At 66.3% G+C, this 57671-nt stretch carries 39 protein-coding genes and 2 pseudogenes (1 of these 41 running past the window's edge); 9 read left to right on the top strand and 32 right to left on the bottom strand.

Going from position 1 to position 57671, the window contains the following annotated elements; translation table 11 throughout:
• Window positions 1–30, bottom strand: partial view of an NYN domain-containing protein gene (locus tag IE195_RS26755; protein WP_191272809.1) — the beginning only. 744 nt of this gene lie to the left of the window's left edge; the window shows 30 of its 774 coding nt (coding positions 1–30); the start codon lies at window positions 28–30; the stop codon falls past the left edge of the window.
• 76 nt (window positions 31–106) lie between these two features.
• Between IE195_RS26755 and IE195_RS17440 the strand changes: the two genes are divergently transcribed.
• Complete coding sequence (locus IE195_RS17440; RefSeq protein ID WP_191272807.1) at window positions 107–1234, top strand: YaaC family protein; 1128 nt, start codon at window positions 107–109, stop codon at window positions 1232–1234.
• 2780 nt (window positions 1235–4014) lie between these two features.
• On the opposite strand, the gene IE195_RS17435 is transcribed toward IE195_RS17440, so the two are convergent.
• Window positions 4015–4842, bottom strand: coding sequence for a hypothetical protein (locus tag IE195_RS17435; RefSeq protein WP_229826276.1), 828 nt, complete (start codon window positions 4840–4842; stop codon window positions 4015–4017).
• Window positions 4843–5245: 403 nt separating this feature from the next.
• Between IE195_RS17435 and IE195_RS17430 the strand changes: the two genes are divergently transcribed.
• Window positions 5246–6568: an NsdA family TPR-like regulatory protein gene (locus IE195_RS17430; protein WP_191272805.1), complete on the top strand. Its 1323-nt coding sequence runs from the start codon at window positions 5246–5248 to the stop codon at window positions 6566–6568.
• Here the strand turns inward: IE195_RS17430 and IE195_RS17425 are convergent.
• From IE195_RS17425 to IE195_RS17395, 7 genes are all read right to left on the bottom strand, one after another.
• Window positions 6562–7458, bottom strand: coding sequence for a phosphotransferase enzyme family protein (locus IE195_RS17425; RefSeq protein WP_191272803.1), 897 nt, complete (start codon window positions 7456–7458; stop codon window positions 6562–6564). The two genes, IE195_RS17430 and IE195_RS17425, sit on opposite strands and share 7 nt — an antisense overlap.
• A 77-nt stretch (window positions 7459–7535) precedes the next feature.
• Window positions 7536–8210, bottom strand: a complete 675-nt coding sequence (locus IE195_RS17420) for an HIT family protein (protein ID WP_191272801.1) — start codon at window positions 8208–8210, stop codon at window positions 7536–7538.
• Between the two features lie 13 nt (window positions 8211–8223).
• Window positions 8224–9150 (bottom strand): DUF2797 domain-containing protein, encoded by a 927-nt coding sequence (locus IE195_RS26515; protein ID WP_191272799.1) that lies wholly within the window; start codon window positions 9148–9150, stop codon window positions 8224–8226.
• Window positions 9147–10178, bottom strand: a complete 1032-nt coding sequence (locus IE195_RS17410; protein WP_191272796.1) for a hypothetical protein — start codon at window positions 10176–10178, stop codon at window positions 9147–9149. The genes IE195_RS26515 and IE195_RS17410 overlap by 4 nt, the downstream gene beginning before the upstream one ends.
• A complete protein-coding gene (locus IE195_RS17405; RefSeq protein ID WP_191272795.1) occupies window positions 10175–10834 on the bottom strand; it encodes an AAA family ATPase in 660 nt (219 codons plus the stop codon). The genes IE195_RS17410 and IE195_RS17405 overlap by 4 nt, the downstream gene beginning before the upstream one ends.
• On the bottom strand, window positions 10827–11723 hold the full coding sequence (locus IE195_RS17400; RefSeq protein ID WP_191272793.1) for a hypothetical protein: 897 nt from the start codon (window positions 11721–11723) through the stop codon (window positions 10827–10829). The genes IE195_RS17405 and IE195_RS17400 overlap by 8 nt, the downstream gene beginning before the upstream one ends.
• Window positions 11720–12412: a PEP-utilizing enzyme gene (locus IE195_RS17395; protein ID WP_229826274.1), complete on the bottom strand. Its 693-nt coding sequence runs from the start codon at window positions 12410–12412 to the stop codon at window positions 11720–11722. The genes IE195_RS17400 and IE195_RS17395 overlap by 4 nt, the downstream gene beginning before the upstream one ends.
• A 292-nt stretch (window positions 12413–12704) precedes the next feature.
• Between IE195_RS17395 and IE195_RS17390 the strand changes: the two genes are divergently transcribed.
• Window positions 12705–15104: a hypothetical protein gene (locus IE195_RS17390; protein ID WP_191272788.1), complete on the top strand. Its 2400-nt coding sequence runs from the start codon at window positions 12705–12707 to the stop codon at window positions 15102–15104.
• A gap of 488 nt (window positions 15105–15592) precedes the next feature.
• On the opposite strand, the gene IE195_RS17385 is transcribed toward IE195_RS17390, so the two are convergent.
• Window positions 15593–16771 carry a tyrosine-type recombinase/integrase gene (locus IE195_RS17385; protein ID WP_229826272.1) on the bottom strand — a complete coding sequence of 393 codons (1179 nt, stop codon included), beginning with the start codon at window positions 16769–16771 and terminating at the stop codon, window positions 15593–15595.
• 445 nt (window positions 16772–17216) lie between these two features.
• Between IE195_RS17385 and IE195_RS17380 the strand changes: the two genes are divergently transcribed.
• Together IE195_RS17380 and IE195_RS17375 are read left to right on the top strand one after the other, a co-directional pair.
• The gene (locus tag IE195_RS17380; protein WP_191272784.1) at window positions 17217–17537 is read left to right on the top strand and encodes a YaaC family protein; all 321 of its coding nucleotides are present in this window, start codon (window positions 17217–17219) and stop codon (window positions 17535–17537) included.
• A gap of 138 nt (window positions 17538–17675) precedes the next feature.
• Window positions 17676–18155: a YaaC family protein gene (locus tag IE195_RS17375; RefSeq protein WP_191272782.1), complete on the top strand. Its 480-nt coding sequence runs from the start codon at window positions 17676–17678 to the stop codon at window positions 18153–18155.
• 131 nt (window positions 18156–18286) lie between these two features.
• On the opposite strand, the gene IE195_RS17370 is transcribed toward IE195_RS17375, so the two are convergent.
• The 9 genes and pseudogenes from IE195_RS17370 to IE195_RS17335 all read right to left on the bottom strand — a co-directional run bounded on the left by IE195_RS17370 (window position 18287) and on the right by IE195_RS17335 (window position 27460).
• Entirely contained in the window at window positions 18287–18898 is a 612-nt protein-coding gene (locus IE195_RS17370) for an SMI1/KNR4 family protein (RefSeq protein WP_191272780.1), read from the bottom strand.
• Window positions 18899–19024: 126 nt separating this feature from the next.
• Entirely contained in the window at window positions 19025–19753 is a 729-nt protein-coding gene (locus IE195_RS26265; protein WP_225942351.1) for a hypothetical protein, read from the bottom strand.
• Between the two features lie 346 nt (window positions 19754–20099).
• Window positions 20100–20168, bottom strand: a pseudogene (locus IE195_RS26260) (hypothetical protein); the annotation flags it as partial.
• 80 nt (window positions 20169–20248) lie between these two features.
• Window positions 20249–20755 (bottom strand): flavoprotein, encoded by a 507-nt coding sequence (locus IE195_RS17360; RefSeq protein WP_191272778.1) that lies wholly within the window; start codon window positions 20753–20755, stop codon window positions 20249–20251.
• A 286-nt stretch (window positions 20756–21041) separates the two neighbouring features.
• Window positions 21042–22304 (bottom strand): pyridoxal phosphate-dependent aminotransferase, encoded by a 1263-nt coding sequence (locus IE195_RS17355; protein WP_191272777.1) that lies wholly within the window; start codon window positions 22302–22304, stop codon window positions 21042–21044.
• Between the two features lie 4 nt (window positions 22305–22308).
• Window positions 22309–23169, bottom strand: coding sequence for an arylamine N-acetyltransferase family protein (locus IE195_RS17350; RefSeq protein WP_191272774.1), 861 nt, complete (start codon window positions 23167–23169; stop codon window positions 22309–22311).
• Window positions 23170–23191: 22 nt separating this feature from the next.
• On the bottom strand, window positions 23192–24592 hold the full coding sequence (locus IE195_RS17345; protein WP_191272773.1) for an amidase family protein: 1401 nt from the start codon (window positions 24590–24592) through the stop codon (window positions 23192–23194).
• Window positions 24589–26013 (bottom strand): aspartate aminotransferase family protein, encoded by a 1425-nt coding sequence (locus IE195_RS17340; protein ID WP_191272771.1) that lies wholly within the window; start codon window positions 26011–26013, stop codon window positions 24589–24591. The genes IE195_RS17345 and IE195_RS17340 overlap by 4 nt, the downstream gene beginning before the upstream one ends.
• Window positions 26014–26062: 49 nt before the next feature.
• Window positions 26063–27460: a tryptophan 2,3-dioxygenase gene (locus IE195_RS17335; RefSeq protein WP_191272769.1), complete on the bottom strand. Its 1398-nt coding sequence runs from the start codon at window positions 27458–27460 to the stop codon at window positions 26063–26065.
• Window positions 27461–28177: 717 nt separating this feature from the next.
• On the opposite strand from IE195_RS17335, the gene IE195_RS17330 reads away from it, so the two are divergent.
• The gene (locus IE195_RS17330; RefSeq protein WP_225942349.1) at window positions 28178–31351 is read left to right on the top strand and encodes an RNA 2'-phosphotransferase; all 3174 of its coding nucleotides are present in this window, start codon (window positions 28178–28180) and stop codon (window positions 31349–31351) included.
• 348 nt (window positions 31352–31699) lie between these two features.
• Here IE195_RS17330 and IE195_RS17325 read toward each other — a convergent pair whose 3' ends face one another.
• Window positions 31700–32662, bottom strand: coding sequence for a DUF6615 family protein (locus IE195_RS17325; RefSeq protein ID WP_191272767.1), 963 nt, complete (start codon window positions 32660–32662; stop codon window positions 31700–31702).
• 214 nt (window positions 32663–32876) lie between these two features.
• On the opposite strand from IE195_RS17325, the gene IE195_RS17320 reads away from it, so the two are divergent.
• Window positions 32877–34169 carry an IS701 family transposase gene (locus IE195_RS17320; RefSeq protein ID WP_444544296.1) on the top strand — a complete coding sequence of 431 codons (1293 nt, stop codon included), beginning with the start codon at window positions 32877–32879 and terminating at the stop codon, window positions 34167–34169.
• A 521-nt stretch (window positions 34170–34690) separates the two neighbouring features.
• Here IE195_RS17320 and IE195_RS17315 read toward each other — a convergent pair.
• Window positions 34691–35480 (bottom strand): annotated as a pseudogene (locus IE195_RS17315) (IS5 family transposase).
• Window positions 35481–35757: 277 nt separating this feature from the next.
• Between IE195_RS17315 and IE195_RS17310 the strand changes: the two are divergent.
• A complete protein-coding gene (locus IE195_RS17310) occupies window positions 35758–36423 on the top strand; it encodes a DUF4352 domain-containing protein (protein ID WP_191272765.1) in 666 nt (221 codons plus the stop codon).
• Window positions 36424–37118: 695 nt separating this feature from the next.
• Here IE195_RS17310 and IE195_RS17305 read toward each other — a convergent pair.
• The 3 genes from IE195_RS17305 to IE195_RS17295 form a co-directional block, all read right to left on the bottom strand.
• Window positions 37119–37649: an NUDIX hydrolase gene (locus tag IE195_RS17305; RefSeq protein ID WP_191272763.1), complete on the bottom strand. Its 531-nt coding sequence runs from the start codon at window positions 37647–37649 to the stop codon at window positions 37119–37121.
• Window positions 37650–38009: 360 nt separating this feature from the next.
• Entirely contained in the window at window positions 38010–39215 is a 1206-nt protein-coding gene (locus IE195_RS17300) for a cytochrome P450 (protein WP_225942348.1), read from the bottom strand.
• Window positions 39216–39263: 48 nt separating this feature from the next.
• On the bottom strand, window positions 39264–40286 hold the full coding sequence (locus IE195_RS17295) for an ornithine cyclodeaminase family protein (RefSeq protein ID WP_225942347.1): 1023 nt from the start codon (window positions 40284–40286) through the stop codon (window positions 39264–39266).
• Window positions 40287–40518: 232 nt separating this feature from the next.
• On the opposite strand from IE195_RS17295, the gene IE195_RS17290 reads away from it, so the two are divergent.
• A complete protein-coding gene (locus IE195_RS17290) occupies window positions 40519–42135 on the top strand; it encodes a (2,3-dihydroxybenzoyl)adenylate synthase (protein WP_191272757.1) in 1617 nt (538 codons plus the stop codon).
• Window positions 42136–42206: 71 nt separating this feature from the next.
• Here IE195_RS17290 and IE195_RS17285 read toward each other — a convergent pair whose 3' ends face one another.
• From IE195_RS17285 to IE195_RS17250, 8 genes are all read right to left on the bottom strand, one after another.
• Window positions 42207–42611: a hypothetical protein gene (locus IE195_RS17285; RefSeq protein WP_229826270.1), complete on the bottom strand. Its 405-nt coding sequence runs from the start codon at window positions 42609–42611 to the stop codon at window positions 42207–42209.
• On the bottom strand, window positions 42578–42832 hold the full coding sequence (locus IE195_RS17280) for a TetR/AcrR family transcriptional regulator (RefSeq protein ID WP_191272755.1): 255 nt from the start codon (window positions 42830–42832) through the stop codon (window positions 42578–42580). Before IE195_RS17280 ends, IE195_RS17285 begins: the two co-directional genes overlap by 34 nt.
• 208 nt (window positions 42833–43040) lie before the next feature.
• Complete coding sequence (locus IE195_RS17275; protein ID WP_229826267.1) at window positions 43041–44567, bottom strand: MFS transporter; 1527 nt, start codon at window positions 44565–44567, stop codon at window positions 43041–43043.
• A 105-nt stretch (window positions 44568–44672) separates the two neighbouring features.
• A complete protein-coding gene (locus tag IE195_RS17270) occupies window positions 44673–51719 on the bottom strand; it encodes a non-ribosomal peptide synthetase (protein ID WP_191272753.1) in 7047 nt (2348 codons plus the stop codon).
• Window positions 51716–51934 carry an MbtH family protein gene (locus IE195_RS17265; RefSeq protein WP_191272751.1) on the bottom strand — a complete coding sequence of 73 codons (219 nt, stop codon included), beginning with the start codon at window positions 51932–51934 and terminating at the stop codon, window positions 51716–51718. The genes IE195_RS17270 and IE195_RS17265 overlap by 4 nt, the downstream gene beginning before the upstream one ends.
• Window positions 51931–52767, bottom strand: coding sequence for a thioesterase II family protein (locus IE195_RS17260; protein WP_191272749.1), 837 nt, complete (start codon window positions 52765–52767; stop codon window positions 51931–51933). Before IE195_RS17260 ends, IE195_RS17265 begins: the two co-directional genes overlap by 4 nt.
• On the bottom strand, window positions 52760–54127 hold the full coding sequence (locus IE195_RS17255; RefSeq protein WP_229826266.1) for an enoyl-CoA hydratase/isomerase family protein: 1368 nt from the start codon (window positions 54125–54127) through the stop codon (window positions 52760–52762). The genes IE195_RS17260 and IE195_RS17255 overlap by 8 nt, the downstream gene beginning before the upstream one ends.
• A gap of 40 nt (window positions 54128–54167) precedes the next feature.
• Window positions 54168–57614 (bottom strand): non-ribosomal peptide synthetase, encoded by a 3447-nt coding sequence (locus IE195_RS17250; RefSeq protein WP_191272746.1) that lies wholly within the window; start codon window positions 57612–57614, stop codon window positions 54168–54170.
• Window positions 57615–57671 lie beyond the last annotated feature (57 nt).

The following is a 57671-nucleotide window of genomic DNA, read 5'->3' as shown; positions in this document are numbered from 1 at the left end:
TCCCCCTCTTCCGAATGATTCCTCCGCCATACTTCCTAAAAAGCATTCACAATTATTTAACCAGAAAGGAGTTTAAGTGGCCACATGACAGGGGACGTCCACCCGCATGAAACTGCCGAACAGCAGGCGGGGAGAACCCCTGCTAATAAAGAAACGCGAGCTTGATTTCTCATTCTTCCCAATGAAGAAAACAATCAGGAGATGGGGTCTGCACTCAATGCTCTACGCGGCCGAACCATGGGCTGTCATCAGTGGATCGATCTCGGAATCACCGATTGGAAATAGGGAAAAGACAAGCGCTCATTCTTTCGTTCGCCAATCTCAGGAGTACTTCCGCGCAGCCCAGCAAGCATCAGCCATTGAGACTCGACCGCTACTCTACTACTATTCTTTCCTGAACCTAGGAAAAGCTATATCAATCCTCAGGGGGCGCCAGCACATGGTGGGAAAGGTCACACACGGAATCTCCCCAATGGACTCATCTGGATACGACCCCAACACCGCCAAGGTGGCAATTCATGGACCAGGAGGGCGAAACACATCAGCTTTAAATGAGCTGCATCAGGCAGTAGAAGACTCCCCCCTCCAGGGTAGAGAAACAGGCATCAATGAAATATTTGCTCAATCGGTAGTCGGGCATCGCCTATGGCGAAATCACGCTGGCCAACCAAAAAGGGAGCGCTTTATACCAGTCGAGGAAATTCGGTGGTTTCATGACTCCTCTTCACGCGAAATCTGGACGCGAGTATACGTACGCCGAAATTCTCTTAGCGCACGAAACCGCACCCTGACTGAAACCTTGCAAGAATCCGCCATGGAAGATACATACGTTGCAGTAAAGGACCCAGACGGGAAAAATCGGGATCTCCACACCTTCGAGCAAATAAATTCTACGCAATACACTGGCCGACAGGCCGACGTCATAATGGAAAATGTGAGGATTCTCCGACAATTACTATGGCAGACGGTAACAACATCGCCCCCGCACCGAAAGTTCTACCTCTACCTGTCTCCATCCGGAGAAGCCAGGCTTCCGCAGTGGCTAGGAATATATGCCACATTTTTTTGGCTAGGAAGCCTAACCAGGTATCAACCAGTTGAGCTACTCGGGGCCCTTGATAGTAGATTTGGACCTTTCTTACATGAGTTCCTTGAAACCCAGCCAAGCCAGTTGCTGTATATTCTTGCTTCCGAAGCAAAGCGTCAGGACGTTGCGAAACCAGAGGTGGTCTAAGCGAGCATAAAAATACATCAAAACACGAACAATATTGTCGTTCATAATGGTGGCCGTACACAAGCAGTGCGACAAGCGGGACCTTCTTCTTCCAGGGAACCTTTGATCCGATGGTCCACAGGCCCCGGGCGCGAGGAAATCCCAGGCCAGGACGGGTGAACCCGTCTACTCGCCTGGAGCTGAGCGCCTCGTGGTGCTCCTGGTGTGCTCCCCTGAACCGGCTACCGCCGCACCGGGGCCAGGTTGCTCACCTCAACCGGAGCCGCACCGTGTATCAGCGCGGCAGTCACCCCGGCCTCCGTCGTCGCCGCATGCGGAAAACGCGCTCTGGCAGGTGTGCTGTGTGCAGTACGTGATGGAGTGCCCCAACCCGCCCAAGGCCACCTGCTCAGCCGAACCCGCGGCCAACACCCTCAAGGCAACCCCACACAGCGCGAGGACCCAACACCCACACGCGAACTCGCCCTGACGCTCAAGCGCCTTGGCCGACACCCCCTACCGGGTTCCCCTCCCCTACGCCATCCGATTCGGGCGTTATGCCCTTTTCGCTGGCCGTGGCCACCACTGGCCCCGTGGGGGCGCTGGCCGCAGGGGCGGCCCTGGTTGCCGGGGCCGGGGTGTTCGGGGCGGCAGCGGGGCACTGGTGGCCCCACACCGCCCCACGATCCGAACAGAACGGGAACCACCCGGCCCCGGCACACCACGCCAACCCCGAGCCCGGCGACCACGACCCCGGACACGAAGCGCCACCCACGTCCCGTACTCACCCCTCACCCCGAGCACCCGTACGCACTCTTAAGTTCTTCTCTCGTATCGAGAGCCGCTCCCGCCCCAGGACTTCGACACCTCGACCCGCACACGTCGGAGAGGACACGCCAGCAGAACGACATCAGCGGCCCCAGCAGACCTCGAACAGCGAGGCTCCCAGCAAGCTCGAACACCTGCTCTGCTAACGCCACGCCCTTCCCGGCCAGACTCGTACCACCACGCATCGGATCCGTCTGCGACTCCTCAGCCGTGGCCCACCTCCGCCGCCGCTGCCCGCGCACCTCACAACAGCGCACCAGACCATGCGGCTGCGGCGGGGCATGCCCGGCGCGCACCCGAGCGATCACACCGCTGATGAACCCACGAATCTCGAACGGCCCACGAGATCCCGGAACAATAGCATTAATAAGATCAGTGAATAACACTTTTATAAGTGAAGATGAATGGAGAGGAGTGGGAGATGATGGTCAGGTCAGAGCGAAAGAACGGGGGCGGGTCAGCCGGTGGGCCGATCCGCCAGCAGGCCGGGGCCGCCACCCCCTACGTGAAGTTGAGTACCCACTGGGTATAAGTCTGGCCCCGTGAGTCACACTCAAACATGCCCTGAACTGCAAGGATGAGAGTTTTCAGCCCGATCGTGCCACTGGGGGCGCTGGCGTAGGCACAGGCATAGTCACAGGCGTAGTCACAGGTAGGGCGATGGGCGTAGTCACAGGAGCCCTCTGTTTTCACCCCTTCTCCACCCCCAGGAGAGAGGGAAGGCACAGGAATGGCTTCCTCTGATTCACCGATCATTCCCTTTATCCATCACTCGATCCGCCGAACCAGACCGGGGCCGAACAGCACACCTCTGCACACACGAACCGCACATGAAGCATCCCAGATCTTGCTCCCTCTGAGCGCCGAGATTCCTCAACTGATAACACATCTTTTTCCATATAATTATTTTCAGAGAATCGAATGCAAACAACGATGAAACCGCCAGCCCCCTAGACCGCAACCGCCTCGGTCAACGGCCTCGACAGACCCCACATCCCGCCCTCTCTGGAACTGGCGGGTCAGGACATCGAAACAGGACCGCCCTCTGGAAGAGAACGGCCCTGGAACTTTCGCCCGAGGTCAGGCCACGGGTTGCCGCAGCGCCTGCCACTGACGCACCACTGCGGCCAAATCGCTCATATCAAGAGGCGGTTCGCCACTGCCTCCGCCCGCTCCCGCACGCCCCGGTGCTGAGCCCTTTTGGCGAGGCACGGGTGGCACCGCCTTCGTGCGACGCTGGGCGTGCTGGTTCTTCTCGTGCGCGGCCAGGTACAGGCGTACCCCGCGCACCCCGTCATCGTCCTCGCACCACCCACACGGCCCCGTGTACAACGCCCGTTGGTGGGGCGGCGGCCCGGCTGCGTGCGTGCTCGTGCGTGCGTGCCCAGCACGGGGCCGAGGAACCTTCACACCCACCTGGCCCGCAGTCCCTCCCAGGCCAGGTTCACGGCCTTGGGGCACACGCCGCACCGGCAGCGGTTGACGCACCTCGGCCACCGGTCGAGTGCTCTGCCCGGTCGGGCTGCAGAACACAGCGGCGAGCACCGCCCCGAGGGCCCAACGCAGATGCTCGCCCCAGCCCTGTCGGCGCTTGCGATGCCGCCCGCTATGCTTTTCCACGATCTCCTCCTGCTGATTCCAGGTGGGGATTAAGCCCCGGCGCGGTGTTGGTAGCACCGTGTCGGGGCGCCTCCACTTTCTTTTTCGTTCTTCATCAAGGTGTGGCCTGGTCGGGTGTCAATGGCCCCGGGGTCGTACGCCACCCGGAACTGCGCTTCCCACCCACACCACACAAAGGACACAAAAACCCCCAAGTCCCGCAAGGAATGCGCTGTCCCCGCAGGGCTGGTCGATGTTCGCTTGGGTGAACGAGGTTCTTCAACCCCATACGAAAAGAAGGGGCAGAATCTCTCAGAAAAGCGCTGATACCGCCCGACCGTCAGAGGACAGTCCCTTTTCAGCGCGGGCCTTGTTCACACGGGCCCTGATGAGGTCCGCGCTGACGCTGAGTTCCCGGGCCAGAGAGGCATGGGTCTCTCCTCCCTCGAAGCGGGCCAGGAGCTCGCTGTTGGGCACCCCAACTCCTTGGGCGGGCGATGTTCCTGGCGGGGCACCGTGCCTGCGGCCTTGCGTTTGAGGGCGCGTTGCTTGCGCAGCCGCACCAGGTACATCACGTTCTGATGGCGCGCCCCGGGCCGGTCATAACCCCACATCTTCGAGGGAATCTCGCCCTCGTGCCACAGGGCGAAGAACGCCCGTCTGGCTCGGCCCAAGGTCCGGGTGAAAGCCGCCGTGTCCATGTTCACCGCGCGCTCGGCTCGGCGGCGGTCGTCGTGTTCGGCCAGCGCGGTCAGCACCTGGCGATGGGTCGGTGTGAGGGCGGTCCAGATCTGGGCGAGGGCGATGCGGTCCACGAGCAGGTCCTCGTGGGAGTGAGCGGGTGCTGAGGCGCTGGTCCAGTAGCGCAGGAACGCCCTGGAGACCAGGGCTTTGTCCTTGCCGCCCAGTCCGTGGGCTTTGAGGTCCTGGTAGTGCTGGGCCTTCATCGCCTTCCACCCGATGGCGATCAGCTCGGTCTCCTGCGGACGGGCCGCGACCAGGTGCAGGTGCTCGGTGATCGCTTCCCAGGCGGTCTCGGCTCGGTGGACCATGTCCATGCCGTTCACCCAGCGGCACTCCCGCGCCGCCCACACCGCCAACCGCACCACTTGGAAGGCCGTGTAGCCGTGCCCGACCGGGTCATCGGTCCTGGGCCGGGGCAACAACGGTCCGAACTCGTTCGAGCCGCGCGGAGATCTCACAGCGCCCCTGGCGAGGTTGTGGTCGCCCGCTTCGGAGGAATCGGGTTCTGTCCTCGAAAGTGCCGGGGAATGGCAGTGTCCATCGGGGTCGATACTGAGTGCGGGTCCGTTACGGGTGCGGTGTGGGCTCCTCGCAGCCACAGGGCCAGTCTCGGACGTTGTCGCTGGGGTCATAGGGCCACTGTCCGAAGAAACCGCTGACATCCCCATGACGGTGCGGGCATGGTGGTCATGACAAGCCGGTCATGGTGGAGCTGGAGCTGGCGCCCGTAGTCTTCTGTGCCACCCACCCGCCCCGAGGTTTCGAGTGGAAGGCACCCCCGTGTTCTGCGGAAACTGTGGTCGTTGCCGAGGCAGTGGCGCCTGCTCGTGTGTTCCCGCGCGGTTCTGGCGCATCTCCCAGGTGCGGCGGGCCGCGGCCGAAGGGGACGCCAACGCGCTGATCCGTTTGTTGCTCCGGCACACCGACCTGGCCCAGGACGCCATCGCGCGGATGTGCGACCTGTCCCAGACGATGGTCTCCCGGGTCCTGAGCGGCCAGCGGGAGCTACGGAAGCAGGAGACCGTCCGACGGGTGGTCGAGGGCATCACGCACGGGTACGAGATTCCCTCCCCCGTGATGGAGCGCGTCCCACCGGAGCTGGGCCTTGCCCTGAACGGCTCCCCGCAGAAGACCGCCGAAGTCCTGGGGCAGGTGGCCGGTGTGGACGTGGAAGACCTCCCCGGAGTGAAGGAGCAGCCACCAGCCTCGGCGGTCAGTTCCGCGGTGCTTTCCTGGCTGGTGTCAGGGCCCGCCTCCGGTGGCGCCGAGGCTCACGTGGCAGAGGGTCCGGTCGCGGCGATCCGCAGCGCGTCAGCGACGTTCTCTGCCTTGGACAACCGCTTCGGCGGTGACAACGCGCGAGCGGCGGCGGTGCACTACCTCAACGGCACGGTGGTTCCGCTGCTTCGGAAGTCCCACGCGGAGAAGGCCGGCCGGACTCTGTTCGCGGTGTCCGCGGAGTTCGTGCTCTCGCTGGCGTGGATGTCCTACGACGCCCAGCGCAACGGCGCTGCCCGGCGCTACTTTGTTCAGGCCCTGGACCTGGCCGCGCACGCGGGCGACCGGCTGCTCGGGGCGAGCGTGCTCTCGGCCATGAGTCACCAGGCCAATTACGTCGGTGCGCACGCCGAGGCGCGGGATCTGGCCCGGGCGGCGTTGGCCGGTGCCGGGGAGCGGGCGACACAGACCATGCGGGCGCAGTTCCTGATGATGGAGGCGCGTGCCCACGCCTCCGGACAGGACAAGTCCGCGTGTTTCCAGGCGATGAGCGAGGCGGAGCGGGCTTTCGGTCGACGTGACCCGGGGTCCGATCCGGAGTGGATCGGCTACTTCGACAATGCGGAGTACTCCGACGAGGTCGCCCACTGCCATCGCGATCTGGGCCATGCCCATGTGGCGCGGCGGTTGGCGGAGCAGAGCCTGGCGTCTTCGATCGGGGAGGAGTACGCGCGCAGCCGGGTCTTCACCCGTCTGGTGTTGGCGGCTGCCGTGCTGGGGCAGGGCGAGGTCGAGGAGGCCTGCCATCTGGGCTCCGTGGTGCTGCCGCAGGTGCGGGCGACGTCCTCGGCCCGGTGCGTGGGCTACCTCGACGCGTTCGCCCGGAGTGTGCGGCCCTACCGTGGGCAGCCGACGGCGGACCGCTTCCTGAACCAGGCTCGGGCCGTGGTGTCGACTGCTCAGTAGGGGTTCCACTCCCGTGGGCGTCGCGGGTCGGCCAGGTCGCTGATGCGCCGGTCGATCTCGGCGTCGATCTCGGGGCTCTCCCCGCGCTTTTGGGCGAGCCAGGTGGTCATGCGCAGTTCCCGGATCTGCTTGTAGAGGGGATAGCCCTCCCAGGCGGTGACGTCGAACCCGTAGGCCTCGCAGAAGTCGGCGTACTCGGCTTCGCTGTGCCAGCCCAGGTCCCGGTAGAGGGCGGTCAGGACCAGGTCCCACTCGGGTGGGCCCCAGCAGATGCCGTCCAGGTCGAAGAGCACGACCCCGTGCGGGGTGGCCAGGACGTTGCCGATGTTAGCGTCGCCGTGGATGACGTGGATGCCCAGCACCGGCTTGGTGGCCGGAAACCGGGCAGCCAGGCCGCGATGGGTCTGACGTAGTCGGTCGCGTTGGGCGGGGCTGAGCCCGGCGGCGGTGTCGATGCGTTCGGCCACACGGTCGAAGGGGTCCAGGTCGGGGAGATCGAGTTCGGGCGGCGGGATGAGGCCGTGCAGCGCGTGTAGGAGCTTGGCCAACTCCCGGGGGACGGTCCACTCCCCTTGGACCCCCTCCCAGAGCGTGACGGCGGTGCCTTCGGCCAGAACGGGTTGTTCGCCGGGCAGGGGGCGGCTCACCGGCAGGCCCTGTGCGGCCAGCCATCGGGCGGCCCGCACCTCCCGGTCGGCCTCCGCCCATCTGGCCGCGGAGCGTTCGACCCGGGCGATGACGGCTCCACCGCGCAGGCGGAACACCGCACGCTCCCCCATGCGGATCAGTTCGGGCCCCTCGTGAGCCGATGTCTCGGGGGCGCCCAGGGCCTGGGCGGCGGTGTGGACGGCTCGTAGGGCGCGCTCGGTGAAGTCCTCGGTGTGGGCCACGGGCCCCAGCCTATGCCGGGGCCGCGCGCCCACCCCGTGTTCGGGCGGAGCATCCCGTGGTGAGGGCGCGAGGCGGGTCACCTGGTGCTGAGGGCCGTGCTCATGCGGTGGACACGGTCGGTCTGGGGGAAGGTGAGCCAGTCCCACTCCCCTTCTTCGGCGCCCATCCAGGTGGCCAGGCAGCGGCGGAAGAACTGGGAGGGTGCTCCGGTGGCGGTGCCGATCCAGTCCTGGTCGGGTGTGCCCAGGGCGAGGTAGGAGCGTTGTTCCTCCTCGACCAGGCGGCGGGAGGCGCTGATCCAGTCCATGCAGGGTCGCATGGTGACGGGTGCCGGAATGTGGTCGAGGAAGCGTCGGTGGTCGCGGTCGGTGGCTACCACGTGGATGTGGGTGTGGTCGTAGCAGGCACCGCCTTTGTCACGGAAGTCGAGGCTGCCGTGTTCGAAGACGAGGCTGTCCAGACCGCTGCGTCGGCGGATGAGGCCGGTGACCTGTGGGATGAGGGTGCGCAGGTCAGCGTGTTCGGCCTCGTCCAGCCAGCCCACGGAGAGGGTGTGGCGCTTGGAGACAATGAGCAAGTACCAGTCGGTGAGTGCGCCGATGCAGGGCATGACGACGAAGTGTTCGCTCTCCAGGAGCACGTAGTCGGTGCGGGTCCGGGCCAGGCCCAGGTCGTAGAAGAGGTTGGAGTCGTCGCCGCCTTCCACCTCGCAGCAGAAGGTGCAGATGTCGCTCAGGGTGGTCTCGTGCACGGGGTCCTCCGGGTCAGAACAGGGTGGGTGCGCCGGTGGGAGCGTCCTCGGTGGTGGCCGGGACCAGGGATCGGCCGATGAGCCTGCTCAGGTCGGCGCTGTGGCGGGGCGCCTCGGGTTCGGTGGAGAACACGGCGACGGGGCCGGCGGCCCCGGTGATGTGCAGCCGGTGGGTGCCCTGGGTGAGGTCGTCGGGGTGGGCGAGCACGGGGGCGGATTCGAAGACGGCGGTGGAGCAGGCGGGGCGTATCCAGGGTTCGGGGGCGGCGAGCACTTCGGTGCCGGGCTGTTCGTCGGCGATCTTGTCCAGGTAGGGGGTGACCTGAGCTGCGAGGTCGGTCAGCTTCGTGATGAGGGCGGTGGTGTCGATGCTGTTCTGCAGGCCCAGGACCTTACGGCGGGTTTGGACTTGTTGGGGCAGCGCGAAGTGCTGGGAGACGGCAGACTCCAGGGTGCGGACGGTGGCGCCGTCCTTGGTACGGGCCAGGTAGAGGGCGGCGACGGGTCCCTGCTCGGCCAGTCGGCTGCGGCGGCGTGAGTCGGCGGCGGTGCCGACCTTGGTCGTGCCGTTGGCGAAGACGTCGAGGTAGAGCCAGTGCGGTTGCCGGAGGTAGTCGCGGATGTTCTCGGGCAGCGCCTCGGGGGTGCGGTGGGCCTGGTGGGCGGCGATGAACCCCTCCTTGTACTGGCAGCGTCGGCACTGTTTGCCCCGGGTGACGACCTCGTCGGTGCGGCAGCGCACGTGCCTGCCCTCGGCTCCGGTGAGGTCGAACCAGCCGATGCAGCGCCGCTGCTCGCCGTCGACGCGGAAGGCGTGTTCGCCCAGGAGGGGGTGGAGCAGGCTGTGTTCGGGGTGGTCGGGGTCGGTGGTGCGCAGGCGCGGGGTGTCGGGAACGCTCCAGTCCAAGCCGAGAAGGGTGACGGGTGCGGTCGGGTTCATGCCAGGCTCCGGTGCAGGATCGTTTCGATGTGGTGCAGGCAGCGGCGGCGCCGGGTGGCGACCGGGGTGCTGCGTTCGGCGTACAGGCCGTGGTCGTGGGTGCCGTTGAGGTTGTCGGTGACGATGTGCAGGTAGTCGAAGGGCACCTGGGCGGTGGTGGCGGCGAGGGCCATGTGGCCGATCTCGGGGTCCACCACGTCGAAGTGTGCACGGTGTTGCTCGAGCCAGGTACGGGTTTCGTCCAGGACGCTGGGGACCGTGATGTGCCGGGCCCGGTCGTGCAGTCCGGGCAGTGCCGGGTCGAGGTCCAGGGCGCTCTTCCAGGAGAGGGGGCGGCCCTTCACCTGGCTGGTGGTGCCGGTGACGATGACGGTGTTCGGTTCCATGTCGGGCTGGAGGCCGCCGAGTTTGCCGACGTAGAGCACGCCCGATGTGTGGCCGCGGGTGATCAGGGCGGTGACCAGGTCACCGGCGAGGTCACCCCAGAAGCTGAACTCGCATCCCAGTAGGAGTGCGGTGGAGCGGCCGATGCGCGCGGTGCGCCAGCCGAAGCCGGGGTGGTGGTTCCAGTCGGTGCTGGAGGCGGGTGGCCGGGTGAGGAGGGGTTCGACGTAGCCGAGGATCGCCAGGTCGTGTGCGGGCAGGTTTCGTGGAAGCCAGTGGTCGACGAATGCCAGCCCCTGTCCGGGAACCGGCCGCTCGACGGTGATCTCGGCCGGTAGGTCCGTCATGGCGCAGGCCGCGCGTAGAAGCTCCGCGTAGTGGTGGGTGTAGTCCTGGCCGGGAGGGACGACGCAGTGCAGGACTCCGTCGGCGACGGTGAAGTAGGGGCGGCGCCAGTTGAAGCGTTTGCCCACGCGTTTGTCGCCGCCGAGGAGGAAGCTCAGGGAGCGGTTGGGGTAGACCCATGCCCGGCCTCGGGCGGCGGTGAGCAGGTCCAGGGGGATCTTGGGGAGGACGTAGTCGGGGAGGCGTTCGCTCATGGTGTGTTCGCTGGCCAGGACGGGGCTGGTCGCGGTGGTGTTCACGCGTTGACCTCTCCGTGTAGGAGGGGCAGGAGGTCCGTTTCGTCTGCGGTGCTCGGCAGGGTGTGCATGGGTGCCGGGTGTGTGCTGAGCAGTTCCTCCAGGGCGCGGACGGTACGGGTCTGGTAGTCGGCGAAGGTCGCTGAGGAGGTCGTGGCTCGCTTGGTGGTGAAGGCGCCGTGTTCGGAGGGTTTGGAGGTTCCGGCCCTGCGGGTGGTGGCCACCTCCGCCGGGGTGGTGAGCAGGACGATCCGGTCGGGCTGTGGCAGGGCGGAGAACACGTCTTCGGCCTGGGACACAAGGCGTTCGTCGCCGGAGAGGGTCATGCGGGCCTGGTGTTTGAAGTACCAGCCGTCGACCACCACCGGCCGGTCCCGGTCGAGTGCGGGTGCCACGTAGGCGTGGTGGAAGAGCGTGTACCAAGCCATCAGGGAGTGCAGCCAGTAGTGCGCCGGGTAGTCCCAGACCGGTTCGGCGTGGTCGTATCCCCAGGTGAGTTCGTGCATGAGGCTCAGGCGCCGGTCCAGCCATGGGTACCCGGTTCGGGGTGGGTGGTCCTTGTGCAGTGCGGTGACCTGGGAGGTGGCGGTGGCCAGGCGGGACAGCAGGTGGCTCTTGCCCGCGCCGTCGATGCCCTCGATGGTCCAGAACTCAGGCATGGGCGCTCCTGACAGTGATTCCGGCTTCACGCAGGTTGATGGCCAGGTGCGAGAGCAGACCTGAACGCAAATACACCTCTCGGGTTCCGGCCCGGTGGAGTCGGTCGATGAACGAGGCCAGGCGGGCGTGCTCCTCCCGGGCGACGGACACGTCGAGCAGAACGGGACCGTCGGGTAGGGGTGCGTCGGTCGAGGAGAGCGGGGCCGTGTTGATCGGAGGTGCGGGGGTGTCCTGTTGCCAGGTGTCGGGTTCGGGCACACTGCTGCGGAGGTTCTGGGCGGAGAGTCCGTAGCGGCTGGAGTGGTGCAGCTTGAGACCGAACGGCTGGCCCAGGTCGTCGCGAAGGGCCGTCAAGTGGCGGCGGTGTTCACGAACCCATGCCACCAGGGTGGCGATCTGCCAGTCATCGACGCGGGCCAGTCGCTGTCGGGTTCCGTGGTGGGGGTCGTGGAAGCGAGCCATCTGGGGATGGGTGTCCGGGATGGTGAGTTCGAGGCCATCGTCCTTCACCAACAGGACGGCGGGGGTCAGGCGACTGTCCAGCTCCCAGATTCCGGGAACGATCTCGGCCACCACCACTGACTCGTAGACCGCGAGTTCGACAGAGAAGAGCACCTGCTCATAGGGCTGTACCAGTACAGACAGCCCCGGAACGAGATTGCCGATCCATGTCGCCGCGGCTGCGGGTGTGGCTCCCACCAGGCGGGGCAGGTTCCGTTCCTCGGAGGTGGCCGCGGTGCGCAGCACCAGGAGTCGGTGCTCGCTGAAGCTGTCGCGCAGGGCCCGAGTACTCATCTGGTGCGGTCGCCGCACGACACGGATCGGTACACGCAGTAGCCCGTGGGCTTCGAGGGCGCTGACGGCCTCGATCTTGTCCCACCCGCTCATGAGGCCCACTCCAGGGCAGCACGCGTGATCGGGCGTACCTGGAGCACCAGGACGGTCGCGCCGGTCCAGGCCCACTCCACGTCGACGTCGAACCCGAAGTGGGCGCTGAGCTGTTGGCACAGTGGGTGGAGCTGCGCGGTGAGGGCGAGGCTCGGGACCTGATCGGGGCCGGTCGATGCCCTGAACCGGCGGGCGTCACGCCGAGCTCGCATGCGCAACGGCATCCCGGCGGTGGCTCCATCCGGGTACGGGGATGCTTCGACCAGCAAACGGTCCTGGCTGAGGAAGGCCACACCGTACAGGGGAGCTTCCACCTGTTCCTGGACCAGAACGCACCCGCCCGGGACGGCCTCCAAGTCCTCCTGTGAGAGGAGATCTTGGTCGATGACCCGGGCCAGCGCGGAGGCGTCGGGCGGACAGTTCAGCAGCGACACCGATCGACCCGCCTGGGCCCGCTCCAGCCCGTCCTCCAGGGTCGAGCTCGTGCGCACCACGACTCGGCGGGGCCGGTAGAGCTCCAACCACGTGCGAAGTGAGGCGATCGCTTCGCTGGTTCCGTGCGCCAGAGCCGCAGTACTGAGGCAGAGCCCCGGCGGCACGGGGAGCCCGAGGTCAGCGACCTGGCTCAGCCGCGCCGCCTTGTGACCCCACATATCGGGGTCCAACCGCTGTGAGAGCAGGTCAGCCACCAAGGCGCCACCTGCTCTCGGCGCGGATCTTCAGCCCGAAGGCTGCTTCCTTGAATCCGTCCATGCGCCCACTGTGGACAGCCCAGCCGCTCGTTCCCATGACCAGCCAGTCATAGGTTCACCGCCGTGGCACACCGGCTCTACCGTGAGTTAGCGGGAGACGAGCTCGGAACACACCTAGCCTCCATCGGGCGCGCCCTAGAAAGGCCTCCGGTTGTCGTCGGCTTGTTCTATGCTCGTTACACCGAGCCTGGAGCGTGCTATGTCGACCTTTCACCCCTTGGGAAGGGTGGTGGGTGATTTCGATCCGGAGATGTTGGGCGATCCGGTGAATGAACTCCTACCTTTTCGCAACTGCAATACCGTTTCGGATGTACGCGCGATCCTGCGCGAGCGCGTCGAAGAGGATGTCGCGGCGATCGTCGATATGGTCGCAGACGCCGACGCGTTTGATGTCATCGAGTTGATGCGGATGCGGGAGTTCTCGATCGCCCCCGACCCTCGCCTTGCTCCGCCTGGCGGTGCGTCACTACCGGTGGAGATCGTCGCAGCCGTACTTCTGGCTAGGCCATCGCGTAAGCCAGATCCCACTCCAAGGGAAGATACGCGGCCGCACGAGGTGATCTCGGACTTGCACGAACGCTGCACCAGGCTGGGCCGGATAGCTAGCTACCGTCAACTGGCGGAAGGCCACCTCAGCGGCGAACCACTCAGTCGGCTGGCGAGCGAGTACCAGGGCGCTGTGCTGAACATTCGAAACCTGCAATACGACCACATCCGTGACGAACACGATCACAGGTTGTTCGATAAATCAACTTCGAGCGAACTCATGCAGACGCACCTTGGCTATGGCTACCGCGACTTAAGTGCGGTGCGATCGGCAATGAATGAAATCTCTGCCGAACGAATGACCCGCCTCCGTGACGAGACCGGTAATCTTATGATAGCGCACCAGAACCTCGACCCCAAAGATCTGCCTCGCGAGGTCATCGAGCAGTTCACTTCCGGGATCATCCCGCTCATATTTCTCCCCGCAGACCGGTCGATCATCACTCCAGCCGACATCTCAGGCGCATCGGGACTGAACATCGCAACTGCGAAGAAGGTCCTCAATTCATTCGCGCAGCAGTTCGATGACTCTGAAAGCCCGGGCAAGCGAGTCTTCGATCTATTGATGGGCAACAACCCGTTCTTAGCACGACCGTTGATGTCCGACGGAGACGAAAATTTCGCGCTCACATCGAACGAAATCGGTATCGATGTGCTTCGACGGATATTCGAGCGCGCACTCCCGCCCAACTCCTCCGATATGCGCAGGTACGACCAGAAGGTCCGACAGCCGGTCAGCGAAGAGCTCGCGAATAACTATCTTTCGACCATTCTCGGAACACCTGCTTTTCGCGAAGGCTACCACTATCTTGCACCAAAATCTGGGGTTTCCGCGGACGAACTCGGCCCTGACAGCGTGACCCTTCGCCAATCAGCCAATGAAGTGGAGGGCGATGCGCTCTTCGTGATTGATGACGTCGCCGTTATCGTAGAAGTGAAAGGGAAGTCGATCGCCGACCAGGCTCGACGTGGAGATGTACGTCGCCTGAAGCGCGACCTTAAGGCGACGCTCGGTGATGGGGCACGCCAGGCTACGCGTATCCGAGAACTCATTGAAACCAATCATGGTGTCTGGGAGAATAAAACAACTTGGCTAGATCTATCGGGCGTTCGCGAGGTGAGGAGCATCGTGGTGGTGCTCGACGATATCGGCCCGCTCGGCACAAATCTTGCCGACCTCCAGCATGCCGGGCTCCTACCTGAAGACCGACCGCCACTCGTTCTGTCGCTCCACGACCTCGCTGTCATCGCCGAAATCGGTGAGCGCCCGTCGGAGTTTCTACTTTACCTCAGAAGACGCACCGACAGCCTCGTGACTACCTACTATCGTGCTCTCGACGAACTCGACCTCTATATGCGGTTCCTCGCCGCCGATCTCTATATCGCAGAGGATCCTGACAAGGTCAGGTCCGCGCATCCCACAGCACCGCCGTCATCTAAACGCGAGCGTAGTCGTCACGAACAATCAGCAGTCGGCACCATGGTCAGCGACAACTGTGTCGAACTGACTGCATGGATGAACCGTGACAAGCTTCCGCAAGACGAAGATATCGTCAAGCCATCCATGAATGCGCAAGCTGAAATTCTGAAACTCGTCGACCAACTAAGCAATGCAAGAAATCCCGGCTGGTTCCGCTGCGGAGCGGATCTTCTTGCATTGTCCGGAGAAGGTCAGCTGCATCTCCTGTCGACGATCAAGAAGTGCGCCCGGTCCACCCGCAAGGACAGCATTTACCATGATGCGATTGTCGCATACGCTGGCCAATGGGGGTTCGCAACGATCTTCTTGGCCACTCACCCGACTGACACATCAGTCACGAAAGCCAAGGAACGACTGCAGTCCTACTCCAAGGCCAAGCAGTACCAACTGCAAGCGGATCGCGCCTACGGCTGGATTTTCGATAAAAACGGTTCCCTGGAGGACACCTTCTATCTCAACTCGGTCGCTCACAACGATCCCGCGCTCGACCGGCTAATCGCGGATATGAAGCTCCAACCGGTGGGGCAGCGAATCCCACCTATTCCACCCTCGGCGCGCCGGGCGACAAAACGGGTAAAGAAAAAGAAGCGTAAGCGTCGCTGACAGGCGCCAGGACGGACTAGTGCTCCATCCACACTTGGATATCTCGGCCCGAGCAAGCAACGAGCATGAGACAGCCACTGCTGTGATCATGTGGCACCGACACAGGAAGCCTGAGGGAATCCCTCCCACCGTCAAGGCCGTTGTCCTTGTGTGACACCAAGAGGTGGCGCATCGTTACACTCACACCCGTATCTAAAGATGAAGCACTCAGCGCCGGTCACACGGCGAATGCCTCGCGAGGTGCCATCGGACACCAAGCGCCAGCGGTGTGTGCTCCGTTTGTGCTCCGCAGTTTTGGACCGGAACGTCAGCGGGCGACACGACGCGGCACAGAACGGCATCACGGATCGGATGGCGCGGGACACAATGGTACGTAGCGACACGTGACGGTACGCGACCATAGAACTTCTAATCCGATGGCCGCAGGTTCGAATCCTGCCGGGTGCGCCACAAAAACCCAGGTCAGACGGGGTACAACAGCCTTGCCCTCATCGCACTCCCGTACTGATGGGGCCAGGATGGGGCCGAGGTGGGGCCAGACGCCTCCTCACCCCGCGCGCCCTCCCCCGCTGATGGGCTCTGCCCGCATCGCGCAGCACCAGCCACGCCGTGCGCTCCGCCGCTTCCCGCGCCACCTGCGGCAACACCGTGGAATAGGTGTCCGCGGTCAGCACGATGCTCGCGTGTCCCAACATGGCCTGCACCACCTTCAATTCCACCCCCGCAGCCAACGCCAACGTCGCCGCACCGTACCGCAGATCGTGCAACCGCACCGGCGGCAACCCACTCTCCGTGTTCAGCTTCCGAAACAGGCGCGACAACCGTTCAGGCGCCAACGCACCGCCCCGCAGGGCAGTGAACACAAACCCCCGCGGATCCCACACCCGCCCCTGGGACTCAGCTTCCTTCTGCTGGTGCCACTGATGACGGCGCAACACCCCCAAGGTGGTGTGATCCACCGACAGCATCCGTCGACTCGCCGCGCTCTTGGGAGCCAGCTCCACCAACCTGCCCTGGTGGGACTGCAGCTGGCGCTCCACCCGCACCGTCCCCCGCACCAGGTCGATGTCGGGCCAGCGCAACCCCACGAGCTCGCCCCGGCGCAGCCCCGTCATCACCGCCAGATGGAACAACCCGTACAACCGGTCCTGGGACACGTGGTCCAAGAACGTGCGGGTCTGCTCCACCGTCCACACCGCCACCGCCGGCCGCGCCCCACCGTTACGCCAGTCCGCGACGGCCTGATCGGTCCACACCACCGGCCGCGCAGCACGGCCGCCCTCCAACCGCAACCCCTTGGCCGGGTTCGAGGCCAACAACCCCTCGCGCACCGCGGTGTTCAACGCCGCCCGCAACGTGGCCCGCACCCGCTGCACCGTCGCCGCCGACAACAACACCCCCGTAGGCGACCTGTGCCGGGAAATGGAGACGAAGACCTGCGCCACCACGGCGGGAGTCAGCTCCTCCAGGACCAGAGCGCCCAGGTGGGGTTGCAGGTGGCGGTGGATGTGCTCGGCATAACTCATCCGGGTCAACGGCCGCAACCGGGTGCGGGTGGCCAACCAGTGCTCCAGCCACGCCCCCACCGTCAACACTGCCGGATCGGTATCGCCGCCCTCGAGCTCCCGCGCCCGGCGCAGACCCTGGCGGGCTGCTTCCCGGGACACGAACCCGCCCCGACGCACCCGACGCCGTCCACCCGGGGCGTGCTCCAGTTCCAGCGCGAAGTACCAACTCCCATGCCCCCTACGCGCCAGGTCGGGGCACCGACCCTCCCAAGCCTTCACACCCCTCACACCACGACACCCGCACCGCTTGTACACCCAACCCGATCCAGACACAACGAACACCCCCACAACCGGTGTCCGCCCCAGAACGGGATAGAGGTGATGTCCCCCTGTCGGTGGGTGAGCGACCTTCAGGTTCGCTCCCCACCTCCCGGGTGACAGGAGGCGATCCCGGCAACACACCAGAGCCTTCACACACTCAGCCTCCGAAGACACGACGAGCTTCTAAGGTGATGGTGTGGACTTCAACGCCGATGCGTGGGCGCACCTCCGAGCCACCCGCGCCAATCCACCAGCCCCTGCTCGTGGGTGTGAACAGCGAAGTGTGACCTACCAGTTCGGGCTGGAACAGGCCGAGCAACTGTTCCGACAAGCGGCCACGGCTTCACCCGCGCCCCGCCCCCTACCCCTCTTCTACGGCCTTAACCAAGCTGGAAGAGCGATCGCAGCAGCCACATCTACGGCCACCGACGACGACTGGAAACTCACGGGACACGGCATCCGCGCCAAGAACTTGTCCGATCAACTCCCTGACGTGCAGATCTCGACCGAGGCACCAGGTACAAAAGGAAGCTTCGCTCGGTTGTCACAGTTCCTGGGCTCACCTGTCTGGGGCACGACACCAGTGCCTCTAAAGCTGCCGTGAGACTGCCTGCCCGAAGCCGAGAAGTGGCCGCTATGCCACTCACTCACCCAGCAACGACGCATCCCGCTCCAGACCGACTACCAGATTCCTGCGATCGAGCAGCCAATAGTCCGCGCGGTGCGGCCACTGCCGCACCGGGTGGTCTCCTCTCCCCACCTCCAGCCACTCTCCGAGTACCTGGGCGGCTTCCCCGACGTGTTGGGCTACGACTTCGACCGCACCGGGCCAGGCGTGGACGCCGCCCCCGCCTACCAGCCGCTGGGCGATGAGACCGGCGAGCTCACGCTGAAGTGGCCAGCAGACCTGGGGGAGCACTACACCGCCCGCGTCGAGCTACTCAACGCCAAGACGCGAGCCTACCTGGGCGACCGGTACTTCTTCCCTGGCCCTGGCACGCCTGGCGCGGACCGCGGCTTGCACCCGCTCATGGCGTGGTGGGCGGTGCTGTACGCCTTGTCGATGCTGGCCCGCTACCAACCGGTCGAGTGGGCGCGACACATCGATGTGAACACCAGTGAGTCTGCCGTGCCGATCGAAGAGCTCCTACGCGCAGCGTTGGGCATCCTTCCGGAGCTGATCCGGGAAACCATCAATGAGGTCCGAAGGACCGTCACATGATCGGCGACGAGACCCGTCCCCTCAGGCTCCTACAGACCTGACTTTTCCGGGGCCCTGCCACATCCCCGAACCCAATAATCAAACTTCATCCAGCCTCCGAAGCCGAAATAGACCCGAGAAATTCTCGATTCTCAATTATCTGGCCAAGGCCATTCAACAAATATATTTGAATCATCAAAAGACTTTGCAACGATTTCACAATCCAATACCCTGGTCGCAGCCTTGTAAATATATTCACTCACGGACATTTCATGCTCACACCACCAACCGTTGCGCTCCTTGGCTAGTATTTTCCACCCTCCCGGAGGTCCATCTACATACCAATAGAACTCATCTCCAATGAAGTCCTTACCCCACTTCAACAACCCAGGAACCATCGGATAAAAATCAGGAAATTCCGAGTGCCCCTCCAGCAGTGATCCATCCATTCTTTGTGGCACATCGCCCACAAAAGGATCCTCCGCAAGGAATTCCTCAAATTCTTCCTTGCTCTCCCTGGTTGCGATCATAAGATCTGAATCACCCGGAGTTCCAGCGCGAGGTGTTATTAGAGAGACAGAACCCAGGTTCACAGTAAAGTACTTAGAGACAAGAATCTTGTAGTCTTCGGGAAGTGTCAGACCCATCGACCTCTCTACTTGACTCCATGCAATCGGCTCCTTATCTTCAACCGTACTCCCACCCACCAGCTCAGTTATCTTCTCTACATAATCCATGGAAACCCTCAAATCATCAAAAATCATTCATACTTTCCGGCTTTGGCCCTCTGCACACACCTCCGTCAACCCTCCCCCCTTCTGCATATCTCTTTCTATTATTGAGGATGCAATGATCCCAAGCAAAAGACCCGCAGGATTTTGCGGGTTGGCTCAGGCCGCCCCGGCCCTGCTGGCCAAGGGGCGCAGTTCCGGGGTGGAACGCCGGTGCTCCCTGCGCAGCAGTTCGGTCAGCACCCCGGCGGTTCCGGGGTGGTAGCGGATGAGTTCAGGGGCCAGCCGTTCGGCGTCCAGCAGGGTGTGGACCGCTGCGGCGTCCTGGCGGCGCTGGGTGTAGGCGCGGGCCAGGTCCAAACAGACCTGGGCCCGCCGGCCGACCAGACCTGCAGGCAACGTGCCCACGTCCAGGTCCTCCCCCGCTTCCACTGCGGTGCGGGCGTCACCGATCGCGACGGAGGTGCTGATGGTGTGGATGGCCACGTTCGTCGGCCCGAAAGCGGTCCCATGAAGGTTGTAGTCACCGCCCAAGCGGGTGGCAGCACGGCGGGCCTGGCGTAGGAAGCGTGGTACCGCTGCACGGTCGAACTCCGCGGCGGCGGCCGTGGCGGCGGCGAGGTGGAGACCGCCGTAGACGCTCAGCTCCTCGGGGGTTCCGGGACGCATGCGGCGCTCCAGCGCCGAGGCCGCGCCCATAGCCAGCTCCGCCGCTTCAGTGGGCCGTCCACGCGAGATGAACACGTAGGCGAGCCGGTAGGCGCCCACTGCGGTCAGCAGCGTTTGGTCGGCCCACTCGGCGGCTGACATGGCGCGGTCGGCGGCCTGCCAGGCCAGGTCCTTCTCCCCGACTCGGCGCAGTAGGGCGGCGGTGGTGTTGTAGACCATGGCTCGGGCCGAGCACACGGCGGGCCGGTCGGAGCCGGGGGTGTGGGCGGCGGCTTCGGCCTCGCGGATGAGCCGGGGCAGTCGTCGCCCGACCTCGTCGTAGCGGGCCGATTGGTAGGCGGCATAGGTCTGGTGTGCCTGGACCGAGAGCGCAGCGGGGTCGACGCGGGGTTCGGTGCCGGTCTCGGCGACGATGGTTTCCAGGGTGGAGTAGCGCCATGGCCCGCTCGATCGCGCGGGCGGCGTCGTAGCGCATGTCGGTGACCGCCTCGGTTTCGGTTCCGGTCAACTCGGTCAGGTCCAGGCGCAGGACGCGGGCCAGGCGGGTGAGGATCTCGTGGGAGTCCACCGACAAGATGCCGCGTTCGACCTGGGAGAGCCAGGACTCGGAGCGTCCCACGAGTCCGGCGAGCACGCTCTGGGAGTAGCCGTGCCGTCGTCGGGCGCGTTTGATCGTCTGGCCTCGAGTGGCGGGGTCCACGCTGTGCCTTTCGGTCAGAGGCGGTTGACGGTGTCGATGACCTGCTGCCAGGAGGGCAGACGGTCCTCATAGGGGGCATCGGGGTCGTGCAGGACAGTGACCGGCTCCATCGCGCGCAGCGTTTCCAGGGAGCGGGTGAAGGCCGGGTGGGTGGCGAGTTGGGGTTTGCAGTGCGGCACCACCACGGTGGGTACCCCGTAGCCGACCATCTCGCACAGCAAGGCGATCGCGAAGTTGTCCGCCAGCCCTTGGGCGAACTTGTTCGTGGAGTTGAAGGTCAGCGGACAGGCCAACACGACATCGGCGTGCGGCAATGGCTTGCCCTGGCCAGGCATCCGGAACGCCACACGGACCGGTTCGCCCGTCAACTCCGCGAGCTGGTCCTGGTCGTGGAAGTCCATACCTGTGGGGGTGGACAACACAGTCACGTGCCAACCGTGGCTGTGCAGGGCCTGGATGAGCTCCATCATCCCCTCCGGCGCGGGAGCTCCGGACAACACCAGGTACAGGGTTCTCGGCATGGGCCAGAGTCTAGAGGCGCACCACGCAGACGAGCCGCCACTTCTCGATCCTCAGGTGAGGGGCGGTGGCGAGTGACGAGAGGCGATCCCGACACGTGCGGCAGCCTCCTTCACACCCGGTACAAAACACCTCTGCTCTTCGTTCGCCCCAAAGCCGCGTGGATCAGCGAGCTAGACGAACCAGGGACCGTGCCCGCCACAGATCAGGGCTCTGACCTGCGCGAATCGGCCTGACGATCACCTGTCCCTATCTGATTCGACTTAACACACTTCGAAGCGACGGAGGTCACCAACCGAGGTCAGCCCTGGCCAGCCGATCGAGAGCCTCGTCGAGCACAGGAAGTGGCTGGCCCAGGAAGAGGCGCACATAAGCTTCTGGGTGCACGCCCCGGGACGGCAAGAGCGCAGGCGAGTCGGTCATGCTTCCCGCTCCGAGGAGCACGCCGACGGCCAGACACAGACGCCTGTACGGTTCCTCGGAGGCGTCCCGTACATGGCGTGGCGGTACGCGAAAGCGGAGGTAGGCGCTGCATGTCCCGGCGGGCACGGCATCCGGAGGAAAGCCGAGGTCACGGTGGAGACGCCGGGCGACATGTAAGCGGGCGGCGGCATAGGAACGCCGCAGGCCGTCCACGAAGCTGTCCGCCGCATCGCTCTGCAACCAGGTGGCCATCGCCGCCTGCAACGGCAGCGCACAGCCGTAAGAGCGCTGTTGCGTCACCCGGGCCACCTGGGCCAGAGTCGGAGGCCGGGCCGTGAGTGCCCCGATGCCCCAACCATTGCAGTGGAACTGCTTACCCAGCGTCCTTACCGCAAGCCATTGCACGGACTCCTGCGCCGTTTCCTCGACCAGGATGCGTAACACGTTCGTGGGCGACTTCCCCGGGGCGTGGAGAGCGTAGTACGCGTCGTCGAGCAAGATCGCCGCGCCGTGGGCTACCGCGGTTCCGACAAGGCTGCGCACCTTGTCGCTTGACCATTCGACGCCGGTGGGGTTGTGCTGCGGGTTGAGGACCAGCAGAGCCTCACCCCGAACCCGGTTCAGAAGCGACTCGACCTCTGCGGGCTCTGGCTGCCACTCCGTGGCGGGGCTCAAACCATAGGGCAGCAGGCGAAATCCCAAGGGGGCGAACACACCCGCGTAGTCCCAACCCGGTGATGGCACGAGCACCGTTGGCTCAGGGCCTCCGAGCAGGAGGTGGCCGAAGTCCGACATGGCCGCACGCGTGCCGCTCTGACTCACCGCCACGTCGAAGTTCCCGGCATCTGGCTCCGGCAGGTGATGGGTCCGGGTGATATATGCCTGCAGTGCGTCGCGGAGGGCGGGGAGCCCGTAGGGAGACAGGGTGTACCCGTGCGTATGGGCTGGCAGGCGGTCAGCGAGTGTGGCTGCCAGTCCTGGAGCGACTGAGGTCCATGTCTCGCCCAGGCTGAGGTAGATGAGATCGTCGATGTCGCCCCCGTCCGCCTCATAGCGACGGATCAGACGCGCATCGAGGTGATCGTTGGGAAGGCTGCCACTGTCCAGGACCAACTGGGTCGGTTTCATACTGCTAGCCTGCCTCCGTTGGTGGATGCTGAGCGAAAATCCGGCTCAGACGTGTGAATTCCTCAGAGGTGAGCGCGATACCGAACTCACGCAGCACACCGGGTAGGTCGGTGTGTTCGATCCGTTCGGTGATCTCCCCCGCCGGTGTGACGCGCCGGAGCAGGTCCCCCCGCAGTTGCATCCATTTGTCGGCGGTGAGGAGTTGCAGGAGCACGGTGTTGCGCAGCATCGACCTGGGGTACGTGCTGAGGAAATGGTGTGCCACGGTGAAGTCCATCGGCTGACGCGGCTCATGCGTGAACTCGTACAGTGGCACCCATCCAGTCGACTTGTGCACGTCGATGCTCCACTGGAAACGGTCGTGGGAAAGCACCCGATAGCGGCGCCCTCGCTGTACTACCTCCGCTCCGTCGCGAACCGGCAGCGGATCGAGGTATCCGTCGGACCCGAAGCCGACGTCGCAAAGCCATTCCTCTCCCAGGGCCCGTGTCTTGAGCAGCATGTGGGTACGGGGACGCGGACCCACACCGCCCAGGAGGACTCGCGCCGCGAGTCTCTCGACAGGAAGCCCCAAGTGCTCAAGTACGAGGCCGAAGAGCAGATTGTGCTCGTGACAGCAGCCTCCGCGACGGCGTCGGCACAACTTGTCCACGATCGCTTCCGGCTCCAGGCTCACTGGCGTGCCCAGCACAAGATCCACGTTGTCAAAGGGGATGGCGGCCAAGTGTGCTCGGTGCAATCGGCGCAGTTCCCGGACGGTCTGCGGGGGCCGCCCGGATATATCGGAGGCAAGGTGGCCGAGTCCCACACGGCTGAGATAGACGCCCAGATCGATACGGTCAGCGCCCCATTCGGACGAGATCACGAAGCCTCCCTGGAACGGTGTTTCATGGCGTGCACGGGCTACCCGGAAGGGATGCCATGCTCAGGTCCCGCGCGCACAGGCGGCCCAGGTCCAGCAGGCGCCGGTCGTGGCGGGGCGGTGCGTCGAGCAGGATGCCGACCGGCCAACCGCGGGAGGTGTAACCAGCAGGCAAGGTTAGCGAGGGCCAGCCCCAGACCGCTGAGGGAGCCGTGTTGCGTATGTAGGTACTGAACACCGGAACTGGGCGGCCGGCTCGCAGCATCGACCAGCCGGTGCCCAGGGGTGGAGCTGCTGTGATCGTGGTGGGGGACAGGAACGCTGCGGCTCCGGCGCTCTCCAGCGCCGACAGGGCTCTGCTGGCCATGCGCGCGCCCGTGCGCAGTGCCGAGTGGTAAAGGTCGGGGGTAATGGCCGGTCCGTCAAGAAGCGGCATCAGTATGGCGCGGACATCGGGTGAAGCGAGACCTTCGATGACCGTGTCGAACGTGTGCGGGGAGTCGTGTCCGCGTAGGTAGTCCTCCACCGCCGCGCGCGTCTCTGCGAGGGGGACGGAAGTGGCCACGTCCAGCAGCTCGGCGGTGTCGTACAGCGGTTCTGGGAAGTCCCGCAGAGACCACCCGGCCGCGCGCAGGGCGTCGCACGCCCCTTCGACCACGCGGGCTACTTCCGGGTCAAGGTCCGTCCAGGTCGTCGCGCGAGGAAGTACGAGGACGCGCTGGGCGGGAGACGGTGGCGGTGCCGAGGGTAGCACGTGGCCGCTGAGCACCGCGTCAAGCACCTTGATGTCGTCGACATCGCGGGCCATCACACCGACGGTGTCCCGGGTGGGTGACACCCGCACGAGCCCCTGGCTCGGGTACCGGCCGGTGGTGGGACGGAAGCCAGCGACACCGCACAGTGCTGCAGGGATGCGAATAGAACCCCCGGTGTCTGTGCCCAGTCCGCCCGGCACGAGCCCCGCCGCCACTGCGGCCGCGGTACCAGAGCTGCTTCCGCCTGTCAGTCTGTCGCGATCCGTCGGATTACGGGCGGTGAGGCCGTCGGTATGTGCGCCAGTCACCCCGTAGGCCAGTTCGTGCATGGTCGTTTTTCCCATGAGCCAAGCACCTGCCTCGCTGCAGCGACGCCATGCGGCGGAGTCCCGCAGCGGAAGATGCTGGTGCAGGGCGGGAGTGCAGGCGGTCGTGGATGTACCCGCCACATCGATGTTGTCCTTCACTGCCAGGGGTATGCCGCCCAGTGGGCCCGAGTCGGCCGGGAGCAGGGCCGCTGGTGGTGGCCCGCCACCGTCCACGAACGCGTGCAGGTCGGTGCGTTGCCGCTTGCGCGTCGTCAGCTCCGAGGCGTATTCGGCGGTGGAGATGGCGCCCTCCCGTATCGCAGTACGGGCTTGCAGCAGTGTCCACTGGTCAGGCCCTGTCATCGGATGGCCTCATCGTTTGGTGCCGCCCGCAGCCCGCCCAGCAGAAGATCCGGATGGTGCTCGGAGATGTAGGGGTGCAGCAATCGCAGGGCACCCGCGAACGCGTCGGCGAACGCATCCACGACGTGCTCCTCGGTCACGATGTGCTGACACATCAGCCCGTGCCGAGCCGTCAAGAACCCCTCATTGAGCAGATGCAGGTGCATCAGCGCGCGCAAGCCCTCCCTGCCTCGACGGGCTGCTGCTGTAGCGGCGGAGTCGCGGGGGACCGAGGAGCCGAAGTGGAAATAACTTATCCCCCCTTCGCCGACAGCACACCCCCTGATCTCAGCTGTCCGGGCTGCCGCGTCGAGCCCGGAGCGCAACCTGTCACCAAGGCGGTCCAGGTGAGCGATCTCGGCGGCGCCGAAGGTCTGCAGGGCGGCGATACCGGCAGCCAGGGAGAGACTGTTCCCACCGAATGCGCTGGCATGGTAGACGGGGAGAGGCTGATTGGGGTCAAAGATCGCCATGATCTCCTTCCTGCCACCGAACACCCCAATGGGCAGCCCACCTCCGACGATCTTGCTGAAGGTGCTGAGATCGGGCCGCACCTGGTGCTTGGCCTGCCAGGGCCCCAGCCGGAACGTGGCGCACTCGTCAAAGATCAGCACGACACCCTCACGCTCTGTGAGTCGCCGTACCTCCTCGAGGTACCCGGGCAGGGCGGGAACACCGCCGCCCACACCAAGCACGGGCTCCACGATCATCCCGGCCACCCGGCCGCGGAGACGGTGCAAGACATCAGCGACAGCATCGGCGTCGTTGTACGGAACGGCCACGACGGAATTCAGCACGTCGGCCGGTACTCCGGGGGCCAGGTTGGCCGGGGGGAGGTCGGGCAGTAATTGGCTCTGAGAGCGCCCGCCTGGCATGACTGCGCTGACATGGCCCCAGTCGTGCGTACCGTGATAGCCGCCGTCGATCTTCAGGACGATGTCGCGGTCGGTGAATGCACGAGCCGCTCGGATCGCCCACATGGTGGCCTCGGTACCTGAGTTGCAGTATCGGAGGCGCTCCAGCGCGGGCACTCGGGCGCGCAGAAGCTCGGCGTGCTGGTACTGCAGGGTGCTGGGACCGCCCAGGGCCGTGCCTTGCTGGACTTGGTCACACACGGCCTGGATCAGTGCCTGATGGCTGTGGCCGTGGGTGAGCGCACCGTAGTTGGCGACCATGTCGTCGTACCAGCGGCCGTCGAGGTCCTGCACCTTCGCGCCTTCACCGCAGCTGAGGTAGAGCGGATGGGGCGTGTAGGCGGTCATGGTCCGGGTGTCGCCTCCGGGCAGAGACCGCGCAGCCGCTTTGCATGCCCGGGCCGAGGCAGGGCTCAGCATCCGGTAGCGGTCGGTGATCTGCTGGGCGACGTGCTCGCCTGGTGTCATGTTTGCCCTTCCTGCGCGGAACTCGAACGGACCGTTCCTTCCGACAGCCTCACCACAGAGGAGCGCCCATCGGCAGAATCGAACGGGCTTCCCACAGTTCGGGGAAGAAGCGGTGGTCGGCAGACCGACGCAGCCAGTCGACACCGGTGGTGCCCCCGGTACCGTGCTTGTTGCCGATGGTCCGCTCCACCAGAAGCAGGTGTAGGGAGCGCCAACGACTGAAGGCGTGGGCGAGATCCATGAGTGTCTCGCCGAGTCGGAACAAATCGCTCGATGGGCCGTGTGCCTCGTAGACGCGGACCCAGGCCTGGCGCAGGGCATCAGGGTGCCACTCCCCCGCTTCGGCACCGTCGGTTAGCAGGCCCCGCCGATGCAGCAGCCCGAGTGCCTCGTCATAGACGCTGCTCCGGTGCAGCTCACGGTAGACGGACTCCGCCACGCCGGGCACCTCGGCATGGCGACGCGCCATGGAGTCAGACTTGCGGCCTAACGCGAACTCCAGCATCCGGTACATGTATGAGTCGATACCGGAGGCTGATCCCAGTTGCTCTCGGAAGGCGTTGAACTCAGCGGGAGAAATAGTGGCCAGGACGTCCCACGTCCTGGCCAGCAGGTCCAGGGCCGTGGCTGCGCGGCGCAGGTTCCAGGAAGCGTTGTCGGCCTCGTCTACGACGAGAGCTAGGCGTGCCGCCGAAACTTCCTCGTACACGAGCTTGAAGAGCAGCTCCTTGGCCTGCCCAACCAAGTAGAAGGACATCTCGGCAGGATGAGCGGTATGAGGGCGCTGGAGCGAGAGCAGGACGTCGATACTTTGATAGTCGATGTACTCCGTCCTGGTGCGCCCACCGTTCTTGGCTGCTTCGTACAGTTCGACGAACCGACTCGGGAGGTGGGTTCGGGAGTGGCCTTCGTAACGGTCCCCGAACCGGCGGTCATACTCAGCGAAAAGCTCCGGGTCGGCGTGCAGGAACAAGATGTCGTGCAGCGCCATGTACCGAATCGCGAACAATGGCCGGGGGGATCGCGATACCGTGAAGGACGGGTTCCACACCCCAGGTTCAGGGCAGTGGGGGTGGAACTGCCCGATCATAAGGCCGCGCCGCACGGCTTCGGCTTTGACTCGGCGCTGCGCCTCATCCAGGAGTGGCCAGTGGTGGGCAGGCATGCTGTGCACTACGGTGACCAAAGCGGATACGGCCTCTTTCCCCGTTGGCCAGCTGCGCTCCGCATATGAGTCCATTTGCTTGCACATCACCTCGGCTATCCCCGGCCATCCTCTCCCAGCGTCGTACGCAACTTCTTCGAGGAACAGGGATTCCGCACGTCGGGCAGGTGCTACAAACGGGCAGACACTCCCCTCTCTACCCAGTTCCCCGTGGGGCTCTGAGAGGAAACAAGAAAACCATTCCCGAACGTCATCGAGCCCTTCAGGCCGATGGCCTCCCATAACCGAACCTCCTGATCGCTTCACACGAGGCCATGCCCCAAGAGGACTTGGTGAAACATTCCTATTTCACTAGAGAACTCGGGGCATGGCTGCAACCTGGGGTTTCGTAGATTCTACACAGTAAGCCTTTTTAATCAGGCCGTTTCGCGCCGAGCGCGATAAGAGATATGGCGTGCATCGGGCCAGAGGAGAGCACGAATAGCAACTGCCCCGACCCCTCCCTCAGAGCTGTTTCTCATTCGATGGCCGCAGGCTCGAACCCTGCCGAGCAAGCCACAAAAACCCAGCTGAAACGGGGCGTGGCACCTCACCTCAGAGGAGCCGTCGCGCTGATGGGACCAGGCCCCTGTTCATGCCCTGTTCCCGCCCGTACCACCGGGCCCTCCCGACATCCCACAGCGCCAGCCAGACGGGCCGCTCAGTCGCCCGCCCTCTCACCTCCAGGGACACAGTGCCAGCCGGATCCAACCTCACTTTCGACAGCCACCTTGCCGCACAGGAGTGACGGGAGGCGATCCCGGCACACACCACTGCCTCTACAAGACACCAACACCTGTGGAGGTCTCAGTTCCCCCATGAACACCGCTGGCTCCGGAGCAATCATCAGTGGGCTTCTGGGGAAGACATACGGAAGACTCAGGTTCCTCTCCCTACCGTGGAGAAACCGTGCTCTGAGCAGTGGCGCACAAAGAGAAGGCCTCGATCCCAGGAGGTAGCTTGGCAGCACGCTTCACCCCATCGGACCTGGCAGAGCGCGCCAGGGTACAGAGCGGAACTCCCCTTCCTCCCAACTCCTCCGAGCTCTCCGACCGTAAGCTCAGGGAATGCATGGAGGGGGGATTCTCCGAGCTCTCTCGTCTTCTGCTCTGGCTCGGCTACGACTCCATCGACGAAGCCATCCGGGAGTGGGTTAGGCACCGTGACCGTTCCTGGGTGTCGGAGGTAGTCACTGTTTCCCAAGGGACCGAGAGGCTGTTCCGGCAGTGGCGCGATGTCCTGAACGGCTCCGTCAGTAGTGCCCTTGCCTTCGAGGCGCTGCTCTTCGAGAGCAACCTGTGCAGGCTGGCGGCAAAAGCAGCCCAAAACCGCCCTCAAGGGATGCACTATGCCAAGACTCTCCACGTGGTTCGGCAGCGTGTGGCCTTGACTTTGTGGGAAAGGGCACTGGACATCAACTGGGAGCGTCCCGTGGTGTTCTGCCGTGTCCTGCGCCTGGCCCGGGTCTACCTGGCCAGCATCGTGAATGACAGCGGCCAGACCGACAGCCAAAGCCGATACCAGTTCTCCGGGCGACTAGGTCAGTGCTCGGTTCTACTGGCCCGGTTCGCACCCGTGAGCACCGCGGATCTCCAGGAGTCAGCCACGCAGATCGACCATTCGATCCAGGAGGGCAACTCCGTCGAGGACGCGGTCCCCTACCTCTTGGAGTCTTACCTACGCCTGCACGACAACACCGGTGATCGCGAGTACCTCGGGCAGGCCACCAGGGTCGACCAGGACAACTCCCACAAGTGTCACCGCAATGCTGCCTGGCTCCTGAACCTCGCAGAGGTCTGGTTGCGGCTTGCGGACGGCCGCCCCCAGGACAAATACAACCAGGTCTACCTCGACAGGGCCGAACAGGTCCTCGTCCTAGTGAAGGGCGCGAAACCGGACGAGGAGGTCCGGCAGGCGATCCTGGAGTGTGTGCTGTCCAAAGCCCGAAGTGCAGCTTCTCTGCTGCCTCGTCTCCACTTGGGGCTCCGGCATCTAAAGAACCACTTCAGCATCGGTGAACACTTCCACCGATTCGCTAGCACGGGACACCCCGCCGTTTCCTTCCCTGGTGAACTGGTGCACATACTCGAACAGCGCTTCGCATCCTCGACCGACCCCTTGGTCCGAAGACTGCTCTCCGACTGTCTACGCGCCTACACCGAGCTTCCCAAAGTCTCGGAGGAGGAGAGACGGGACCGGCTCCGCCGGGCCATCGGGCTCCAAGAGGGGGACAATAATGCCACCCCCTTGACCGACGAGCTCAGCAGGATGCGCTACGCGGACGACCTCTTGGAGCTGGCCTACGAAGGCCAGGGCCGGGACCCGGACCTATGGAAGGCCGGGATCAGACACCTGATCAATGAGGCAGCGCGTTACACGACTTCCAGTGTGCCGCTAATCCGACTGGGGCGAGACGCCGAACGGGGCGGCACCGTCACTCAAAAGGAGAAAAGCCAGTTGCTGAGCGGGCTCGGCAATATAAAGGACGCCGAGCAGTGGGTCCAGGCCGTGGCCGAACGCGACGCGAATTTCTTCTACCGGCAGGCGGCACAGCGGGCGGGCAGCAGCCCCGATCTAGTCCACCGCAACCTGGGCGGGCGCAGCAACGTCGTGACCGTCGAGGACTACCTGGGCTTCACCAGCTCCACCTTCGTGTTCAAACCGACCTCCCAGCTCTCCTTCAGTCGGGACGAGCAAGCGTCGGAAGCGGTGAACCTCATTCTGGCCAGGATGAGGGACGCTAACCGATTCGGTATCAGCGAGCACATCACCACCATCCCGCACGAAGAGACCCTGTACCGTCAGCCCAAGCACCTCCAACAACAGGACCACGAGATCGTCACTGTACGACGATTCGAACACGGCCGAGTTCTGGCTGACCTGTTGTCCCCTGACGATCCTGAATCCTCGTTGAAGCTGCTGAAGCGGACCGCGGTCTTCCTCGCCTACATCCACAGTTCCCAAGGCGGCCCCCAACGGGGTGTCGGGAAGGTGCGCAAGAAGGTACGCAACGAAGTCCACCTGTGGCTGCGCGGCATCCTCGCCAACCACCCGGTAGAGGAGGCCGACGCGACCTTCGATGTCTGGTGGACCCTCCTCAGCCGGCTCAACCTCCCAGCGGTCCCCCGCCGGGACGCGCACGCCTTCAACTGGCTGGTAACCGACGACAACCGGATCATCGCGGTCGACCTGGAAGCGGTAAACCACAGACCGCTTGGATACGAGCTCGCCCAGATGACAGACGACGTCCCCGCTCTGCCGGTGGATCGGTGGGACCTACGCCGTCAACTGGTCGAAGCGTACATGGACGCCCTGTCTTCCAGCACCGGCGAGGACCTCTCCAACCTCCTAGAGGAAGTCTGGGAATCCTACAGGGTGTCCCTACTGGCTCGAGCGGTCCGGGGGTTGAGTTCTGAGGATGGCGACCCCGGTATCCGTGAACACGCAGAGGCGTTGCTGGACGAGATGAGCGAACACCCAGAATGGGGCGGGATCTGCGCCTTCGCAACGAAGTTGCGCCGCATCTGGGCGGAACGGCGCGGCACCTACGACCACGTACCCCTACGGCAACTGAGAGAGGGACGCCGACGCCGGATCAGCCGCACACTCGCCTACCTCCTGCGCCACAACAGGGAACTACCCATGGACGAGTACGGCTGGGCCCGTCTGTCCGACGTGGTACAAATGCTGGCTGTCTCAGACAGACGTTTGAGGGTCTCTGTGGACGAATTGATCCGGGTATCCCTCGCTGTCGACGAGCTCCGTTTCGACGTGCGGAACGCAATGATCCGGGCCCGCTACGGACACTCGCGGCCCGTGCTCACCGACCACGAGCCCAGCAACCCGGACGGTGTCCTCTACCACTCCACCGCCATGTCCTCTCTCCGGGCTGTCCTCGAACGAGGTGAGGGTCTGCGTCCGATGTCCCGCCAGTGGGTCCACATGACGACGGACCGAGACACCGCTATTCGGGTGGGTCGCCGACATGGCCCTTCCGTGCTCTTGGCCCTGGAGGACGCGTCTGCCCATGGTCTGGTTTGCCGTTTCGCGGGCGGCACCACCTGGCTGATCGAACAGGTTCCCTCATCCTCGCTGAGAGTGGTTCCGCTCTATGAGCTGTTCTCCACGCCGTAAATTGGTCCGGTTTACGACATGCTGCTGGAGCCTGTCACCCTTTTGTGGACGCCCTCTGCCAGTCCTGGCGCGCTTCTAATCCGATAGCCGCAGGTTCGAATCCTGCCGGGCGTGCCACAAAGTCCCAGTTCAGGCTGGGTGTGCTGCTTCACTTTCGAAGAGCCGCAGCACTGATGAGACCAAGGTGGGACCAGCCACGCCGTCCGCTCCACCGCCCACTGGGTCACCTCCGGCGACACGATGCCGGCCGGCCCCAACATCACCTTCGGCGGCTTCCCAGGTTCACACGAGTGCCGGGAGGCAATCCCGGCACACACAAGACCCTCCATCCTCCCGACACGAGACAGGTCAGGTACGCGCGATCACTACGCCAGCAACCGACTGTCTGACCCATGAGGGCAATGATCCGCTAACAAGCGCATCCATGACGTACGCAGGAGGAGCGGCGCGCAGACCTCTCAGAATGTGTTGGAAGTAGGGCTCGCGGAAGTGTCCGCGGTCCAGCGGGAGGGTATCGAAGAGTGGCTCACTACCCACGTCCACGGTGTCCGAGGACACCCCTGAGAACTGCAACTGTCGTTCGAACGCCACCCGGTCTATCAGCACTCGCGCGGCAGCACGAGCCCCGCGCTGCGGTTGCTGGAGAAATTGCTTTAAGGCCGGTGAGAGGCTGCCGTCTGCGAGAAGGTATCCGTACAGAGCCCGGGATCTGTTGTCGTGGAACGGTAGTTGTTCTAACGGAGTGCATTGAACGAACGCCTGGGCCGCCGCGTGCCTAGGTTGAAGAGCGATCTCATCAGCTTCCAGCGCAGTGAGCACGGATACGCTGGCCTGTCGGCAACGTTCACAGGCCTGCGAGTGCTCCCGGCATCTCAGGTCGGCGCGCTGGTCAGGCAGACCGTAGTAGAGCGTGTAAACGGCAGGGACCCCAAAGTCCCTTGCGGTGTGCATAAGTAGGTCGATCTGCCTACCGTTCTTATTCCTGTACAGGAAGTCGATCTCTCGAGCCCCCGGGGTGCCGTGAAGCCGCTTGGCCTGTGACAGCATCCCGAAGCACACGCCATCCGGGTCCAGCCACCACCACAACCAGTCAGCACCCATGAAACCCTCCTGGCGACGGGAGGGCTTGACTGTCAGCACCCGGGGCGCGGCGCCGTTACAGAGCATCTCCGTGGCTGTCTCTTCGGACCAGTCCTGGAAAGCAGCGAGGGACTCGTCAACGTAGGTGTCAACCTTGAGTCGCCCCTGGCGCAGCGATGCAGTCAGGCTAATGTCCCCTACGTCACGGCCAGCATCAATTGGATCGCTCAATTGCAGCACTTCCTATACGAAGTCAGTCCATGTGAGTGGCCCAGGACACCCCTGGCCCTGCTCTAGTACTCCAGTTGTAGATCCGGTTTGCCCTGAACTGGGACCACTTGCCGGAGATGGCAGCGAGGCAAGCCCTTGATCTGAGGAAACGCCGGACACACGGACGGCCACCGCGTGATCATCAATGGTTGTGAAGACAAAGAAGAACCCGGCGGTGGCCGCTGACATCAGCGTAGCGGCCAGGCGCTGGCCACACCGGCTGAACGACCTCATCCACACGATCTCCGACCGCCTGGTCCGACCCGAAACCCAACACACCGCCCACGACCTCCTGGGCGGCCTGCTCGCCCCACTGGCACGCAAGAACTGCTGGACCCTGGCCAAGCACGCTGGCCACCCTAACCCCCACCACTTTCAGCACCTGCTCTCGCGCGCCCGCATCAACGAAGTGGGACTGGTCGAGGACCTGCGCACCTACGCCCGTACCCACCCGGGAGAACAGGACGCGGTCCTGATCCTGGACGAGACCGGTGACCTGAAGAAAGGCACCGAGACAGTCGGGGTCCAACGCCAGTACACCGGCACCGCCGGGCGCATCGAGAACGCCCAGGTCGCGGTCTACCTCGCCTACGCAACCCCGGCCGGGCACGCGTTGGTCGACCACCGCCTGTACCTCCCCCGCTCCTGGACCAACGACCCCCAACGCCTGCAAACGGCGGGCGTTCCCGAGCACGTCGCCTTCGCCACCAAACCCGCACTCGCTGAGCAGATGATCACCGCCGCCCTGGCCGCGCACACCCCCACGGCCTGGGTGGCCGCCGACGAGGTTTACGGCCGCAACCCGCACCTGCGCCGAACCCTGGAGGAACACCGGCTCGGATACGTCATGGCCGTGGCCCGCACCGAACGCCTGATGCTGCCCTGCGGCCCGGCCACCGTCGGCGAACTCGCGGTCCTGGCCCCCGGCACGGCGTGGCAGCGCCTGTCCGCCAGGCCCGGAGCCAAGGGCCAGCGCTTCTACGACTGGGCGCTCATCGATGCCGAACCCGCTCCGTCCGGGTGCCGGTGGGCGTTGATCCGACGCCATCGCACCACGGGTGAGCTGGCGTTCTACCGGTGCTACGCACCCGAAATGGTGCCGTTGAAGCGTCTGGTCGCCGTGGCCGGGCGCCGGTGGCGGGTGGAGGAGAGCTTCCAGCAGGGCAAGGGTCTGGCCGGGCTGGACGAGCACCAGGTGCGCACGTGGTGCTCCTGGCACCGGTGGAGCCTGTTCGCGATGCTCGCCTATGCGTTCCTCGCAGCCATGGCCGCCATCGAAGCCCGCCAGAGCCCCTCCATGGCCGAGCTGATCGCGTTGACGTGCAACGAGATCGCTCACCTGCTCAACGCCCTGTTCGCCACGGATCCCGACATCGAGCACGTGCTGGGTTGGTCGTTGTTCAGACGCTCCCACCAAGCGAACGCCCGTCAGTGTCACTACCGCAGACAGGCGTTCCAGGAACTATGACAAACCGGAACTACAACTGGAGTACTAGGCACGAGAGGAAGCCTGGGACCCATCCACAGGGACTGCACACAGACACTCCCGAATCCCAGCATCGAACCGCCGAGCCAAGAAAAAGGAGGCACCTACCTGAGGCCGACTTACCAATAGTTCTCGATGTATGGATACGGAGTGATTTGAAGCTTCCCGCTCCGAAACCTTGGGTTATATCTTTTTAATTGACGGATGAAAAGTATGAGAGGTATAAAAAATCAGGATGGTACCGTTTGAAGGGGAAATCTCCCCCGGGGATTACACCGACCAGGGGACCTTTGATCCGATGGTCGACCGGCCCCGGGCGCGAGGAAACCCCAGGCCAGGACGGGTGAACCCGCATCCCCACCTGAGATCAGCGGCCCCGTGGTGCTCCTGGTGTGCTCCCCTGAACCGGCTACCGCACCGGAACCAGACCACCTGCCCCAGCAGGAGCCACCGCACCTCGTAGCAGGGCGGCGGTGGCCTCGGCCGCTGCTTCAGAGCTCATCTCATTTGGTGAGTCTGCGGTAGCAGATCAGTGTGCAGGCGAGGCCGGCGAAGGCCAGGAAGTGGTCGGCCGGTAGCGGCGGTGCAGGCGGCGGCATCCGGCCAGCCACGCCATGGTGCGCTCGACCTGCCACCGGTGCCGGCCCAACCGCTGCGAGGGCTCCACACCCTTGCGTGCCAGACGGTGGACGATCCCGCGTGCACGGAGCCATCGGCGCAGGTGGTCGTAGTCATAGCCCTTGTCCCCGCGCAGCTTGGCCGATTCGCGCCGCCGGGGTCCGCGGCGGGACCGGATCGGAAGGCTCCCCGCCAACAGAGGTTGCAGGGCCTGGCTGTCGTGGGTGTTGGCCCCGGAGATCGCCAGGGACAGGGGCAGACCGGCCCGGTCGGTGATCAAGTGGATCTTGGCGCCCTTCTTGCCCCGGTCGACAGGATTGGGACCTGTCAGCTCCCCCCTTTGAGGGCACGCATGTTGACCGAGTCGACCGCACACCGCGAACAGTCCACCTCGCCGCGGGCGCCGAGTTCGTCCAGGACCAGACGGTGCAGTCTGGCCCAGACCCGTGCCCGGCTCCACTCGGTGAAGCGGCGGTGCGCGGTGGGCCCGGACGGGCCGAACACCGGCGGGAGCTTGGCCCAAGTGCAACCGCTGGTCGCGACGAAGATGATCGCGGCCAGCACCTCGCGATCACCGTATCCGCGCCGCCCACCGCCCTGGGGGCGGTTGGGCGGTTCGGGCACCACTCGCTGGAACAGTTCCCACAGCTCATCCGGCACAAGGCGTTCAACCATCTACACGCGGTCAGGCTATCGAGAATCCAAATGAGATGAGCTCTCGGTGCACAGCACCCTGGCTTACGATGTACCCGCTGACTTCGATTTCAGCCACACCATGGTCAACGGAGCCGCGCTCAAGTCTCGTGAGCGCGTGGGCCCGCCCCAGTCGATTGTGAGCACGAGTACCGATGCGCCTCCACTCCGTCTGCACTTTCTCTCACCTGTTCAGGACGGAGCGGAGCACCAGGTAAGTGCTCCGCCCCGGTCCCACGTACCCCCCAAGGAGCCCACGATGTACCCCCACCCCCAGTCCACTCCCCCAGGGCTCTCAATAGGGCGCAAGATCTTCCTCGGTGTCGGCGGAACCACCATCGTCGTGCTCCTCGGAGCCATCGCAGTCGTGATCGCCACCCCCTCGGGAGACGATCCCGGCTCCGGTTCCGAGCAGACGGCGTCCTCTACCGTTCAGGACCAGTCGCCCTCGCCGTCTTCGCAGACCAGGGATCCCCAGTCCCAGCCGCAGCCGACTCAGAACGAAGAGGAGCCGGAGGACACCCTCGGGATCGGTGATTCCTTCGAGGTCGATGGATTCTCAGTGACCGTGGACGAGGTGAGGGTCTCCACAGACCCCGTCCAGGACACCCTCTTCGATGAGAGCCACGCCCCCGGGGGGAAGTGGGTGATCGTGAAGTACACCGTCACCAACGTCAGTGACGACCCGGAGGGCTGGTACCAAACGGTCCGGGTCCGAACCGACGAGGGGCGTTCTTATTCCGAGGAGTATGACGTCGGAACTGCTTTGTCCTTCGAGGAAAGCAGCGAAGTTGTTTTGGACATAAACCCAGATGACTCGGCTGTTCAGCACGCCGCGGTCGACATCCCCGAAGGCGCCCAGCCCGACCAGGCAGAGTTCCCCGACCTCATGGGAAATTCCACTGTGGTCAGCCTGGATTACTGAATATTTCATCTGCTGGACACGGTCTCATGTTCCCCCCGGAATGATGGCTCCTCCCCCGGGGCCGACGCCGCCCTGAGATACTTCAATCAAGGACGCCTTGAGACGCTGGAAGATTAATCCCGAGAACCATGCAATGGAACTTTCCACACCTCATTTCATGACTTCAACTTCAATTTTCATTATTGCGACGATGGGGCGGTCTCGGTGAGTTTCACGCCAACCGCCCATGCGCGAAATATGTGAGAACAAGCGCGGCTTTGGTGATGTCACCGAATTTCCTGGGCTGGCGGGGAGGTGCTGCAGCAGTCGCCGCTGCTGGGTGAGCAGGGCGAACCCGCGCTCGCCCAGGCAGCGCACACCGCGCTGGCGTCTGTTGGAGGTGCGGTTGTCGACAGCCAGGGGCGGCCTTCCTCGCACTGGACGACGAGACCCAGACCGCCGCGTACGCGGAACGTTCCCTGCAGATGAACACCGACTACGTACGCGGCCGCACGTTCAACCTTCTGATGCTCGCCACCGCCCACGCCCCCGACGAACCAGAGGAGGCTGTTCGGGTCGGTGGCCAGGCCCTGGATCTGGTGGAGGGGTTGCAGTCCCGTCGAGCCCTGTCCTACCTACGCCGCCTGGACCATCGACTCCGCGCCCACGAAGCTCGCCCGCAGTCGAGGAGTTCACCGTGCGCGCGAGGGAAGCCGTCACACCAGGGTGAGCGCCCGATACACCGCCACCACCGTGGAGGCACCGACGATCTCCCCGTGGTCGATCATCTTCACTGCTTCTTCCAGAGGCCACCAGCGGATCTCCTGAGCCTCGTTGACGTCCGGAGGGGTGTCGGTCAGGTCAGCTCCGCGTGCCAGGTAGATGATCTGGGGCTGGTCCACCGAGCCGATCGCGGGCTGGAAGGTCACCATGTGCTCCATGGAGCGGGGGCGCCACCCGGTCTCCTCCTCGACCTCACGGGCGGCCGCGGCCTCGACGTCCTCCGCGCCGTCCACGTAGCCGCCCGGCAGTTCCCACACCCACCGGTCGATGATGAACCGGTGCCGCCGCATCAGGAGTACTTCGCGCTGGTCGTTGACCGCCAACGTCATCGCGGCCGGGGGCACGGCCACGACGTACTGCGTGAAGGACACCCCGTCCGGGAGGGTGACGTCGACCGTCGACAGACGGATGTGCCGGTTCTCGTCCACCAGCTTCTCGCCGTGGACCGTCCATTGCGTACTCACACGGGCACCCTAGGAGGCCACCAGGAACCAGCGTCGGCGGCACCGCCAGATACGGCTGCCTGGCGGGCTCTCTGCGCCCTTCCCAGGGTTGAGCGCAGGCGTTCGAGCATGGCGCACAGCCAGGGTTCTCGGCCACGGGGTGGGATCTACGTGCTCGGCCACCTGTATGGCTCTGCTCGAGCAGACGGCCCACGGCCGAGACGCTGTCTGCCCCCTGCACAGCGAACGGGAAGAACGTCCACGGCTCCGGTGGTTGACGGGAGGCGATCCCGGTAGGGGACACCGGGTGGAACGCGCGAAGGACTAAGCAGAGAGCCGCGATCAGCACAGGCCTCGGAAGCCCACCCGGTGCCGAGGTCCTCACCCCCGCCTGACGGAGACCGGAAGCGTGCGGGCACCCATGAGGCCCTCCCGGTGGTAGCTGATTCCCTCAGGCCGATCCACGGAGATGTCCGGGAAGCGCTCGTGCAGGACCTCCAGCGCCACTCGGCCTTCCAGCCGGGCCAGCGGAGCACCCAGGCAGTAGTGGATCCCGTGTCCGAAAGCGGCCTGAACGCGCGCGTCGCGCCGGGGATCGAAGCGTTCGGGGTCTGGGAACACCCGCTCATCGTGGTTGGCGGAGACGAGCGAGAGCATCACCATCCGGTCAGCCGGTATGGCCACACCAGCCACCTCCGTGTCCGCGGTGGTCACCCGGCTCGCGACCGCGATGGGCGGGCGCAGCCGCATGACCTCCTCGATGACCGACGGGATCAGATCGGGCGACCGCCGCGCCTTCGCAGCCGAGTCCGGATTCTCTTCCAGGCACAGTAAGGTGTTGCCGAGCAGCATCGCTGTGGACACGTGCCCCGCCATCAGCAGCAGGGCACCGAACTCGACGATCTGGCGGTCGGTGAGCCGCTCCCCCTCGACCTCCGCGCGCACGAGGCGGGCGATGAGGTCGTCTCCCCCGTTGGCCCGCCGGTCGCGGGCGTGCTCCAGCAGGTAGGCGTGCATCTCACGCATCGGTTTCCGAGCCAGTTCCTCGTACTCCTGGCCGCCGTCCCCGAACTGCATCTCCACGGGATCCTCCACGTCGAGCGACATCATGCGATCCGACCAGCCGCGGAAGAGGTCCCTGTCCGAGGCGGGAACTCCGAGAAGCTCGGCGATCACGGTGACGGGTAGGGGGTAGGCGAACGACTCGACGAGATCGAACTGGTCGGTGTCCAACTCGTCGAGCAGTCGGTGCGCGATCTCCCGAACCCGGGGTTCGAGCCCGGCGACCGTCTTCGGGGTGAACGCTTGGCTCACGAGGCGGCGCAGCTTGCGGTGCAGGGGCGGGTCGATAACCGAGAGGATCTCCTCGCTGAGGGCTGTGGAGTCCGGTCGGAGCCGGGACAGGTCGGACGAGAACAGGCCGGGGTCACCCGTGACGTCCAGGACGTCGCCGTGACGGTAGATGTTGAACACCCCGAACTCGTCCTCGTGCACCGGCTCGTGATCGCGCATCCAGCGCAGCCAGTCGAACAGGGCGTGCCCTCCGTCGGCGAGGTCCGGGCGGGAGGGCCGGTTCGGCTGCGTCAAAGTGTCCTCCTGTAACCGGGGCGCGGCTGGGCGCCCGTGCTGCATGGATCACGCGCGAGCCGCGGTCGGGGACAGCGCGTACGGATCGAGGGCGTTCACCAGATCGTGTTCGATCGGGAGCCGTGTTCCCAGGCCGAGCATGGTGGCCGCCTCCAGGAACACCTCCGCCACCAGGTGGTCTTCGAGGGCTACGCCCGTCGAGTCGAAGACGGTGAGGCCCCGTCGCGGTTGGACGGCACGGCCCGGAGAAGCGCACAGGTCGGCGAGGGTGGGGCCGAGCCGGTCGGCCGAGAGGCGCTGGCTCTCCCCCTCACGCAGGGCCTGGTCCGGGTGGTCGGTGGTCACGAACGCCCGGCGCACCAGTGACTCGGGGAGTTCCGTCTTACCAACCACGTCCGCTCCGACCGCGTTGACGTGCAGGTCTGGGCGGCATGCCGTATCAGGGAGGACAGGATCGGCGTGAGCCTTCACCGACGTGGCCGTGCAGACGACGTCGGCCTTCGCCATGATGAGCTCCGGTTCGGCCACACGTACCTCCCGGCCCAGGAAGGCCACACGTGCGGCGAAACTCGCCGCGTGCGCGGGGTCGACGTCCCATACCAGTACTCGTTCGACCGGAAGAACCCGAGTGAGCGCGTGCACCTGTGTGACCGCCTGGCACCCAGCGCCGACGATACCGATCGTGCGGGCGTCGGCGGGAGCCAGCAGGCGGCTCGCGATTGCCGAGGCCGCCCCGGTGCGGATCGACGTCGGGAGCGCCCCGTCCATCAGTGAGGTCAGGCGTCCCGTGGCGTCGTCGAAACGCGCGACGGTTCCGAGAATGGTCGGCAGGCCGTACCGCTCCGAGTTCAGCGGGCTGTAGGAGACGGTCTTGATCGTGACCGTGTCCCCGGCCTCCCGGTGCGGCATCCATTCGAGGACACCCGGTGCCGGCTCGGCCCGCTCGAAACCGCCGCGCGGCGGCGATGACCGCCGTTCTCCACGGCCGATGGCGGCGAAGCCGTCGTCCAACCGCGCGATGACCTGGTCCATAAGACCATCGCGCCCAACGGCCTCCATGATTGTGGCCATGTCCGCCGGACTGATGAGCCAGGTGTGCATCGCTCTCCCATCGGTCGCCGAGTTCGCTCCGGCGCGTGTGCTCGTGGAGCATGCGCCCCTGCCCTGACACGCCGCTGACCCGGCTCTGACGATTCCGGGTCAGTGCGGGGTCAGCACACGGTCAGGCTCCTGGTCCACCGTGTGTGCTGGCCGTCCAGGTCCCTGGAGGCGGCCATCGCGAGCACATCGGGAGAGGACAGACATGCTGGACGACTGTGTTCCCTGGCCCGAAGACGTGGCGGACGGTTACCGGGCCCGGGGGATCTGGCGCGGAGAGACTCTGGGGGACCTCCTGCGCCGCTGGGCCGCCGAGTACCGTGACCGAACAGCGCTTATCGACGCCGCTGGTGACCGCCTGAGCTATTCCGCCTTGGACGGCTGGTCCGACCGGCTCGCGGCCGGGTTCCAGGCGAAGGGGATCGCGCCCGGCGACCGGGTGCTGGTGCAACTGCCGAACCGCCCGGAGTTCGTCGCGGTGTGCTTCGCCCTCTTCCGTCTCGGAGCCGTGCCCGTCTTCGCCCTCCCGTCGTTCCGGTCGAACGAGATCGGGCACCTGGCCCGGTTGTCCGGAGCGCAGACCTACGTGATCCCCGACGAGTTCAACGGATTCGATCACCGTGTCCTGGCCCGAGACGCCCTGAAGGAGTGTCCCGAGCTCGAACGGATCGTCGTCGCGGGCGACCCGGGAGAATTCACGGCCCTCGCCGACGTGGAGGCGGAACCCGCAGACCTTCCGGGCCCGCAGGCCTCGGACATCGCCTTCTTCCTGCTCTCCGGAGGGACGACCGCGCTGCCCAAGCTCATTCCGAGAACGCACGAGGGTTACGCCCACCAGCTCGAAGTGACCTCCGAGGTCTGCGCGACCACGGGTGACTCCGTGTACCTGGCCGTGCTCCCCATCGAGTTCAACTTCCCTTGGGGCTGTCCCGGCGTCCTCGGCACCCTGAGCCGGGGCGGAACCGCCGTGTTCGCCGAGACCGCACACCCCGAGACGTGTTTCGCGCTGGTGGAGCGCCACCGGGTGACGATCACGTCGATCGTTCCCACCATCGTCCACCTGTGGCTCTCGGCGGTCTCGGACACCCGGCACGACCTGTCCAGTCTGAAGCTGGTCCAGGTCAGCAGCGCCAAGCTGCACCCCGAGTTGGCGAGCCGGATCGAACCCGCCTTCGGAGCGCAGCTCCAGCAGGTGTACGGCATGTCGGAGGGCATGCTGACGTTCACCAGACTCGACGATCCGCCCGAGACCGTCCTGGAGACGCAGGGGCGGCCGCTCTCCCCCGCCGACGAGATCCGCGTGGTCGATTCCGCGGGCCGCGAAGTTCCTCAGGGAGAGGTGGGTGAACTCCTCGCCCGCGGACCGTACACGCTGCGCGGCTACTACCGGGCTCGGGAACACAACAGGATCGCGTTCACCGCGGACGGCTTCTACCGCAGTGGCGACCTGGTCCGCCTGACCGAAAGAGGGGACGTCGTCGTGGAGGGGCGCATCAAGGACATCATCTCGCGCGGCGGCAACAAGATCTCAGCCCCCGAGGTCGAGGAGCACCTGACCGCCCATCCTGGCGTGGAGCAGGCAGCGGTCGTTCCGGCTCCCGACGAGATCCTCGGCGAGCGCGTCCACGCCTACGTCGTTCCGGCTTCCGGAAGTCCGGCGCCCCGTCTTCCCGAACTACGACGGCTGCTGCGGTCACGCGGACTTGCCGACCACAAGCTCCCAGACCAGGTCGAGGCGGTCGATTCCCTACCGATGACGGGGCTGAACAAGGTCGACAAAAAAGTACTCATCGCCCGTGTGTCCGACCAGCGGACCGGCTGAACTGGCTGACCGCCCCTCCGACCGACGCGGTCGCAGCCGTGTCCGGCGCAGGGGTCCGGGAGCCGATCGGCTCAGTGCGGCGCGGCACCATCCCGCTGGGCGAGCTTCTCCACACCCGCGATGAGGCAATCGAGGGCGTGGGAGAAGTCGCGTTCCCGCATGGCCGCGACATCGACGTCACGTTCGGCGTCGGGTACCTCTCCCCCCTCGCGCTCAGCCAGATCCCGGGAAACCCGAGCGAAGAGTTCGTCAGGCGTCATTCCCGCGTTTCTGCTCTGCTCGATCCAGCGGACGTCCATCGCGGCCGCTCCGTAGGCGTACTGAAGCACGGTGGCCAGAGCGCCGCGGTGCTGCGAGGACGGTAGGTCGGAGCGGGACAGTACCTGCTGCGCGGTCCGGACGATCATCCGGCTGTGCGGACCGATGTTGAGGTAACGCTGACTCAAGTGCAGCGCCCACGGGTGACGGACCCACACGTCCCTCCACTCGCGGGCGAATGTTCGCAGGTCCGCACGCCAGTCGCCCCCTCCTCGGCACCGGGCACGTGCACGGTGCCGAGGACCTCGTCGAGGGCGAGTTCGAGGAGGTCGTCCTTGTTGTCGACGTACCAGTACAGAGACATCGCGGTGACGCTGAGCCGGCCCGCGAGTTGGCGCATCGAGAACTTGTCGAGCCCCGCCTCGTCCAGCAGGGTCACCGCCGTCGAGACGAGTCGGGCCCTGCTCAGAGACGGCCGAGGGGGCGGAGACGTCACCGATCGGGCGTTGTGGTCGGTTAACCACACGCTCGACGTGGCCGCTCTGTCGGGGCCCATCTCCACCTCCGCACCGTTCTGGTGCCCGTTGCGTGCATCAATCGTCCGTGTGGTCCCGAAGCGCCGAGGCGGCTTCGAGACCACACCCAGGTCACTGGGACGTGACCGCGGTATCCGCCGTCGTCTTACCGCGTGCGTTGTACAGGAACGCGGCCGCCAGGACACCACCGGCGAAGACGGCGATGGCACCGGCGAACTGGCTCACATGTATACCGGACGCGAAGGCGTCGGCGACCTGTCCCACCGCGGTCGGGGAGTCGGCAGCCGCCAGCGCTTCGGGAAGCGACTCGGGGTCCTCAGCACCGATAGACGCGGGAAGAGCCCCGGTGAAGCGAGACATGAGCACCGCACCCAGGATAGCGACCCCCAGCCCGTAGCCGAACTCGGTGAGGGCGCCCTGAATGCTCGCGCCGACCCCGGCCTGCTCCCGTGGGATCGCCGACATGATGGCGTTGGCCATCGCCGGCATCGCCAGCGCGATTCCCATACCGATGAGCACGAGTCCGCCGACCATGCCGCCGTAACCGTCTCGGCCGAAGTAGCCGATGGAGAACAGGCCTACCGAGAGCAAGGTCATGCCGGACAGGACGGTCAGCGGTGTACCGATCTTGGCCATGACCCGGGCACCGAATCCGCTGAGGTTGAGCGCGACCACGGTCAGGGCCAGGGGAGCGATGCGCAGACCGGCTTCGAGCGGGCTGTACTCGAAGACGAACTGCAGATGCTGGGTGAGCAGGTAGAGGGAACCGCCCATACCGAACGCGATGAGGAGGCCGCCCGAGACCGCGCCGATGAACTTGCGGTTGCGGAAGAAGGCCATGTCGATCATCGGGTGCGGGATGTGTCGCTCCCACAGCACGAAGGCCAGCAGGACGAGGCTTCCCAGGGAGGCGGCCCCGATCACGGACACGGAGGTCCACCCGTATTCCGGGCCGGAGATGATCGCGTAGACGATGGAGAACATCGCGATGATCGACAGTACGGCCCCGACGGGGTCGGCCTTGCCCACGTCGGGGTTCCGGGATTCGGGGACCAGCTTGGCGACGGCGAGGAGACCGATGATCGCGACGGGAACGTTGATCAGGAAGATCGATCCCCACCAGAAGACCGAGATCAGCCCGCCGCCGATGAGCGGCCCCGCAGCGAAGCCGAAGGCACCCACGGCGGCCCAGATCCCGATGGCTTTGGGCCGCTCCTCGTCATCGAACACCTGGACGATAACGGCGAGCGTGGTCGTCATCAGCAGGGCCCCGCCCACGCCCATCGCGGCGCGCGCCGCGATCAACTGCCCCGAGGAGATCGAGAACGCGGCGACAAACGACGCTAGGCCGAACAGCGCCAGTCCCAGCATGAGCGCGCGTTTGCGCCCGTAGCGGTCGGCCATGCTGCCCGCCGTCAGCAGGAGCCCGGACTGGACGAGCGCGTAGGCGTTGATCATCCATTGGATCTCCGCGGCACTCACGTCGAGTTCCTCGTTGAGGGTCGGGATCGCGACGTTGAGGACGGTGTTGTCGAGAAGGACCACCAACTGGGCGAGGGCCATCACTCCAAGGATCACCCAACGCCGGGGGTCGCGTGCCGTCACCGTGGCGGTTTGGGGGTTGGAGGCTTGGTTCACGAATTCCCTCCTATGCAGTGTATAAGGATCAACATACACCGTACAAGAAAGGCTTGCCGAAGGAACGGCGAAGGCACAGGACCAGACGTCGGCCGGGCCTCGTGGTCAGTCTCCGACGACCGTGCTCAGGACACGCGCGAGCGCGGCGACGTTCTCATCGACCAGCATGGTGACGTGGTTACCCGGAACGACCCGGATGGCCAGATCGGAGCAGTGCGCTTCCCAACCGAGACCCAGGCGAGCGTGGTATCGGTCCGACTCGTCGTACTCGGTCCCGGCCCCGAAGTCGGTGTCCCTGGCACGGAGCACGGTGACCGGACCGTCGTAGAGCGGGGGCCGATAGCGCTGTACGGCTTCCACCGTCTCCCGCATGAGCGCGACGGGGTCGCCGCCACCCGCTCCCCTGAGCCACTCGGCGATCTGCGCCAGCTCGTCCAGGTACTCCGGGACGTTCTCGGAGCCGGAGTCGCCGTCCGCCGCTTCCGTCTGCTCGTCACCGTCGGCCAGCAGCCTCAAGCGCCGCACGAACGACCCTTCGGCCTCGGCGTCCGTCAGGTCCCCGTCGGGGGCACCAGCGTCGACCATGACGACACGGGGTGCGACCCCGCCGTCCCGTGCGATGCGCCGCGCCATCTCGTAGGCGACGACCCCGCCACCGGAGAAACCCCCGAGTACGACCCGCCGGCCCTCTCGGAGCACGGGGTGGAGCGCCTCCAGGTAGCGGTCGGCGAGTTCCTCGGTCGACAGGTACTCCGGTCTCGGATCGTCCACCCTGGGGTCGCGGATCCCCACAATCGTCTCAGGGCCGTCATAGCACTGGGCGAGTTGTGCGTAGCAGGCGACCTGGCCGCCCGGTGGGTGTACCAGGAAGACCGTGGCCGCATCCGCGCGGCCGGAGCGCAGGGGCACGAGGACCGACCCGACGTCCGGGTCCGGACCGGACGGCCCGGCCAGGAACGCCGCTAGCTGACCCGCCCTCGGGTTGGCCAGCAGGTCATCCAATCGCGGAGTCCGGCCGGTGCGGTCGGACAGTTCACGCAGGAATCTCATCGCGCTGAGAGAGTGGCCGCCCATGGCGAAGAAGTGCGCGTCGGGCGTGACATCGTCGACGTCGAAGAACGTCATCCACAGCCCGCGCACGACCTCCACCGCGGCGTCGGCCCCGGGCCCGTCGGGCCAGTCGGCGGACGCGGCCCCCGATCCCAGGGTCCCTGCGGGCACCCGGTCGACGCACACGTGGGGCAGCCACTCCTCGGGAACGCCGTCGAGCACGTCCCCGACGACCGCGCCCTCGTCCTGAGCGGGCAATCCACACAGAAGCCGTTCCAGCACATCGGCCAGGCGGACGGCTTCCGTGTCGGCCAGGCGCGCCCGGTCGTGGACCAGTGTGAGAACCAGGTTGCCGTCCGCGTCACGGTGGGCCAGGAGCGCTACCGGAAAAGCCGTCTCCGAACCTCGCGCCTCAGGCAGCCCCACGGTGACACCCGCCGCTCGCAGCTCCTGGTCGAGTCCGCGGCTCGTACGGGGATAGTTCTCGACGACCACGATGCTCTCGACGAGCGGTTCCCCGGTCGGCCGCCCGCTCCACTCGTGGATCTGGCCGGTGGACGTCCACTCGTAGGAAGTCATGTCGAACGCGGCCTCCCGGGCACGGGTCAGCAGCTCCCGGACGGGCGTGTCCGGGTCCACGTCCAGCCCCAGGGGAAGCGAGTTCATGAGCAGCCCTGGGATGTGTTCGGCTCCCTCGAGCGGGATGCCGCGACCGGAGACGGTCACCCCGAAGGAGACCCGGACGGAGCCCGGTTCGGATGCGCACCTGCGCAGGAGCAGCGCCCACGCGGTATGCAGCGCTCCGCTCTCCGTCGCCGCGCTGGCGGCCGCCCACGAACGCAACCGTTCGGCGTCGGCAGCATCGACCCGGCGTTCAACGCGGCCGTAACCGGACTCTCCGGTCATATCTCCCGGCAGGCCGGGGGCAGTGGCCAGCGGTCCGGCGGGGATCGCCCGGCGCCAGAAGTCACGGGCCGGGGCGGTATCGCACCGCTCGATCCAGCGGGCGTAGTCGCGCGCGTCGGGAACGGCGGGCCCGTCCAACCGGCCCTGGCGCGCGTAGGCGCGATAGAACTCCTGAATGAGCAGGGAGACGCTCCACCCGTCGAGCACGGCGTGATGGAAAGTCAGGAGCACACGGTGCTGGTCGTCACCCTCATCAACAACAGTGACCCGGATCAGTCCGGGTTCGGCCAGGTCGAAGCCGAGTCGCCTGTCTTCGACCAGCAGGTCCTCCCGCTCGGCCGCCCCCAGTGCTGTGCGCCGCACTCGGACGTCCACGTCGTCGGCGACGACCACGACGGGGTCGCTGGACCAGTCGAAGGCCATCCGGAGCGCGGCGTTCCGGTCGACGACGACCTGCCACGCGCGCGCGAAGCGCTCGAAGTCCAGGGGGCCGTTCCAAGCCCAGTGGAGCTGCTCGACGTAGCGTCCCGAGTGCTGGTGGGCGAGCGCGTCGAGGAGCAGGCCGCGCTGTTGAGGCGTCACGGGAACGATCTCACGCCCGGGGGCCGACGGGGGACGGGCTTTGGCCGGCCCGTCCGAGGGGTCGGCCGCGAGTTCACCGAGGATCTCCCGGGTCCTGTCGACGAGGGCGTGGACAGCGTTCTCGTCGACGCCGTCGGCGAGGCTGGGCACCCACGTCAGTCCCGCCCTGAGGCGGCCCTCATGCACGATCGCGTAAGCCTCCACCGCGTAGACGCGCTCACAGCGCGCGGAGTGCTCCCGTGGGATCGGCCGGTCCGACATCCGGAACACACCGGTCGAGCCGAGCTGGTCCGCCTGCCCGTAGTAGTTGAAGCACACCAAGGCGGGAGCCACGCTCCGAAGCGCGTCCCGGACCGAAGCGTCCGTGGAGAAGTCACGGCACGCGCCGAACCCCACCCCGCCGTCGGGGACGCTGCGCAGCGCAGGTCCGACCTGGGACAGGTAGACCTCGGGCGCGACCGACCGGTCGCCCGTGAGCACGACGGGGTGGATCGAGGTGAACCATCCGACCGTACGGAACAGGTCGTCGTACCCGTGTCGGCCGTGCGTCTCCACGTCGAAGGTGACGGTTCGCGCGCCACGCCACCTGGAGAGCGCGTGGGAGAAGGCCCCCGTCATCACCTCGTGGATGGTCAGTCCCAGCCTCCGGGGGAGTTCACCGGTCAGTCGGGCGGTGGCTTCCGGGGAGAGGCGGAACTCGACCCTGCGCACGTCACTCTCGTCCGGAGCCGGGGTCGTGAGCAGGAGCGTCTCAGCGGCCGACCGTTCAGCCGCGATCGCGCGCCAGTACTCGGCCCCGCCTTCACGTGCCGCGATACCGGGCATTTCCGCGATCCACTCGTCGAACCGCCGGGCCTCCGGAGGGAGCGCGGGGAGCGCGCCTTCCGCCAGCGACCCCAGGGCCGACTCCAGGTCCTCGACCAGGATCCTCCATGAGACCCCGTCGACGCACAGGTGGTGGATGGCGATGAGGAGTTGTTCGCGGCCGTCGTGGGATCGCACCAGCAGAGCCCGGACGTGGGTTCCGGCGAACGGGTCCAGGCTGGCTTCGGCCTCCTCCAGCGCCCGGTCGAGTTCTCGCTCATCGCGGACCTCCCGCTCCCACAGGACTTCACGGGGCGGCTCGGCGGCGAAGGGGCGGCCCGGAACCATGCGGAAGCCGTCCGGCCCGGCGGGCTCGAAGCGCGCCGAGAGCGCGGGATGCGCGGCCACGACGGCCTGGAGTGCCAGACGCAGGTGTCCGGTGTCGACCGGGCCCGCAAGATCGAGTAGGACGGACTGGTTCCATTGGTGACGGTCGGTGCGCACATGCCGGAAGAACCATGATTGGACCGGCGCGAGCTCCGTGCCGGGCTCCCGCCTCGGCGCCTCACCGGGAGACGGGGCGGCCACGGCGCCCTCGGACGGACTCGGCCCGGCGTCGAGAAAGGCCGCGAGGTCGGACCGCACCGGATGGCGGGCGATGTCCCGGGCGCCGATGCCGTATCCGGCACGGCGGAGCCGGGAGACGAGCTGCATGGCCAGAATCGAGTCCCCGCCGACCTCGTAGAACTGGTCCTCGTCGCTGCCCTCCCCCAGGAGTTCGTCCCAGATCTCGCGCAGTACCGGTAGGGCCGGCGCACCAGTGGCCTCCTCGCGGCGGCGACCGTCCGGGAGGGGCTGTCGAGACGGTTCCCGGGGCGCCTCCTCGGCTGTCCGTGTCGCCTCCTCGGGCGGATCCCGTTCGACGGACCGCGCGATCTCCTCCAGCGCCCGACGGTCGGTCTTGCCGTTGGCGAGCAGGGGGATGGAGGGCACCAGCACGAAGCGTGAGGGCACCATGTGCGCGGGGAGCGCCAGTCCGGCGGCCTCACGGAGGGCACGCGTGTCGGCCGGGTGATCGGTGACCACGTGCGCGACGATCCGCGACCCTCCATGGTCGTGCGGAACCGTGTGGACGGCCGCGTCGAGCACGCCGTCAATCCCGACCAGAGCCGCGCGCACCTCGCCGAGTTCAACACGGTTGCCGTTGATCTTGACCTGGTCGTCCAGGCGGCCCAGGTGGGCTAGTGCGCCGTTGGGCAGCAAACGCACCAGGTCACCGGTCGCGTAGCAGCGTTCGGGCCCCCGGCCCAGACCGAGCGTCACGTATCGGTCAGCGGTCCGTTCAGGATCGCCGACGTAGCCGTCGGAGACGGTGCCTCCACTGATCCAGAGTTCACCGGGAGCCCCGGGCGGCAGTGGCCGACGCCGTTCGTCGAGGACGTGGCAGCGGACATTGTCGAACGGTGCTCCGATCGGGACGTCGGCGCGGCGGGTCCAGAAGGACGTGTCGCCCCGGTCCCAAGAGAAGACGGTCGAGTAGGAGGTCTCGGTAGGGCCGTAGGCGTTGTGCAACCGCGCGGGGTGCACCGCCTCGAACGCGGCACGCAGGTCGTTGGGAAGCGTCTCGCCCGTGCTGACCACGGCGCGTAGGGAGGTGTTTCCGGCCAACCCGCCGCTCTCCACCAGCAGCCGCAGCTGCGCGGGAACGAGGTGGGTGAGGGTCACACCGTGCCGTTGGAGGGTCTCGGCGAGCAGGTCGGTATCACGCTCGGCGTCGGGCGGCGCCACCACGAGGCATGCGCCGGAGAGGAGAGCGACGAGCATCTCGTGCGCGCTGACGTCGAAGGTCAACGGTGCCTTGAGGAGGACGGTGTCGTCAGGGCCGACCCCGAAGTGCCGGATCGCCGCGAGGATGTCCGTCACGAGCGCTCGGTGGCTCAGCCGTACGCCCTTGGGCACACCCGTCGACCCGGACGTGTAGAGGACGTGCAGGGCGGCGTCGGGCGAGGGGACCCCGCCGGGGTCCGCCTCGCCCCAACCCAGGTCGTCGAGGTGTAGGGGGCGCGGACCGTCAGGGCACACCGCCGCCGTCGCGTCCGTGACCAGCACGAACCGCATACCGCTGCTCGCCACGATGTGGGCACCGCGGTCCTTCGGATGGTCGGGGTCCAGCGGCACATAGGCCGCACCCCCGCGAACGATCCCCAGCAGCGCGGCGACGGTGTCCTCACTCCGGGGCAGCAGCACCCCGACCCGATCGCCGGGCTCGACACCGGCGGCAGCGAGCCCGGAAGCGATGGCGTCAACGCGGGCGTCCAGTTCTCCGTAGGTCAGTGATCGGTCGCCGAACTCGACCGCCGTGGCGTCGGGCCGCGCCGAGACGCGCTCACGCAGCAGCGCGTCGACGTCGGTGTCCGGTACGGTGCGGTCGGTCTCGCTCAGTCGGTCCAGGACGGCTCGCGCCCCGGGGCCGATCCCGTCGAGGTCTCGGACGGCGCGATCTGGGGTGTCGACGATCTGCTCGACGAGTGTGACGAGATGCTCCGCGATCGCTTCCGCCGTCGGTTCGGTGATCAGGGCCGCGTCATACTTCAGGCGTCCGCGCACGCCGGTGTGGCTCTCGTAGAGCTCCAGGGTCAGGGTTCCGAGCCCGGGGGCATGGATGTCCTGTCTCCAGTGGACGCGCAGACCGCGGACGGTCACTCCCTGGTCAGCCGCCGCGGAGGTGTCGGCCCAGTTCTGCAGCACGAAGGCACAGTTGAAGGGCTCCTCACCCGCCGCACCGGCAGCGCGCGTGAGTTCGCGGACGCGTGGGAACGGCAGGCTCGAGTGGTCCACCACGCGCGCCAGTTCCCTCTGCACACGGGTCACGTACTCACCCGCGGTCCCCTCCGTCTCCGGGGACCGGACCAGGAGCGTGCGGACGAAGTAGCCGACGGTGGCCTCGAACCGGGGATCCCCGCGCATGCCGAAGGGCACGCCGGCGGCCGGGACGTCCTGGCGCGCGTAGGTCGACAGCGCGCGCAGGTACGCGCCCAGCAGGATCGCCGCCGTGCCCACCCGACGGGTCCGGGACAGCTCGCGCATGCGCTCCCGTGTCCCTGGACCGATCTCGACCTCCACGTTCGCCCATCGGGTCGGTGACCCTCCGGGGGTGTCCAGGGGGAGGTCGACTGCGACGTCGGCGTCGGACAGGCGGTCGCGCCAGAACTCCCGCAGGCGGACGTCGTCGCCTGCGGCCTCGGCTTCCGCCTCGCGCGCCGTGACGTAGTCGGCGAAGTCGGCCGGCGGCGGCCCGGGGACCTCCCCGTGCTCGTAGGCGGCGATCACGTCCCTCAGGAGGATCGCGACGGACTCTCCGTCGATGACGACGTGGTGCACGAGGAGCAGGAGCGTGTGGTGGTCGGGGGCGTGCTGGAACAGGAGGGTGCGTGAGACCCCCGTCTCCAGGTCGATCGGCCCACCGGCCTCGGCTAGCAGGGAGACCGCGTCGGTACCGACACCCGACCGCCGCTCCATGCGTGGCGCGTTTCCCGGCCGCAACCGGAGCTCGAGCCGGGGTGAGTGCACCACGTACGCGTTCAACAACGGGTGCCGTTCCATGACGAGCGCCAGGGCCCGTTCCAGGGCGTCCACGTCCAGGTCGCCCCGTAGGTCCAGAGCCAGCGGGACGTCGTAGGACGCCAGGTCAGGGTCGGCACCGTCGTGGGCGAGCAGTCCGACCTGCTCCTCCGTGAGGGGGACGGCACGGACGGAATCCGGCCCCTCCTCCGTGTCGTCCCCGCGGCTCGCGGTGTCGGCCACGCTCACCGAACGCTCCGCTCCATCGCCTCCACGAGACTTCGGGGGCGCATATCCGTCCAGTTCGCGTCGACGTACTCCAACGCCTCATCGCGGTCGACGTCGCGCAGGACCGGGTTCCACCCCTGGGGGACCTCGGCGAACGACGGCCACAGGGAGTGCTGTCCCTCCTCGTTGACCAAGACGTGGAAGCTACCGTCGGCGTCCTCAAAAGGGTTGCTCACAGTGATTCCCTACGGTCGAAGCGGTCTGCGTCGGTGGCATTGTGGCCCCGGTGGCTGTCATGGTCCTGACGTGGCACTGACTCGGGGGCGAGCGTGGACACGAAGTCGGCGATCACGGGACCGGGATCCTCGAATACGTGGAAGTGGGAGCCGGGGAAGACGCGCTCGTGGAGCCCCCCGGTAGTGACGTCCGCCCAGGCCACCGCCTCGCCGGCGCTGAGCTCGGGGTCCCCGGAGGCGCGGTGGACGGTGATCGGGGTCGTCACCGCGTCTCCGGGTCGGTGGCGATAGCGTTCGACGGCTCCGTAGTCGTTGCGGCTGACGGGAACGATGATCTCCCGCATCCCGGGATCGGCGAGAAGCTCCTCCGACACGCCGGCCAGCCTGCGCAGCTCAGCGATGACCTCGGTGTCAGTGCCCGTGTGCACCGTCCCCGGGCGCGTTCGCTGCGGGGCTGGCATCCCCGAGACGATCAGCGCGGCCGGGGCCGTTCCCCTCCTCTCCAGAACAAGCGCCGTCTCGAAGGCGACCAGTGCTCCCATACTGTGTCCGTAGAGAGCGAACGGCCGGTCCAGCAGGAGACCGACCGCCTCGGCGGCGTGCGACGAGATCCGTCGAACATCCTCGACCAGGGGCTCGGTGACGCGGTCCTCGTGCCCGGGGTACTGGACCACGGACAACTCGATGTCATCCGGCAGCAGGCCGGTCCACCGCTTGTACGCGCTCGCCGCTCCTCCTCCGTGGGGGAAGCACAGCAGCCGCACGCGGGCGTTCGGACGTGGCCGCGCGCGACGGAGCCACGCACGCGCCTCGGCGGGGAGACCGTCACTCACGCCCCGTCCCCCTCCTGATCCAGGTCCGTTCGAGATTGGCGATCAGATCGTCGCTGTACATCCGAAACGCTTGGTCCAGCGCGTACCTGGCCAGGTAGCGGCGGAAGAGGTCCGGCGGTTCCTCGCCGGCGCCGAGCGCCCGGCGGTTGGCGGGGACCGCGGGCTCGGCCAGCCTCGTCGCGGCCCGTTCCACCGCGGAGTCCATGCCCCGGGTGGGGACGACCTCGTCGAAGACGAGTGGGGCCTCCGGAGCGCTCGCGTGGATCTGCTCACCGGTGAAGATGATGCGGCGCGCGGCCCTGGCCCCCACCAAGCGGGGCAGCCGCAGGTTGGCCAGCCCCGGGATCAGCCCTTCCTCCATCGCGGGAAGCGCGGCGTAGACCCCCTCCTCCGCGACAACGCCGTCCAGCGCGAGCAGGATCTGCATCCCGCCCCCGATGGCGAAAGCGTCCACGGCCCCGACCCACGGCTTGTCGTCACCGGACCACAGGGCGGCCGGTCCCGCCTGGTTCCGGTGGAGACCACGCATGATCTTGGCGATGTACCCGGCCTCGCGGCGAAGCATGAACCCGGCGAGAGAGATCCCGCCCTCGTACAGGTGAGTGAGGTTGACCCCCGCGCTGAACACCCGCCGCCCCCGGTACCGCGTGTGGTTCATCGGCGCGCCCCGCAGCACGCCCACCCGCACGCTGTCGTCCAGAAGGACCAGGTCCGTACCCGTCTCCAACGCCTCGACCGCCGCGTCGTCCTCCGCGTTGAGGCAGTCGTGGTTGGCCAGTTCCAGGTGACCGACCCCGCCGCGGTTCGTCAGTGTCGCCACGCCCAGGTCGACGTGTCCGCGTCTGCGGAACTCCCCCAGCAGGGACAGCGCCCGGGGTGTCGGGGCGAGCATGGAACGGAGCAGGTGATCGCCGGTCCGAGCACGGGCGAGCACGGCGGCGAAGAACAGCCCCTGGTCGATCTCCCACCCCTCCTTGTCCGCTTGGCAGCGGGCGGCCTCCTCCGCGAGCCGCTTGGGGCCGGGGACCAGGCCTGGAACGGCCTCCGCCGCGGTCTCGGACAGTTCCTCGAACCGCGGCGCCCGTGTCAGCCCGTCGGTGAGTTCGGTGTAGAGCCCTTCAACGTGCGTGTTCAGGAAATCCCGGCGTACGCGCCGTGCCCGGCCGTGTGCGTGTTCCGCCGCGCGGCGCTCGTCCGCCGACCTGTCCGGGCGCGCGGGGAGGGCGTCGACGTACGCGGTCACCGCCTCCAGGTAGTCAGCGGCAGAGAGCCGGTCCGCGGTCAGGTCTCCGGTCAGGGCCGGGGCGTCGATGCCACTCATCGGCGTGCCGGGTCCGTCGGCCGGGATGTCGAGTCGCACGGCTGTGCCTCCGCATGGTCGTCGTCGATTGGTCAGGGGGTCAAGGCCGTTCGGACAGCTGTCGGGAGAGCAGCCCGCCGATTGCCGTGAGGACGTCGGTTCGCCCCATGGACGCGTGGTCACTGTCCACCCAGTGCGTCGTGACCTCGCCCGCGACGTAGGGGCGCCACGCGTCGGGGGTCAGCCCCGTGTCGGCGTGGCCGCGCTCGGCACCCACGAAGAACAGGTCACCGTCGAAGCGTTCGGGACGGTACCCGCGAATCAGCGCGGTGTTGTTGAGGAACACCCGGACCACACGCTCGATCGCCTTCTCGTCCAGGCTGGCCAGGGCGCTGCCGGAGTCACGCAGCGCCGCCATCACCCTGCGCCGGTCGACAGCGGGGCCGATGAGGGTCCGGTCCGACCCCGCCGCGTCGAGCAGTACCGCGAGGGCGTCCTCCTCCCCTACCTCGGGGGCGTCCTCCGTGTAGGCGTCGGGGTAGCCGTCGAGGATCGCGAGAAACTCCACGGGTGTCCCCATGGCCTCCAGCCGACAGGCGAGCGCGTGCGCGACGATGCCACCGAACGACCAGCCGAGCAGACGCACCGGCCCCGAGGGTACGACGGCGCGGATCCGCTCGGCGTACTCACGGGCCATTTCGTGGATGTCCCCGGGCAGCTTCGTCGCTTCCTCCGCCAGGCCTCGCGCTTGGAGGGCGTACACCGGCTGGTCTGGCGGCAGTGCCCCGAGCAGCGCAGCGTAGGGCCATCCGAAGCCCCCCGCTGGATGAACACAGAAGAACGGTGGTGCTTGGCCCCCGGGACGAAGCGGGAGAACGACCTCCAGGGACTGTCCGGAACCGGCGCCCCGGGTGATCCGGTCACCGAGTTCCGCGACCGTCGGTGCCTCGAACAGCGAGCGCGGTGCCATCTCCGTGCCCAGGGTCTCGTTGACCCTCGCCATCAGGCGCACGGCGAGCAGCGAGTGGCCGCCCAGGTCGAAGAAGTTGTCGTCGACGGTCACTCGGTCGGCACCGAGCACGTCTTCGAACAGTCGGCAGAGCGTCTCCTCGCCCGGTCCCCGGGGCGGACGGCCCGTCGTCCGCCGCACCCACTCCGGCTCGGGCAGCGCCGACCGGTCCAGTTTGCCGTTGGGTGTGAGGGGCAGGGTCGGGACGACGGTCAGGCCGGTCGGGATCATGTAGTCGGGCAACACCCCGTGGAGCGCGGAGCGCAGGGCGTCCGTGTCCGGCGTGTCCTCGCCGGGTTCGGGTACGAGATAGGCCGCCAGCACCGTGTCCCCCGCGGGGTGCTTCCTCCCGACCACCGCGGCGCGCGCGATACCGGGGTAGGCGGCGATGGCTGTCTCGACCTCGCCCGGTTCCACGCGGTGACCGCGGATCTTGACCTGGTCGTCGACCCGGCCGAGGAAGTCGAGGATGCCGTCGGACCGCCAGCGGACCGCGTCTCCCGTGCGGTACATTCGCGATCCGCCGAGGCCGAAGGGGTCGGCGACGAAACGTTCGGCCGTGAAGTCGGGGCGGCCGACGTACCCTCGAGCCAGTGCCGTTCCCGCCAGGTACAGCTCTCCCGGTACACCGGGCGGCACCGGCCGCAGTGCGGCGTCGAGCACGTAGGCCCTGGTGTTGTCGAGCGGTCGGCCGATCGGCACGCTGTCTGGTACGGCGGTCGCATCGGTGAACCGGTCCCACGTGCGGCCAAGCGTCGTCTCGGTGGGTCCGTAGAGGACCTTCACGACGACTCCCGGGCAGCTTTCCAGCACGCGCCGTACGGCGGTCGGCGGTACGACGTCGCCTCCCGTCCACACCTCGCGTACGGTCGCGAAGACGTGGGGTGCCTCGTCGGCGATCACACCGAAGAGGCCGGCGGTGAGCAGGAGCGAGGTGACGCGCCCCTGCGGCAGGACCCGCCGTAGCACGGCGGCGTCGACCTCCCCCCGCGGAGCCACCACGATGGTCCCACCGCTCAGGAGCGGGGTCCACAGTTCGAAGGTGGAGATATCGAACGCGTAGGGCGAGTGCATGAGGATCCGGCTTCCAGGGCCGGAGTCCCAGCACCGGTCCAGCGCCAGCTCGATCGCCCCCCGATGGGTCACGCCGATGCCCTTCGGAACCCCTGTCGAACCCGAGGTGTACATCACGTAGGCGAGGGACTCGGGACGCACGTCCACGACCGGAGCGCGGTCGGTACCGTGGCCCGCCGTCGGATCGTCGTCGACGACGACGGTCGGCATGCCGAACTCGACGCCGGAAGCACGCATCGCCGTGTCGGTGACGAGCACGCGCGTCCCCGTGTCCCGGAGCGTGTATCTCATACGTTCGGACGGCAGGCCGATGTGGAGGGGAACGTAGGCACCGCCCGCCTTGAGGATCGCCAGCGTGGTCACGACCAGGTGGACTGAACGCTCTTGGAGCACGGCGACCGGTGTCCCGGCGCCGACCCAGAGGTCCACGAGGCGGTGAGCGAGCCGGTTGGCGCACGCTTCCAACTGGGCGTACGTCAGCTGTGTCCAGCCATCGTCCACGGCGACAGCGTCGGGTGTCCTGCCCGCCTGTTCGGCGAAACGGTGGTGCAGCGTCGAGTCCGCGCGCTCCGGGTCGTGGTCAGTAGCATTCCACCCCTCCAGAACGCGCGCGCGTTCCGCGGGATCGAGCAGCTCGACGGAGCCGACGGGGGTGTCCGGGTCGGCCGCGGCCGCTTCCAGCAGGCGTACCAGGCGCGAGGTCAGGGCTTGGGCCGTGGCTCGGTCGTACAGGTCGGTACTGAACTCCAGTACGGACTCGATCCCGGCCGGTGACCCGTCGTCCGCGTACCGTTCCGCCATGTTGAACGTGAGGTCGAACTTGGCCGCGCCCAGGTCGACGGGCTCAGGAGTCGTGCGGAGCCCGGGGAGGTCGAATTCGGCGTCGGGGGTGTTCTGGAGTGCGAGGAGGACCTGGAACAGCGGATTGCGCGACAACGAACGCTGCGGGTTCACCTCCTCCACCACCCGCTCGAAGGGAACGTCCTGATGATCGAACGCCCCCAGATCCGTCGACCGCACCCGCCCCAACAACTCAGCGAAACTCGGATCCCCGGAAAGATCCGTCCGCAGAACCAACGTGTTCACGAAGAACCCGACCAGATCCTCCAACCGGTCGTCCCCGCGCCCGGCCACCGGGGTCCCGATCGGAACATCCGCACCCGCACCCATACGCGACAACAACGCCGCCAGACCCGCGTGCAGAACCATGAACAGGCTCACGCCGTGGCGCCCGCACATACTCAACAACGCGGAGTGGAGGCCTTCGTCGAGGTTGAACAGGATCGCTTCGGAGTGGTGACGCGGGATCGCCGGGCGCGGACGGTCGGTGGCGATGTCGAGTTCCGCCGGGATCCCGTCCAGCCGTTCCCGCCAGTAGTCCAACTGGCGCCCCATGAAACTCTGCTGATCCTCGGTCTCGGCGAGGAGTTTGTGCTGCCACAACGCGTAATCCGCATACTGCACCGACAACCCAGACCACCCCGGCACACCACCCCCACACCGCGCCCCATACGCCACCCC

Source organism: Nocardiopsis terrae (assembly GCF_014651695.1).
Classification (GTDB): Bacteria; Actinomycetota; Actinomycetes; order Streptosporangiales; family Streptosporangiaceae; genus Nocardiopsis; species Nocardiopsis terrae.
This window is presented reverse-complemented; position numbering and strand designations above follow the sequence as displayed.

What these genes read in the sequence shown, in the direction of transcription:
- IE195_RS17440 (WP_191272807.1), top strand. Translation starts at nt 107, where the DNA reads ATGAAACTGCCGAACAGCAGGCGGGGAGAACCCCTGCTAATAAAGAAA.
- IE195_RS26515 (WP_191272799.1), bottom strand. Translation starts at nt 9,150, where the DNA reads ATGAACCCGACCGCACCCGTCACCCTTCTCGGCTTGGACTGGAGCGTT.
- IE195_RS17405 (WP_191272795.1), bottom strand. Translation starts at nt 10,834, where the DNA reads ATGCCTGAGTTCTGGACCATCGAGGGCATCGACGGCGCGGGCAAGAGC.
- IE195_RS17400 (WP_191272793.1), bottom strand. Translation starts at nt 11,723, where the DNA reads ATGAGCGGGTGGGACAAGATCGAGGCCGTCAGCGCCCTCGAAGCCCAC.
- IE195_RS17370 (WP_191272780.1), bottom strand. Translation starts at nt 18,898, where the DNA reads ATGATTTTTGATGATTTGAGGGTTTCCATGGATTATGTAGAGAAGATA.
- IE195_RS26265 (WP_225942351.1), bottom strand. Translation starts at nt 19,753, where the DNA reads ATGGTCTACAACACCACCGCCGCCCTACTGCGCCGAGTCGGGGAGAAG.
- IE195_RS17360 (WP_191272778.1), bottom strand. Translation starts at nt 20,755, where the DNA reads ATGCCGAGAACCCTGTACCTGGTGTTGTCCGGAGCTCCCGCGCCGGAG.
- IE195_RS17355 (WP_191272777.1), bottom strand. Translation starts at nt 22,304, where the DNA reads ATGAAACCGACCCAGTTGGTCCTGGACAGTGGCAGCCTTCCCAACGAT.
- IE195_RS17345 (WP_191272773.1), bottom strand. Translation starts at nt 24,592, where the DNA reads ATGACAGGGCCTGACCAGTGGACACTGCTGCAAGCCCGTACTGCGATA.
- IE195_RS17340 (WP_191272771.1), bottom strand. Translation starts at nt 26,013, where the DNA reads ATGACACCAGGCGAGCACGTCGCCCAGCAGATCACCGACCGCTACCGG.
- IE195_RS17335 (WP_191272769.1), bottom strand. Translation starts at nt 27,460, where the DNA reads ATGGGAGGCCATCGGCCTGAAGGGCTCGATGACGTTCGGGAATGGTTT.
- IE195_RS17310 (WP_191272765.1), top strand. Translation starts at nt 35,758, where the DNA reads ATGTACCCCCACCCCCAGTCCACTCCCCCAGGGCTCTCAATAGGGCGC.
- IE195_RS17295 (WP_225942347.1), bottom strand. Translation starts at nt 40,286, where the DNA reads ATGGCCACAATCATGGAGGCCGTTGGGCGCGATGGTCTTATGGACCAG.
- IE195_RS17290 (WP_191272757.1), top strand. Translation starts at nt 40,519, where the DNA reads ATGCTGGACGACTGTGTTCCCTGGCCCGAAGACGTGGCGGACGGTTAC.